Below are 55,915 nucleotides of genomic sequence, written 5' to 3'. Positions count from 1 at the left end.
GATGCCGGGGAAGTATTCCTGGGCGCCGATGAAGGGCTGGGTGCTCATGGTGCGGGGTCCTGTGGTTGTGCGTGATGTGCGTGGGATGTCAGCCGCGCTGCAGCGGCGTGAGGGCATCGAGGTGCTGGAGGAAGCGCTGGTAGGCCGCGGCATAGGCCTGCGTGCGGGTGGGATCGGGCGTGGCGGACAAGGCCGCCTCGGTGGCGACATGGGCGCGTGCGATGTCGGCGATGGATGCGGCATCGCCATCGGCACGGCCCCATGCCCACAGCGCCTGCAGGGCCGCGCCGAAGGCGGCGCCCTCGGCCTGCACCGGCACATCGACCGGCAGGCCGAACACGTCGGCCACCAGCTGGCGCCACGCCGCGCTGTTGCTGCCGCCGCCGGTCAGCACGATGCGCTCGAAGGCCATGCCGGCGCGCACGAAGGCATCGAAGCCGTACTTCAGGCTGTAGGTCGCCCCTTCCATCGCCGCGCGGTAGACATGGGCCGGGGTGAAGTTGCTTGTATCCAGCCCGGCCAGCACGCCCTTGCCCAGCGGCAGGTCCGGCGTGCGTTCGCCGTTGAGGAAGGGCAGCATCACCAGCCCGTCCGCACCGGGCGGGGTGGCGTGCAGGTGCGCGTCGCCCTCGCGCGTGCTGAAGCCGAAGGCCTTGGCCACCTGTTCGGTGGCCACGGTGCAGTTCATCGTGCAGATCAGCGGCAGCCAGCCGCCGGTGGAGGAGCAGAACGCGGCCCAGGCACCGTGCGGATCGACGACCGGGGTATCGGAATAAGCGAACAGCGTGCCCGAAGTGCCCAGGCTCATCGCCAGCCGGCCCTCTTCCACGCAGCCGGTACCGATGGCCGCCATCATGTTGTCGCCGCCGCCGACGGCGACCTTGACCGTCGTAGGCAGTCCCAGCTGCGAGGCGGTAGCGGGATCAATGTCGAACAGCGCATCGGATGCTACGATCGGCGGCAGGCAGTCGGCCAGATCGCGGTCCGCATCGGTGGCGCGCAGGAGCTCGTTGGACCACGTGCGGGTGCGCACGTCGAGCCAGCCGGTGCCGGAGGCATCGCCCCACTCGCAGAAGCGCTGGCCGGTGAGCACGACGTTGAGGTAGTCGTGCGGCAACAGGATCGTCGCCAGTTGTGCATAAGCCTCGGGGCGATGGGTCTTCGTCCACGGCAGCTTGGAGGCGGTGTAGCCGGCCAGGATCGGGTTGCCGGCAAGCGCAATCGTGGCTGTCGAACCGCCGACCGCGTCCATGATCTGCGCGCACTCGGCCGTGGTGCTGGTGTCGCACCACAGCTTGGCCGGAGCCAACACCGCACCGTCAGCATCCACCGGCACGAAGCCGTGCTGCTGGCCCGACACCGACAGCGCCACGATGCGCGCACGCAGTACCGGATCGATGCGGTCGAAGCACGCCTGCATCGCGGCGACCCAATCGGCGGGATGCTGCTCGCGGCTGCCGTCCTCGCCGCTGATCAGCTCCAACGGCGCGCTGGCACTGGCCACCACCGCACGCGCCGCAGCGTCGTACACCACCACCTTCAGGCTCTGCGTGCCTGCGTCGATTCCGGCGGTCAAAGCCATCGATTCCTGCCTCCGGCGCTCAAAAAGTTAGCGCTACCATTTTGTCCGGTAAAAAAAGGGAACCTCTGAATTGCTCCCTCTGCCAGCGCGGAGGCGGTGCCTCCCGCGCTGGCGACGACACTGTAACCAGCACCCACAGAAAAAGCGTGCTGCGCCGCAAAATGCATTGAAAAACAACCGCTTGAGCCGTATCGGGCGGCTTCGCCAGGAATGACCGCGGCACCCCGCTCAGCGTGCGACGTCGATGAAGGCATTGATCGACAACCTTCCGAGCACCGGGTCGGCAGGAAGCGGCCGATGGTTGTCGATCCGTCCCGAATGCAATGAGTTCCGCCGGTACACGATGAGCCGATTGAATACCCCCTCGACCTCCGCTATGCGCTCGAACGAGGTCGTGTCGCCGTTGATGTATCCCACAGTCGAATCGGCGTCGTGATGACCCTGCTGCGCGAGGCAATCGAAGTACGCTGCATGACGGCTTTCATCCACGTACTCGAATCCGGTCTGACGATGCCGGTAGAAATCCGTGCCACCCCATGCGCCGCGGAACAGGTAATGCACCGTGGCCAGACCCTGCCGGCTGACCGAGTCGATGTGCGGTACGCGCTGCAGGAAATGCAGGCTGGCCGGTGGTTGCGTGACCAGCGAGAAATGGCACATGGGAAAGACGAAGCGGCCAGGTGCCAGATCGAAGCACTCATGCAACAACGGATTGAGCGTCGCCTCCAGGAAGTGCTGATAGGAAGGCGGTGCAGGCGCCCGAATGCCGGGAAACATCGAAGACTGCTTCACGTACTGGCGTGTGACCGCCTTCCGCACCATCCGCTCCGGATCCGACATCACGTTGTCGATGATCAGCAGCGGCGCGCCTTCCTTGCCGATCGTGTGCCGCGTGATCCGGATATCCGCATGAGGCGTGATCAGCATGGGCTTGTCCGCGCGTCCCGGCGGTTAAAGGGACACCGGCCGGCTGCCCCATACTTCCGATCCGGCCTTGCAGTAGCGATCAATGAACGCCTGCTGCGATGGCATCTGCGCGACCGCGTGATCGATGGGCTGGCGAATGGACGCCAACAGTTTCCGGAGGTCGTCATCCGCCAGCGCACGCGCCAGGGGATGGGGCTGCCCTGGCATGATGCCCTGGCCCAGCAATACGTGGGTCCAGGAGTCGACCCGGAAGAGTTCGTCCGGATCCTGCCAGGCATGGGCGCGTTCGCGCCACGCGCGCAGGCGGATGCCCAGCGACTCGGGCAATGCCATCTCGCGGCACGCCTTCCACATCGGCTCTTCGCGCTGCGTCGCATGATAGTGAAGGATGATGAAGTCCCGCACGTGTTCCATCTCCGCGCGGCTCACGTCGTTGTATAGCTCCACGAGCGACGGGGCGATGCCGTCGAAGGGAAACAGCTGGACCAGGCGTACCACTGCACTGATGGCCAAGTGGATGCTGGTCGACTCCAGGGGCTCGATGAAGCCGCTGGCCAGACCCAGTGAGACCACGTTCTTGTTCCACGCCTTCAGTCGGCGCCCGGTGCGGAACGGTACCAGCCAGGGGTCACGGAGCGCAGGCGCACCCACGTCGCGCAGGAGCTTGGCGCGCGCCTCATCGTCGGACATGTGCCGGCTGGAGAACACCAGGCCGCACCCGACGCGGTGCTGCAGCGGGATATGCCAACGCCAGCCGGCCTCGTGCGCGATCGCCCGCGTGTACGGCACGGGCGGACCCACGGATTCGGTCTGGACCGCCACCGCCCGGTCGCTGGGAAGCCATTCATTCCAGTCCTCATAGCCCGTGCGTAGCGTCTGTTCGATCAGCAAGCCGCGGAAGCCGGTGCAATCGATGAACAGGTCGCCCTCGATGACCTGTCCGTCTTCCAGTACCAGGGACTGCACAGCGCTATCATCCGCATGCTGCCTGACCTCGCGGATCTTTCCTTCCACGCGCTTGAGTCCATGGCCTTCGGCGATGCGGCGAAGGAACTTCGCGTAGAGGCCGGCGTCGAAGTGGTAGGCGTAGTTGACCTGCGGTTGCGTCTGCAGCGAGAACTGGTCTCCCCGCGAAGCGACCGTCTCCAGGCAGAAGTCCCCCAGCTCCGACGGCATTCCCCGGCGCAGGCTGTCGAGCCAGAAATGATGGAACGCCGCCGCCCACGTGCCCTGCCCCGTGATACCGAAGGGATGGATGTAGCGATCCCCCGGACGGCGCCAGTTCTCGAACGAGATCGAGAGCTTGAACGTGCCGGCAACGGCGCGCAGGAATTCCTGTTCGTCGATCTGAAGGAAACGGTGGAACGTGCGGATGGGCGGGACGGTGGACTCCCCCACTCCCACGGTACCGATCTGTTCGGACTCGACCAGGGTGATGTCCAGCCGATCACGGAACTGGTGCGAAAGCGCGCACGCCGCGAGCCAGCCCGCAGTACCGCCGCCTGCGATCACCACTTTGCGGATGTGTCCCGTCGGGGCTACTCGATCGTCCAATGCGGTGTCTCCTTGCGTGGGCTAGCGGTTGAGCCGTCCAATCAGCATGGCGCGCATGCGCCGCGCCTGAGTTTCATCCATCGGTCCCAACATGTCGCGCGCCTGTTCGGGCAGGTGCTCCCCCGCCCTCTCGCCGGGACCGAAGACGTAGTATTCGAACACCTTCGCCCATGCCTGTTTCTCACGTTCCGGAAGATCCCGCAGCGTCCAGAGGGCATGGTGCAAAGCCGGCAACGGCGAAGACAGGAACGCTGGCGAACTGCGCCACCAGTAGTTGACCAGCACGTTGAACGGCTCGAGGCTGCGCACGTGGTGCCACCACATGCTGGGAATGAAGATGGCGTCGCCGGGTTCGAGCAGTGCGGTCTGCGCGGTGGCCAGCGCCTTGCGGAATCGCGGATGGCGCTCGTAGTCGGGATCATCGAAGTCGACCACGCTCACGACCTGCCCTCCGGGCGTGGGATCAAGCGGGCCGGGATAGAGATTCTCGATCTGTTCCGGCGGAAACAACGTAAACAGCCGCCTGCCTACCGCGCAGCACGCCAGGTTGTTGGGTGCGTCGAAGTGGCAGGACGCGACCACGCGATTGCCGATCCAGATGCTGGGTGGCGCATCGATATCGTGCGCGGCCAATGGCAGGCCATTGGCGTGGGCGAAGCCAGGCAGTGCTCCATCGACCAACAGCGAGGCCACGTAGTAGGTGGGCGGACGTGGGTCGTCCAGATGGTCCGATATTTCTCCGAGCACCTGGGCCAGGGATCCACGCCTGACGTCGAAATTCAGTCGGGTGAAGTCCTCGTTGTAGAAAGGCCGGCCGGCAATGCCGGGCCCACCGAAGGAGTACTGGATCGGCCTGCCGGCATCAAAGCCGAGCAGGTAGGACATCGCGTCCTGCGCGGATCGCAATCCTGCCTGCACCAGCCGCCAGTCGCGCGCGACGCCCCTGAGCAGCACGGGCTGGCCATCCGAGATCAGCTCTTCCAGCGGCAGCGCATCCGCACGCACGCTTTCCAGGACACGCATTGCTGCACCGTCCGTCGACATGACGGCTAGTTCCCGCCATGCGGCATCGCGGCATCCTGCGCACGCAGGCGACGCTGCTTCTCGGCCATGAGGCGGCGCATGTTGTGGAGCGACGCCAGGATCAGGTATGCGCCTTCCAGGTAGCCGGAGCGGTTCAACTCGAACAATGCGTTTCCGTCCAGCGCGGCCAGCTTCTCCCGATCGATGCCGTGCAAGCCATTGACGCCCACGCGGTGTCGGTCATCCAATTGCACATCCAGATTGACGGGCTGTATCAGGCCCATCGCATCCAGGGCCGCGAACATGCCGGAGCCGAATTCACTGCCATCCCTGATGCCACGCAGGACGCCCGCAACATGCTCGAGATAGGGGCTGTTACCGCCCTGCGGAAGGAATACCGGCTCACCCGCTGCGAAGTTCACGCGCGGATGGTCGAGATCCACATGCATCACGGCTTCCTTCCTCAACTCTCCGTCGATGCGCTGCTCCTGGAAGCCGATGAGGAAAGGCCCTTTCGCTGCCGCACCCGGGAGATAGGCGGCATTCCACCGGCCATCCTGCAGGAACAGATTCTCGCGTTGTTCGAAACCCAGGAGAACGACGGATTGCCATTCTCCCGTGCCCGGATCCTTCCTCAGGAAGATCGAATACTCCCGCTGCAGCTCGGCGAACTCGCTGGGAAACGCCCGCACCATGCCCACGTCGTCGCCGAACTGGGGGCCGAAGCCGGTCGCGACACGCAGATCCTTGTGTGAAACATTGTTGAGGAGTTCGTAGCGGGCCATCTTTTCTCTCGGGGAAGCCAGGAGGCGTCCGATGATACTAACGCTGGCAGATCGTGTTCGAGCCGCATCCGGCGGCACGACTTGCTAAAAGGGACCGCTGCTCGCGCAGCGGTCCCCGCTCGGCGATATCCGGAGAGGGCGTCTATCGCCAAACTCAGAACTTGTAGCGCACGCCCACCATGTAGCGCGGACTCTGGTCGGCCAGCTTGACGATCATCTGGTCGGTGCGTGCACGCCAACGGACGTCCTCACCGGTCAGATTGATCGCCTCCAGACCGAACGACCAGTGGTCGTTGAGCGTGTAGTTCACGCTCAGGTCCCACTGCTCGTACTCTTCCACGTAGTACGGATTGCGGCTCGCGCCCTGGTTCGCGAGGATCAGGTACTCGTCGCGCCAGTTCCAAGCCAGACGGACTGACCATCCATGCTTCTCATACATGAACATGGCGTTGGCCGTGTCGCTCAGGCCTGTCAGAGCGAACTGGTCGATGGCCGGATCGCCGCCGTCGTCGTATCCCACATCGCCCCGCACGACGGTGTAGTTGGCCAGGATGCCGAAACCACTGTCGCCGAAGAAGTACTGGCCACCCAGTTCCCAGCCATGCAGCTTGGACTGGTTCTGGTTGATCGGCCGGTTGACGTTGAACTGGTACAGCGGATCATCGGCTTCACCGTACAGGTTGTAGGCTGCTTCGGTCGCCAGCGTCTGCGCACCGGTACCATTGAACGCCGCCAGGCCCGCCGGATCGTTGCGCAGCAGGGCCAGGGCCGTGAACAGCGACGTGTCGTTGGCGGAACACGCCGCCGCATTGGCGGCCCCGACCTGGGTCACACATGCCGCACTGGTGAGGAAGGCCAGTGCCGTCTGCGCATCCGGGCCCGAGGTGGGATCCCTCAAACCGTACAGGGATTCCTGACCGACGGTGTTGCCGATGAAGTTGTCGACCGACTTGTTCCAGTACGTCAGCGACACATAGCTCGCATCGGCGAAGTACCACTCCAGCGCCAGGTCGAGGTTGTCCGACTCCAGCGGCTTCAGGCTCGGATTCTGCGCGTTCCCGCTTGCGCGGACGGACGGATCGAGCAGCACCGAACCGAAGGGCTGCTGCGCGCCGGGGCCGGCGTACAGGTTGCCATAGGGGGCTCGCGCGATGCTCCTGCCGAACGACGCGCGTCCCTTCAGTTCATCGGTGAAATCGATGCTGAAGTCCAGGTTGGGCAGGATGTAGCTGTAGCTGGCCTTCTCGCTGAAGGGCTGCTGCTCGTCGGACAGCACGATGCGGAAGTCGTTGTTGGCCTGCCACTCGATGGCCTCGGGGATCGCGATCACCGAGGTCGACACGACATCCGTCGTCTCGTATCTCACGCCGAGGCGGGTGTTGGTACGCATGCCACCCAGTTCGCCTTCCAGCTCCACCTGGAAGTACGCCGAATGGGTCTTCTCTTCCACCCGGTTGTCGGCCGCGCGCTGCGGGCTGACGCCCAGTCCCACGCCATACTGGTCCGCTGCCCACTGAGCGAGTTCGCCCGCGTTACCCCGCCAGACGGGCCAGCTGGTGACGTTGTAGTCATCGAACAAGCCGCCGATGTTGACCGGCCGTAGAAGATCCATCAACCCGGCCGCCGTGTCCGAATCCACGTTGGCCACACCCCAATCGCCCAGTGTCGAGTAGGCCTCCGCCGCCTGGATGCGGTGGGTCGTGGACTTGTTGGTATCCACGCCGAACTGGAAGCGGCCCTGGTCGAAGCTCCATTCGCCGTCGATGCGGGCCTGCTTGATCTCGCTGACCTGGGTCTGTGCATTGACGCGGAGCACCTGTGAGCCGACCTCGCCCTCCACGAATCCGGGATTGACCACGCCGTTGGTCCCGGCAATAGCGTCATCGGTGGTCGGGTACCAGGTCTGTGTGCCGATCGGCAGACCGTTGTTGAACACCAGCTCCTGCACCCATGAACCGCCGCAATGCGGGCCGGCGGTGCAGTTGTTGGTGCCGGCGATGCTCATGAAGATCGAGCCGCCGCCGGTGAGCGGGTCGTTGGGCCGGCTCTCGTTCTTCGAGTTGTGGGCATCGAAGCTCAGGCGGAACCTGTCGCTGACGTCCCAGATGGCGTTGAGACCGAGGGAGCCCAGCTTGTACTTCTGCATGCTGCGCTGCTGCTCGATGCCGAAATCCTTGGTCCCGGCGATCTCGCGGATATAGACAGGCGTCGCCACTGCACCGCTGGTGTCGAACTCGATATCGGTGTAGTTGCTGTTCTGCAACCACATCGCCTGTTCGCCACGGTTCTCGGTGATCTCGTTGGTCGAGTACGTGTAGTCCAGCGTCAGGGTCAGACTGTCGGTCGGTGCGAACTGCACCACGGCCTGGCCGTTCACGCGCTCGCGCTCGAATTCCGAGAACGCATAGCGCAAGTCATTGGGACGTGCGTAGAGATCGCCGATGGCCGGCGCATTGACCACGGTCGGATCGCCGGGCATCGTCCCGGTCCACGGCTGCACGTTCCAGTAGTTCTCGGTCGCCTGCACCGAGCCGCCCTTGCGCTTCTGATGGCTGGCACTCAGGCTCACGCCGAACGTCTTGTCGGGGTTGGAATAACTGAAAATGCCCGACAGTTCCGGCGTCAGGTCATTCTCGAACGGCTGGCTCCGGTCGGAAACGACTTTCGCCCCCGCGCTGGCGACCACGCCGTCATGGTTGAACGGCCTTGCGGTCAGGATGTTGATGGTGGCGCCGATGCCACCACTGGGAACCTGGGCCTGGCTGGTCTTGTAGACCTCGATGCCGTTGATGGCTTCGGCGGCGAGCTGTGCGAAATTGAACGCGCGGGTACCACCGTCCACACCGCCGATGGCGACCTGGCCCGAAGCACCAAACGCATCCGCACCCGGCATCTGCCGGCCGTTGAGCGTCACCATGTTGAACTGGGGACCAAAGCCGCGTGCCGTGACCTGCGCACCCTCACCATCGCGGCGCTCGATCGAGATGCCGGTGATGCGTTGCAGGGATTCGGCGAGGTTGGTGTCCGGGAACTTGCCGATGTCTTCGGCACTGATCGCATCGACGACGCCTGCGGAGTCGCGCTTGATGTCCATTGCCTGGCTCAGGCTGCTGCGCAAGCCCGTGACCACGACCGTATCCAGTGTGGTGGCGTCCGGCGTCGCCTGCTGTTGTGTCTGCTGCGCGGCCGGAGCCTGCGCCTGTTGCGATTCCTGCCCGAAAGCGGGATTGATGACCAGTACGCCACCCACGAAGGTGAACATGGCCGTCGACTTGAACCTCGCCAACTTACGACTCATCAGCATGTCCTCAGGTCTGGAATTGAAGGGCCAGCAACGCCGCGGCAGGCATGGATTCGCGCTCCCGCAATGGTCTGGGCCTTGTCCGGTGCATGGCATCGGTACCTGCACTCTTTCATGTGGTCTCCCCTCTCACGTTCGATCATTGGATGTATCGCCCTCCCCAAGGGCACCTTCGGGCGCAGGCCCGCATTTCCAGACCGGGCATGGTGATAGCGCCCGTCATTGCACAGCGGTTGAAAACACTCTTCCGGCTGGTTCCCGTGTCGCAAGGCGACAAAGCGTTCAGTCAACTTCCAAGGACGGATCGATGAGTGCATCGATCAATGTGGTAGCGCTACCATCGAGTTCGGCGCAGACTAATCACGCACCCCTGTGTTTGTCACCATGCAGCGCAGCAATCCCGTAAGTGGCTTCGTCAAGACCACGTTCCGTGGGTAACCGAGCAGAGAAATGGAAGCGTTTCCATGGAGGTTCGTCGAGAATGCTCATGTAACCGCGATTCCATGCGCGAGCGAGTTGGGCGACGTATCGATGTTCGTTCGATGCATCTCCATGTGCGACGCTCGCCGCAACCGCATCCCCCGTTGTTCGCAGTACCTCGATTGCACCCGGCAAACGGAGCAGACAGAGCAGCATGGAAAAATCGATCAAATCCGTCCGGCGAAAGGGAGGCGCCATCACCATCGACGAGGTCGCCGCCCACGCAGGCGTTTCGCCGATGACGGTGTCGCGCGTGGTCAACGGGCACGGCGGTGTCCGTGACGCCACGCGTGAGCGCGTCATGAGCACTGTGCGCGAACTGGGATACAGGCCCAACCTGGCGGCGAGTTCGCTCGCTGCGGCGCAACACACGTGCATCGCACTCATCTACACCAATCCCAGTTCAAGCTACCTGCGCGAGCTGCTGGTCGGCGCCTTGCGTGGTTCGGCGCGCGCAGCGGCTCAGCTGGTCATCGCGACCTGGGACACGCTGGACGTGGACGGCCAACGCGCGGCGGCGCGCGAACTGGCCAGGAGCGTGGCGGGCGTGATCCTGCCGCCGCCGCTGTGTGAGTCCAAGGCGATCGTCATGGAGTTCGCGCGGGCCGGGGTCCCCGTCGTTTCGATCGCATCGGGACGCTTCAGCGAGACGATTTCCTGCGTCCGCATAGACGACCATCGCGCCAGCCATGACATGACGGCCCATCTGATCGCCCATGGGCATGCGCGGATCGGCTACATCAAGGGCGACCCGAACCAGACGGCCAGCGCCCATCGCCTGCAGGGTTACCGTGATGCGCTGGCGGAGGCGGGCGTGGCATTCGACGAGCACCTGGTCCAACCCGGCTACTTCACCTACCGTTCCGGGCTCGAGGCCGCCGAAAGCCTGCTGGCGTTGCCAAGCCCACCCACTGCGATCTTCGCCAGCAACGACGACATGGCTTCAGCCGTCGTTTCGGTGGCGCATCGCCGCGGCCTGGACGTGCCGCGCGACCTGTCCGTTGTGGGCTTCGACGATACATCCGCAGCCATCATGGTCTGGCCGGAACTGACGACCATCCACCAGCCGGTTGCCTCGATGGCCGATGCGGCGATCGACATCCTGCTGCGGGAAATCCGACGCCCCAGCGCCTCTGCGCGGGTCATCGTCAACCATGTGGTTCCACACAAACTGGTGAAGCGCGCGTCGGTGGCGACCAGGCGGAAAGGCAAAGCCAAGACTCCCTAGCGGGCGACACCGCCGCTGGGCGGCGCAGGCACCCGGTGCGGCGACGTACGTTGCCGCAACGGCGCTTACCCCATCAGGGACTCAGCGCAACCCCAGTCGCCAAGCGTGGCTGTAAACCACATGCCTGTCGTCACGCAGGAAACCGACCAGCGACAGCCCGCAGCCTGTCGCCAGATCCACCGCCAACGCCGTGGGTGCCGACATCGCCGCCAAGAGTGGAATCGCCGCGACCGCTGCCTTCGCCACCATCTCGTAACTCGCACGGCTGGTCACCAGCGCGAAGCCCGATCCGGCGTCGATGCCCTCGCGCAGCATCGCACCGATCAGCTTGTCCAGCGCGTTGTGGCGCCCGACATCCTCGCGCACTACCACCAGCGTACCGTCCGCCCTCGCCCATGCCGCTGCGTGGATCGCGCCGGTCGCCGCATTCAACGGCTGCCGCGCCCCGATGCCGGCCAACGCGACGTCCAGCGCGGATGACGCGATGAAACTCCCCTGCCCGACCGCCTTCGGCTGTTTGATGACCTCTTCCAGATGCCGGTGTCCGCAGATGCCGCATCCACTGCGCCCCGGCAACCAGCGCTGCTGATCCGCGGCTCGGGTGGGCAAAGGATGTCGCGTGCGCAGGTCGAGCTGGATGCCTTCCAGCAATGGCTGGACGTTCACCTGAACAAGTTCGTCAGCCGCGACACCGAGTTCGGTCAACGCGAAGCCGTACGCGAAATCCTCCAGGTCGCAGGGCGAGACCATCATCACCGCCAGCGGTTCGCCATTGCAGCGGATCGCGAGCGGAACTTCCTCCGCCAGCAGATCCCGCCGCGTCGTGGATGCCCCCCCGGTGACATCGATGACCTGGCGTCCTGCGGCTCCCTCGATGTGGTCAACCGGCATGGCCATCGGGATCATGGAGTTTCCTCACCACCACCGGGATCGACTTGTAGGCCGGCGTCCCCGATTGCGGATCGTGGCTGTCCAGCGGCACCAGGCGATTGCCTTCCGGGTAGTACATCGCCGCCGAGCCGCGCGGCAGGTCGTACTCCACCGCGATGAAGCCCGCGACCTGACGCGCACCCGCGTCGTTGCCGCCAACGCGGGACTCCACCAGGATCCGGTCGCCCTGGTTCAGGTCACGCGCCTGCATGTCGAGCTTGTTCATGAACACCACATCGCGGCGCCCGCTCACGCCCCGGTAACGGTCGTTGAATCCGTAGATGGTGGTGTTGTACTGATCGTGCGACCGGATTGTGGTGAGGGTCAGCAGATGCTGCTGATCGATGCCGGGATCCTCGTTCAATCCTTCGGCCACCAGGAACTGCGCCTTCCTGCCCGCACCGCCCCAGTCCCGTTGGGATGCGCCGACGTACAGCCGGAATCCGCCGGGCTCGCGCACGCGCCGGTTGAAATCCCTGAACATCGGGAACACGGCTTCGATGTCGTCACGGATGCGGTCGTAATCGCCCACCAGCCCATCCCAGTCCACTTTCGTCTGCGGCAGCGTGGCCTTGGCGATGCCGGCGACGATGGCCGGCTCCGACAGCAGATGCTCCGATGCCGGCGGCAGGCCACCCTGCGATGCATGCACCATGGACATGGAATCCTCCACCGTCACCGACTGCACGCCGCTGGCCTGCACATCGCGTTCTGTGCGCCCCAGGCACGGCAGCAGGAACGCCTGCCGCGCGGGGATCAGGTGCGAGCGATTCAACTTGGTGGCGATGTGCACCACCAGGTCCAGCTTACGCATGGCGGGAATGGTGGTCTCCGGGTCCGGCATCGCCACCGCCAGGTTCCCGCCCATGCATACCAGTGCGCGCGAGCGTCCATCGCGGATCGCGCGCACGGCTTCCACCGCATCATGGCCATGCGTGAGCGGGAATTCGAAGCCGTACGTTCGCTTGATCGCATCGACCAGTGCCTGCGTAGGCTTCTCGGTGATGCCGACCGTGCGGTCGCCCTGCACGTTGGAGTGGCCGCGTATCGGCGCGATGCCGGCGCCAGGCTTGCCGATGTTCCCGCGCAGCAGCATCAGGTTGGCCATCTGCTGCACGTTCTGCGTGCCACGGCGATGCTGGGTCATGCCCATGCCGTAGCACAGGATCACGCGCTCTGCCTTGGCATAGAGTCGCGCGGCGGCGGCGATATCATCGCGCGACAGCCCGGAACGTTCGACGATCTCGTCCCACGTTGTGCGCGCCAGATCCTCGCGCAAGGCATCCAGCCTTTCGGTGTGTTCGGCGATGAAGGCATGGTCCAGTACGCCGCGACCACCTGCGGCAAGATCCTCGGCATCGGCATCCAGCAGGCACTTCATCATGCCTTTCAGCAATGCCAGGTCGCCGCCGATCCTGACCTGGTAATACGTCTGTGCGATCGGCGTGGCGGTGTTGGTCAACATCTCCGCCGGATGCTGTGGCGAAGTGAACCGCTCCAGCCCGCGTTCGCGCAGCGGATTCACCGCCACGATGGGCACGCCTCGCTTCGATATCTCGCGCAGTGTGGACAGCATGCGCGGATGGTTGGTACCGGGATTGTGGCCGAAGCTGAACAGTGCGTCGCAATGCGCGAAATCATCCAGCGTCACCGTGCCCTTGCCCACGCCGATGGACTCGGGCAAGCCCACGCTGGTCGCTTCGTGGCACATGTTCGAGCAGTCGGGAAAGTTGTTGGTGCCGTACTCGCGCACCATCAGCTGGTAGAGGAACGCCGCTTCATTCGATGTGCGCCCGGATGTATAGAACTCGGCCATGTCCGGATGCGGGAGTGCGCGCAGCACATCACCGATGCGCGCGAACGCATCCTCCCAACTGATCGGCACGTAGCGGTCCGATGCGGCGTCGTACACCATCGGATGCGTCAGCCGGCCTTCGTCCTCGAGCGCATGGTCGCTCCACTCCCAGAGTCCTGAGAGCGTGTGCTCCGCGAAGAAGGCAGGCGTCGCGCGCTTGCCGGTGGCCTCCCACGACACCGCCTTCGCGCCGTTCTCGCAGAACTCGAATGACGAAGTGTGGCGCGGATCCGGCCATGCACAGCCAGGGCAATCGAAGCCCGCAGGCTGGTTGACGCGCCGCAGCGCAGCGGTTTCCCGGCCGACCGCCATCTGGCTTTTCAGTGCGCGTGCAACAGCGGCGAGGGCGCCCCACCCTCCCGCTGCGCCTTCGTAGTCATCGATGCCCGGAATCTTGCGTTCACTCATCGGGGAGCCCTGCCTGCTGCATATCGACCACGGTACGTGCGCAGGATAACCGAAGGCGCCGCGCGGCACGTCAGCCGCACGGGACGACAGAAGCGCGGCACGTGAACCTTTCGCTCAGCATCGCGTTGCTAGCATGTGGAGCGTCTCCCCGTGGTGTCGCCCGCTCTCCGTGCTTCGTGTCCTGCTTCCCATCACCGCATTGCTCACCAGCGTTGCCCTGCTGCTCGGCGGCAACGGTTTGCTGGGTACGCTGCTGGCCGTACGAAGCCAGACCGAAGGCTGGGGCGAACGGACCACCGGCTTGGTGATGTCGGGTTACTTCGTGGGTTTCTTCCTGGGCACGTTCACTGCGCCTCCCTTGATCCGCCGCGTAGGGCACATCCGCGCATTCGCTTTCCACGCAGCGCTTGCCGCTGCCGCCGTGCTGGTTTACCCGCTCTGGATGGAGCCGATGGGATGGCTGGCGCTGCGCGCCGTCACCGGCATGGCGCTGGTCGGCTTGTGCACGGTCATCGAGAGCTGGCTGAACGCGCAGGCAGCACCCGAACATCGCAGCCGGGTGTTCGCGGTGTACATGGTGGTGACACTGCTTGCGCTTGCCAGCGGTCAATTGCTGTTGGACCTGCAGCCGCCGCGAAGCCCCGTGCTCTTCAGCCTGGTCGCCATCCTGTTCGCGCTGGCCATCCTGCCGGTCAGCACCACGCAACTGCAGCCGCCCACCCTGAGTATTGCACCGCGCACCCACATCCTGCAGATATGCCGCGCAGCCCCCAGCGCCGCTGCAGGGGCACTGCTCGCAGGCCTGGCGCTGGGCGCGTTCTGGGGCCTGGGTGCGGTCTATGCGGCCTCGCTGGGGCTGAATCGTGCGGGCATCGGCACGTTCATGGCCGTGACCATCCTGGGCGGTGCCGCGCTGCAACTGCCCATCGGCCGCTTGTCGGACCGGGGCGACCGTCGCAGCACGCTGGCCGTCGTGGCCGCATTGGGATCGGTCACGGCGATGCTCGCATTGCGTGTGGAAGCCGCGACGCCTACCGGCATGCACGCGCTGTTCTTCCTGTTCGGCGGGCTGGCATTTGCGCTGTATCCGCTGGCGGTCGCGCATCTGCTCGATCGCCTGCCGGCGGAGCAATTGCTGGCCGGATGCAGTGCGCTGCTCCTGTTGAACGGCATCGGCGCTGCGGCGGGCCCCGCGCTGGCAGGCGTGCTGATGCAGCGGTTCGGCGCAACGACGTTGCCGGTCTTCTTCGCCTGCACGCTGGGACTGCTGGCCCTGATTGCCGGCGGACGCCGCCTGCTCAAGGCCCGCCATCTGCTGCATCCGGCGCGCTTCCATCCCATGCTCCGCACTACGCCCACCGCGCTGGAGATGCTGCCCGAGATCCCGGACACCCCAACGGCCCAGTCACGCGATCCGCAGCGGAATTGATCCCGATCAATGCGGAGCCCGCGCGGCAACCCTAGCCTGTGCGTCATGGGCACCCTCTCCCCTTCTCCGTTGTTCGATGCGGACCTGCTGCGGCGTTACGACACGCCCGGGCCGCGCTACACGTCCTATCCGACCGCGCCGCAATTCAGCGCCAGCTTCGGGGCGCAGCAATTGCGCGAGCAGGCCGCCGCCAGCAATCGGCAGGCGCAGACCCGGCCGCTGTCGCTGTATGTGCACGTCCCCTTCTGCACCAGTCCTTGCTTCTATTGCGGCTGCAACCGGGTGATCACCCGCGACAAGGCACGTGCGGAACTGTACCTGGACTATCTTTATCGCGAGATTGCGCGGATGGCGCCGCTGTTCGACAGCGGGCGCCCGGTGGTACAGCTGCATTTCGGCGGCGGCACGCCCAACTTCCTGACCCCCGCCCAGATCGCCGACTGCGTGTCCGAGCTGCGCAGCCAGTTCAGTTTCGCCGCACCGGAGAGGATGGACTTCTCCATCGAACTCGACCCGCGCTTCGTCACGCCAGCGGATATCGGCGAGCTGGCCAGCATCGGCTTCAACCGCGCGAGCCTGGGCGTCCAGGATTTCGATCCCAAGGTACAGAAGGCCGTGAACCGGGTGCAGGGCGTGGAAGAAACCCTCGCCATCGTGGCCGCGTGCCGCGAGCACGGCATGCGCTCGGTCAACATCGACCTGATCTACGGGTTGCCCAAGCAGACCCGCGCAGGCTTCCTGCGTACGCTGGAGATCGTCGTGCAGGCACGGCCCGACCGCATTGCGGTCTACAGCTACGCCCACCTGCCGCAGTTGTTCAAGCCGCAACAACGGATCGCATTGGAGGATCTGCCCAGCCCCGAGGAAAAGCTGCAGCTGCTGCAGTGCGCGATAGAACAGCTGGTGGAGGCAGGGTACGTCTACATCGGCATGGACCACTTCGCCCTGCCCGGCGACGAGCTGGCGCGCGCGCAGGAACGTGGCGACCTGCACCGCAATTTCATGGGCTATACGACGCACGCCGAAAGCGACCTGCTCGGCTTCGGCGTGAGCGCGATCAGCCATGTCGGCGACAGCTTCAGCCAGAATCCGCGCGACATCGCGAGCTGGGAGCGCGCCATCGACGACGGCCGCCTGCCCGTGTGGCGCGGCATGCCGCTGGACCGTGACGATGTGCTGCGCGCAGATGTCATCCAGGAACTGATGTGCCACGGACGGTTGGACTATGGCCGCATCGGCCGCCGCCACGGCATCGCGTTCACCGAGTACTTCGCCGATGCCCTCCCCAGGTTGCAGGCATTGGCCGACGACGGCCTGCTGACGTTTACGCGGGTCGGCTTCCAGGCCACGCCACGTGGCCGCCTGCTGCTGCGCGTGATTGCGATGTGCTTCGATCGCTATCTGCATGCCGCAGCGTCGGCAGAAGCACCGAGGTTCTCGCGCACGGTCTGAGTGCCCGACATCACGGGCATGCTGCGTTGACACGGTCGTCGAGGCGGCGACTGGTATCGAAGTCCCGCCTCAGCCCGAGGCGCGCATGCGCCTGGTCGCGCGCCTTTCTGGCCCGCTCGCAGTCGGCAGCATCGCGATGCATCGAGATGACAGCGCCCTGCGATGCAGCTTGCCGGCGTCGCGTAGCGGCGCGGGAACGCGAACGTGGACTGGCAGCCTTGGCCGTCGCGCGTGGCGCCGATGAGGACGACGCGGATGTCGCCGGTATGGGGGCATCGGCGGGATAGGCGCGCACCCATTCCGTACGTTGCGTCGAGGCACAGGGCATCGCCTGGTAATGCGCCTGACCATCCGCAGCCCGGCACTTGTGGACCGGGTCGCTGCCCCAGGTGGCGCTGCCGATGGCGACGAGGATGGCAGCCAGCAGGATGCGCAGCGCGCACGACGAAGACGCGGACATGGCAGGCTCCTGCGGGATGGAGGCTGCAGCATCCGGCGATGGCAGGGGTATCGGGATCGGGGCGCGCCGCGCCGCGCTGTCGGGATTTCCCGCGCGTTCACCACGCCATCACCCCGTGCCGTGCGAGAAGAGGCGCCTGTTCCCTGCGAGACGTCCGATGACAGCCGCCTACCTCTACCTCAACGCGGTGCTCTACCTGTTGCTCGCCGGCTGGTGCACGTTCGCGCCCGCGCACACGGCGGCGGCCGTCGGTTATGCGTCGCTTACCCGGTCCGGGCAGACCGAGTACCTGACGATCTACGGCGGCCTGCAACTCGGGCTTGCGTTCCTGTTCGCATGGTTCGCCTGGACCCAGCAGCTGCGCACCGGTCTGGTGCTGGCGATGGCGCTGTACCTGCCGATCGTGCTCTACCGCAGTGCAGCGTTGTTGCGCTGGTGGCCGGTGGAATCGACCACAATGATGCTGGCGGTGACCGAGTGGCTGATGCTGGCGGCGGCCCTGTGGCTTTGGTGGCAGGGCCGGGCCAGCTGAGTTGCCGGATCAGAAGTTGATCGGCAAGCGCGCGGTGAAGGTGAGGTCCGGCGTGTCGCGAGTCACGCCCACGCCCAGTGCGACATTGAGCGACATGCGGTCGCTGAAGCGGTAGGTGCCGCCCAGCAGCAGCGTACCCAGCGTGGTACGCACGGCGCCCGCCACCTCCTTTCCATCCTGCTCGGTCTTGTCGACGATGCTCTGGTCGTAACCGATGCTGATGGCCGCCTTCTCGTTGAGCGCCAGGCCCATGCCAAGGTTGAAGCCGAGGATGTCGCCGGCCTTGATGTCGCCCAGGAACTCGGTCTGCCCGCCCAGTACGCGGCGCGAGACATTGCTGCGCTTGAAGTTGTGCAGGTAGCTGAGACTGCCGAAGAACACCACCGGATCGGAGGGAAACAGCCAGGTGACGCCGGGCTGCAGGGCGTTGAAGCCGCTGCCCGTGGGCAGGTCCAGAGGCAGGCCGGTACCGGTGGTGTTGGCCACGCAGCGCGTCACGCAGTCGGTGACGACCTCGAACAGATCGCGCCCCGTGCGGCTCTTGTAGCGCAGCCATGCGATGTAGAACGGTTTGTCGGCGGCGCCCCGGTTCAGCTGGTAGCGGCCGGTGACTTCCACGTCGCCCATCCCGCTGCCGCGTGCGTTGAACACGCGGTCCTGGGCGGAACCAGTGAAGATCTCGCGGCTGACCGTATCGCTGTGGATATAGACGTAGGGCAGCTTCGCTTCGAGTTCCATGCGCCGGCTGAGGCCATAGCGCCCGGTCAGCGTGGCGACGGCGGTGGTGGTCTTCACCTGGCGCACATCGATCAGGCCGATCAGGATGGCGGGAATGATGGTGTAGCCCACCAGCGCGACACGATCATTGGCCGAGTAGCCGTACTGCAGCGACGGCTCCACCACCATCTTGCCCTTGGGTGTCAGCACGCCCGGCTGATCGAAGATCTGCGCGACCTCGGGCGGCCGCGACTCGCTCTCCGGCGCCTGTCCGACACGTTGCGGCGCCTGTGTGTCTGCCTGCTGTGTCTGCTGACCCGCGGGTGGGGGGGAACCGGACTGCGCGACCTGCGTGCCCGCATGCACGCCGTCGGGAGCCGGTGCCACCGGAGCCGCCTGTGGCGCTGGGCCGGTCACGATGTAGGTCTGCGCGGGCGGAGGGGAATCGCGGAAGGTCGGTGCCTGGTTCAGCGCGGGCACGATCACGGGTGCGGGGGCGCCACGCGCGCGCGCATTGGCGAGGATTTCTTCGTTGAGCGCATTCTGCAGGGTGAATATCTGCTGCTCCTGGGCCTGCATGGCGTCACGCATCGCCTGCAACCGATGTGTCTGCTCATTGAGCTGGCGTTGCAGTGCGTCCAGCCGTGCATCGGCGGTGATTTCGTAAGGCTGCGCCGGCACCGGCGGAGGGGGCGACGCCGGCATCACCGGTTCCTGTGCCCGCGCCTGCCCTGCGTGCACCCCCAGGCTGACTGCCAGTGCCAGCGGTGCGACTTCCATCAGAGACGTCCCTTTCATGCTGTGCCCCTTGTCTTGTGCGTTAGCGCGGTGATCCCGGTCCTGCGTCGATGTCACGGGCTGCCGGGTGCGCGGATCAGCGCGTCCGTGAGCGCGCCGTTCGCGTTGAGGGCCTGATAGGCCCCGAGCGTGTCGACACCCACGTCGATGCGGGTGACTGTGCGGATATCCTGGTCATCCAGCGTGTTCTGGATCACCAGGCCGCCGGTGGCCTGCGCGGGATCGAAGCGATTGCCCTCGCCGATCTGGACCACCAGCCCGCGATTGAAATCGGCCAACGCCTGAGCCTGGTCCGGCGTGATGCGTGCCACGTCCGGAACCTGCACGGCGATACGCGCCGTCAGTTCGCCGTTGACGAAGACGACGCGCTCGATGCCGAACGACAGGGTCATGCCCGACGGCATCTGGAAGCCGCCGCGCATCTGCGCCAGCCGAGCCGGATCCACCGGTTGCCATTCGGCGCCCAGGTCACCGCCCTGCCCCCGTGCACCCACCGGTGCCAGCAGCACCGCCAGCATGACCGTGGCGCGGCATACACCCTGCCTGATCCTGTCCATGTCAGATGTCTCCCGCACCGCGCCTGGGCACGGTGACGTTGCGCAGGCCATCGCGCTGGATTCCCATGTCGAGCGGCGCCGGAGGTGCGGTCTGCCAGTCGCGGGCCTGGTTGAAGCGGGCGCGTTCCCGCTGGTTATGCACGACGAACATCACCCGGTTGTCCCACAACGCCTCGAAGCGAGAGCGCGGCATCGCACGCGTGCCACGCGCCGGGTCGCCCAGCAGCACGCGACCGTCGCGCAGGCCCTTCACCACGACGAAGTGGCGGTACCCGCGGTCGTTGAGCAGCACGATGGCCGGCACGTTCTCCTGCTGCAGTTTGTCCAGCGGCAACTCGAAGCCGTCGGCCTCGTACCCCTTCGAGCGAAGGTAGCGGCGCATGTCGAGCAGCGAGAAGCCTTCCTTGCGGATGCGCGCCTGGTCGCCGTTGTTGTACATCTGCACGAAGACGTCGACCTCGCTGACGGCGTGGCCATACTGATGCGTCAGCAGCGTCGCCGTGGCGGCGGAGCCGCAACTGAAATCGTACTGCTGCGGCAGCGTCGTCTTGAACCGCGCTTCCTTCAGGCTGGTCACGCGGACGCTGTAGGCGCTGCCCGGCACGCGGATGTCGCTGGTGGCCGCCGATGCGCCACCGAGCACCGCCAGCGCGCACGCGAGCGAGATGCATCGCGGCCATCCACGCTGCCGCACACGGTGTTTCATTGCGGTCCGCCGCTGAAATCGATGGTCACGATCATCGCGTTCTGGATCAGCACGTTGCTGCCGGTGTTCTGGATGACCGTGTTGATGCCGCTGGCGTTGCCGAACGCGCCGTCAGCGATGCTGTTGGTTCCACTGGTGATGTGGTGCGCCGTATTGCCATCCACGGAGCCGTCCACATCGATGAGGTTCTCGGTCTGGCTGCTGTCACCGCCTCGCAAGCCGGACAGCCGGTCCACCGCGATCGCGCGTCCCCATTCGCTGACGGCCACGAGCGGAACGTCCGGAACCGGGGTTTCGAAAGTGATGGCGGGTGTCCATCCTGCGCGGGCCACGGCGTTGTTTTCCGCCGAGGCGCCAAACGCGAGGACAAGCAATCCCCAGGCTGCGATGCGCAACCCGGCCTGTTGGTGCGTATGCATGGTCAGTCTCCCTTGCCATGCGTCCACCGCGCAGCCATGGGGCGTCCCGCCGTGAAGCGGGACGCCTGCGTCCGCACGGAGTGCCTGGCCCGGCTGGGCCAGGACACCGCGGAACGCTTATGGGCCTACGGTCAGGTTGGCTTGAACGGTGATGCCTTGCTGGATCAGCGAGGCCATGCCGCTGTTCTGTGCCGCCACCATGATGCCGGCCGCCGACTGCCCGACGCTCGTCATGTTGTTGGACATGTCGAACGCACCCGCATCGACCGCAACGGAACCACCTGCGCCGCCGGCACCACCGGTTGCACCGTTGCCGACGCCACCATTGCCGTCACCGCCATTGCCGTCGCCACCGTTGCCGACGCCGCCCGCACCGCCCGTCGCACCGACCGCGCCGCTGGCGCCGTTGCCGGCCGTTGCATCGCCATTGCTGGCGGTGGAGGACGCGCTGCCATTGCTGGCGTCGCCATTGCTGGCATCGCCACCATCGCCGCCGTCGCCCGCAGTCGCCGTCAGCGTGCCGCCTGCGCCGCCCATGCCGGAGCCTGCGCCGCCCGTGGCGGTCGCGTCGCCGCCCGTCCCGGAGCCTGCGCCGCCCGTGCCGGAGCCGTCACCGCCGGTACCGGTCGCGTCACCCGACGTGCCTGCGCCGGCGGTGGCGCTGCTTGCTCCGCCCGTTGCAGTCGCGTCACCTGAGGTGCCTGCACCACCGGTTGCGGTACCGTCGCCGCTGGTACCGTCGCCTGCGCCGCGCTCGCGGACATTGCCGCTGCCTGCGCCGGCATCGCCACCGGAAGCACCCGCGATCGAACCGGTGTCGCCGCTCGCGCTTCCGGCATCGCCGCCGGAGGCGCCCGTTGCACCGCCACCATCGCCGCCCCAGCCACCGGCGTCACCACCACGGCCACGGCCGTTGCCGGCCGTTGCGTTTCCGTCACCGCCCCAACCATTGCCGTCGCCGCCGTTGGCGCCGCGCGTATCGTCGGTGTTGCCGCCGCGTCCGCCGTTGCCGGCCGTCGCATCGCCGATGGTCGCGCTGCCGTTCGACGAATCGCCGGCGGTCGCGCTGCCGTTGTTCGCGTCACCGCCGCTGCCGCCGTTACCGCCGTCGCCGCCGTCGCCGCCATTGCCACCGTTGCCGGTGCCACCCATCGCGCTGCCGCCATAGCCCTTGCCGCCATAGCCTGCCCCGCCCTTGCCGCCATCACCGCCATTGGCGTCGCCCCAGTTCTTGGCGACGTTGCCGATGTCGTGCACGGTCACGCCCGAAACGGCGCCGATCAGCTTCGTTTCGGCCACGGCCTTGCTGTGGTTGAAAGAGTTGGAGAACGTGGACGTCGCGGTGCTGCCATTGTTGGCGGCCGTCGAGCCGAAGCCCTCCGCAGTCGCCCTGCCGCGATTGTTGCGGTTGTCGCCGTCGTGGGTGCTGTTGTCGCTGTGGTCGGAATTATCGGAGTTGTCCGAATTGTCGGAGTGGTCGCTGTTGTCCGTGTTGGTGCTGTTGTTGCTCAGATCCGCCGAGAGGTTGACCAGGATGTCGTCACCCGGGCCATTTTCGGTATTGGTCTGTTGCGCGAATGCCTGTCCCGTCGTGCCGAGCGCCAGCAATACCGCCGATGCGATCAGTGTCTTGCGAATGCACATGTTGATTCTCCTTGTGGCCGCTCCGGGACCCAGGGGAAGCCCCTAAAAAGCGACGCGGGTCACACTTGCATGGCAATCGTTAGTCCTGTTCGCGCGACGCGTTAAATTTTCATTCGCGAACAGACCGCTCGTCCGCTGGCGAAGCGGGAGCGTCATATCCAGCGCGTGATGGCCGGCCCAGGTAGTTGCCAGCGTTGTCGCCGTTACCAGGTCGGTGCGCGGACCGCATCGGCGAGGCGTGCACCCAGCCACACCAGCAGCAGCCCGGTCAGCAGCGTGATTGCGAGATAGCCCAGTGCGGCGCCCTGGCGCTCCGTTCGCGCGAACAACAGGCACTCCACCATCAGCGCCGAATACGTGGTCAGTGCTCCCAGCACCCCGACGAGCAGGAAGGCGCGCCAGTAGAGTGCGGACGGGCCGCGCCCTTCCAGCCAGATCGCAAGGAAGCCGGCGGCGAACGAGCCGATCATGTTCACCGCGAACGTGCCCCAGGGAAATCCGCTTCCCAGCTGTCGCAGCAGCGCGCCGCCCAGCCAGAAGCGCGCCGCCGCGCCCAGCGCACCGCCCGCCATCACCAGCATCAGTTGTTGCCACCAGAGTGCAGCGTGTGCCGGCATCGGTCGTGTTCCGTCAGCGGGGAGGTCAGTCGTCGCGTCCGGCCTGCAGCCGCGCCTGGCGGCGCGCCTCGCGCAGGCGGTCGAGTTTTTCCTTCAGCTTGATCTCGAGGCCGCGTTCGACCGGCGCATAGTAGACCTGCTCGCCCATCGCATCGGGAAATGCCGTCTGGTCCAGCGCGATGCCGCCCGCTGCATCGTGGTCGTACTGGTAACCGGTGCCGTAGCCCAGCTCCTTCATCAGCTTGGTCGGGGCGTTGCGCAGGTGCAGGGGTACGTCCTGCGTGCCGTATTCGCGCACGTCGCGCTTGGCGGCGTTGAACGCCATGTAGCCGGCGTTGGATTTGGCCGTGCTGGCGAGATAGATCACCAGTTGCGCGAGCGCGAGGTCGCCCTCGGGACTGCCGAGCCGCTCGTAGGTATCCCACGCGTCGATCGCCATCTGCAGGGCGCGCGGATCAGCCAGACCGATGTCCTCCACCGCCATCCGCGTCATGCGTCGTGCCAGATAGGCGGGGTCGCACCCCCCATCCAGCATGCGCGCCAGCCAGTACACGGCGCCGTCGGGATTGGAGCTGCGCACCGACTTGTGCAGTGCCGAGATCTGGTCGTAGAACTGCTCGCCCCCTTTGTCGAAGCGGCGCGTGCGGTCTGCCAGCACCTGTGCGAGTGTCTGCGGGGTGATGCGCCCCCCTTCGTCGGCAGCCAGTTCCGCAGCGATTTCGAGCAGCGTCAGTCCTCGCCGCACATCCCCGTCGGCAGCCGTCGCGATCTCCAGCAGCGCCTCGTCGTCCACCTCCACGCCAAGTTCACCCAGTCCGCGCTCGGCATCCGCAAGCGCAAGGCGAAGGGCGTGCCGGATGTCGTCGGGCGACACCGCTTCCATCACGTGCACGCGGCAGCGCGAGAGCAGCGCGGAGTTCAGTTCGAACGACGGATTCTCCGTTGTGGCGCCAACGAAGATGATCGTCCCGCGCTCGATATGCGGCAGGAACGCATCCTGCTGGGCCTTGTTGAAGCGGTGCACTTCGTCCACGAACAGCACCGTACGACGACCGCCGGCAAAGCGTTGCGCGGCTTCGGCCAGCACCTGGCGTACCTCGGGCAGGCCGGACAGCACGGCGGAGATCGCCTTGAACTCGGCATCGGCATAGCGCGCCAGCAGCAGCGACAACGTGGTCTTGCCGCAACCCGGTGGCCCCCACAGGATCATCGAGTGCACGTGGCCGGACTCCACGGCCCGACGCAGCGCGCTCCCCGGCGCGAGCAGCCGGCGTTGGCCGACCATTTCATCCAGGCTGCGCGGCCGGATGCGCTCGGCCAACGGCCTCAGCGCATCGGTGTCGGTACTCAGCAGGTCGGCCTGCGGTTCAAGGGGGGTACGTATCTTGGCCACGCTTCATTGTAACGTCGCGCGACCGCAGGCCATGCGTGGCGTCCCGCTCAGGGGCCGCCCACGACATCCACGCCCTTGGCCGGTGCGTACTTGAACGTACCCGCGGCGAACGCGGGATTGCGCTTCCAGCCCGAGAAGCTGATTTCCGTGCGCTGGCCTACCGCATCCTTTACTTCCATCCTCACCAGCGTGCCGTTGGTGAACGCCAGGCGCGCGGTCTGGAAGCTGGCATCGCCTTCCTGCTTGGGCGTGAGCGTCAGCCACTGCTCGCCGCCCTGCCCCGTGGCTTCGGCGACCTTGAACTGCTGGTCCAGCTTGCCGGGGTCGATCAGCGCCGCCAGCGGGCTGTTCTCTTCTTCGATGCCCTGCTCGCGCACGGTGGCCTGCTGCAGGTCCGGGTCGTAGACCCAGACTTTCTTGCCGTCAGCAACGATCAGCTGTTCGTAGGGTTTGTTGTACTCCCAGCGGAACAGGCGCGGGGCGGACAGCGCGACGCGACCATTCGAGGTTTCCTTGAGCTTGCCCCCCCCGTCGTACACCTTCTGGGTGAACTGCCCGTCCAGCCCTTTCAGCCCGGTGGTGAAGGTCTTGAGCTCATCGCGGGCACCGGCGAAGGCGCTGGTGGCGAGCAAGGCGGTGGCGAGGATGGCGTAGCGTGCAGTGCGGAGCATGGTGCGTTCCGGGGTGAGGGACGTTGGGGCGGAGTGTGGCCGGGTGAAACTGAATGGGGGGTGGGCGCCCGGCTGTGGTGGGAGCGACGTAAGTCGCGATCGACCTCCGGCAGCGCGTCGTCGCGACTTTACGTCGCTCCCCCAAAATCAAGCTTCAGCGCGGCGGCGGCGGCGCGAGGACCTGGCGGTCGCCGTTGTGCTCGGGTGGCGTCACCACGCCGGCCGCTTCCATGGCTTCGATCAGGCGTGCGGCACGGTTGTAGCCGATCTTCAGGCGGCGCTGCACGCCGGAGATGGACGCACGCCGGCTCTCGGTGACGATCTTCACCGCTTCGTCGTACAGCGGATCGGATTCGTCGCCGCCACCGCCGCCCGACTCCGGAAGGCCGGTCGGCCCCACGACGATGCCGTCGCCCATGGTCTGGATCTCTTCCAGCACGCCTTCGATGTAGTCGGCGCTGCCACTGGCCTTGAGGTGTTCCACCACGCGGTGCACTTCCTCGTCGCTGACAAAAGCACCATGGATGCGCTCGGGCATCGCGGTGCCCGGCGGCAGATACAGCATGTCGCCGTGGCCGAGCAGCGTTTCCGCACCGGACTGGTCGAGGATGGTGCGCGAGTCGATCTTCGAACTGACCTGGAACGCGATGCGGGTGGGAATATTGGCCTTGATCAGGCCGGTGATCACGTCCACGGACGGACGCTGCGTGGCCAGGATCAGGTGGATGCCGGCCGCGCGCGCCTTCTGCGCCAGGCGGGCGATCAGTTCTTCCACCTTCTTGCCGACGATCATCATCATGTCGGCGAATTCGTCGATGAAGATGACGATGAAGGGCATCGGCTCCAGCGGGCGCGGCGCTTCGGCCAGGTCCGGGTTCGGCTTGAACAGCGGGTCCATCAACGGCTGGCCCGCGTCCATCGCGTCCTTGACCTTCTTGTTGAAGCCGGCCAGGTTGCGCACGCCCACCGCGCTCATCAGCTTGTAGCGGCGCTCCATTTCCGCCACGCACCAGCGCAGACCGTTGGCGGCCTCCTTCATGTCGGTCACGACCGGCGCCAGCAGATGCGGGATGCCCTGGTAGACGCTGAGTTCCAGCATCTTGGGGTCGATCATCAGCATGCGCAGGTCTTTCGGCGAGGCCTTGTACAGCAGGCTCAGCACCATGGCGTTGACCGCGACGGACTTGCCCGAGCCGGTGGTGCCGGCGACCAGCAGGTGCGGCATGCGCGCCAGGTCGGCCACGGTCGGGCGACCGGCGATGTCCTTGCCCAGCGCCAGCGTCAGCGGACTGCCCGACTTGTCGTATTCCTTCGAGCGCAGCAGCTCGCTGAGGAAGATCATCTCGCGGCTGGTGTTCGGGGTCTCCAGACCGATCACCGACTTGCCGGGGATCACGTCCACCACGCGCACCGACTTCACCGACAAGCCGCGGGCGATGTCCTTGTCCAGCGAGCTGATCTGGCTGACCTTCACGCCGGGCGCTGGCTCCATCTCGAAGCGCGTGATCACGGGGCCTGGATACGCGCCGACCACCTGGGCATCGATGCGGAAGTCCTTGAGCTTGAACTCGATCTGCCGAGACAGGGTTTCCAGCGTTTCTTCGGAATAGCCCTTGGTCTGCGGCTTCGGATCGTCCAGCAGCGACAGTGGCGGCAGGCCGGATTCGTCGCCGCCGGTGCCGTGGAACAGCGGGATCTGCTGTTCGCGCTTGGCGCGTTCGCTCTTTTCCACGATGGCGGGCGCAGGCGGTTCGATCTTCACCGGCTCGCGCTTGGCGCGGGCAATGGCGTCGGTCTTGCGGACGGTCTCGCGCTCTTCGCGCATCGCCCGCGTCTGCTGCCATTCGTTGGCCTGCTGGCTGCCGCGGCGGAACAGGTCGGGCAGCATCAGCACGTATTTGCCGATGCGCTCCATCACGGCGAACCACGACAGTCCGGTCGCCAGCGTCACCGAGGTCAGGAACAGCACCAGCAGGAACAGGTTGCCACCCAGCCCGCCAAACAGCTTGAGCAGCGACTTGCCTACCAGCGTGCCGAGGATGCCGCCGGCTCCGGCGGAAAAATGTTCGGCCGGCACGCCACGCAGATGCAGCAGACCCGTCGCAGAAATCAGGAAGCCGACCATGCCGATCAGGCGCAGCGCCGGCCCCAGGTCGGCCTCACCGTCGCCGTCGGTATCCATGCCGAACAACGCAATCCACGCCACCGCGCCAAGGATCAACGGCAACAGGAAAGCCACGTAGCCGAACAGCCACAACAGCATGTCGGCGAGGTACGCACCCGCCAGTCCCCCCATGTTGTGGACCGGCGCGGTCAGGCTGCCGGACTGCGACCAGCTGGGGTCCTGCGGCGAGAAGGTGAAGAGACTGGCCAGCAGATACAGCAACAGGGGAGCAATGGCGATCAGCGCCAGATCACGCCAGAGACGCTGCCTGCGGGGATTCGGAGGCGACGCCTGCTTGCGCGCGGCCGTGTTGCCGCCCTTGGATTTGCCGTTGTCCGGGAGCTGCTTCGCCACCTTTGGACCAGACCTTAGGAAATTTCTGTTAGTGATTGATAGTAAACGAATCATGCCCGACACAACAGCCGGGGCATCCCGCCAGGGCGGACGATTGCGCTACCCCAGACAGCAAAAAACGCCGCGTGGCTGCGCAGCGTCTTCAATCGATCCGTCGGGCTTGCGCGTGCACCACCGCTTTCCACCCGCGCGCCTTGATTCGCCGGATACGCATCGCCACTCTATGGGCTTGCAGACGATGATCCAATTGCGTCGTTGCCTGCCCGATCACCCTCTTTTCGCGAGTATACATGAGCACTTCGAAGCACTGCCGCCTGTTGATCCTGGGCTCCGGCCCCGCCGGTTGGACCGCTGCCGTCTACGCAGCCCGCGCCAATCTCAAGCCCGTCGTGGTCACCGGCCTGCAGCAGGGTGGCCAGCTGATGACCACCACGGAAGTGGACAACTGGCCCGGCGATGCCCATGGCCTGATGGGCCCTGATCTCATGGCGCGCATGCAGGCGCATGCCGAGCGCTTCGAGACGGAGGTGATCTTCGACCACATCCATACGGCCGATCTGTCCAAGCGTCCGTTCAAGCTGATCGGCGACAGCGGCGAGTACACCGCCGACGCACTGATCATCGCCACCGGCGCCACCGCCAAGTACCTGGGCCTGCCGTCCGAAGAAGCCTTCAAGGGACGCGGCGTGTCGGCCTGCGCGACCTGCGACGGCTTCTTTTACCGGGACCAGGATGTGGCCGTGATCGGTGGCGGCAACACTGCGGTGGAGGAAGCGTTGTACCTGTCCAACATCGCCCGCAAGGTCTACCTGGTGCACCGTCGCGACACGCTGCGTGCCGAGAAGATCATGCAGGACAAGCTGTTCGCCAAGATCCAGGCCGGCAAGATCGAGCCGGTGTGGCACCACACGGTGGACGAGGTGCTGGGCAACGATGCCGGCGTCACCGGCATCCGGGTGAAGTCGATGCAGGACGGCAGCACGCGCGACATCGACGTGCACGGCTTCTTCGTCGCCATCGGCCACACGCCGAACACCGGCCTGTTCGAAGGCCAACTGGACATGAGCAACGGCTATCTGAAGATCCGCTCCGGCATCGAGGGCAACGCCACCGCGACGACGATCCCGGGCGTGTTTGCCGCCGGCGACGTGACCGACCAGCACTACCGCCAGGCCATCACCTCGGCCGGCTTCGGTTGCATGGCGGCGCTGGATGCCGAGCGTTTCCTGGACAAGGACGGCTGATCCGGGCCCCAGGGGAGAGCGCCAGGGATGGACAAGCTGCTGATCAAGCAGTGCCTGTTCTACGGCAGCTGGCTGGTCTGGCCTTTCCTGGCCTGGCTGGTGTGGCGCTTGCGCGAGAAGCGCAGGCGCTGGCTGGTTGCCCTGCTTCTGTCCGGCTGCCTGCTGTTCGCCTGGTCACGCTTCGTCGAACCACAGCGGATCCACGTACAGGAGACGGTACTCGCGGGCACCGGCGGGCAGGCACGACTGGTGTTGATCAGCGACATCCATCTGGGCGTCTACAAGGACAGTAGATACCTGCAGCGGGTGGTGGACCGGATCAACACCCTGCAGGCGGACGCGGTGGTGATTGCCGGCGATTTCACCTACGAGCCTGCCGGCAAGTCGCTGCAACAGATGTTCGCGCCCCTCGCGGAGCTCCATCTGCCCACGTACGCCGTGCTCGGCAATCATGACCAGCAGGCGCCGGGGCCCGACATCGATGCAGAGCTCCGTTCCGCCCTGGCAACGCACAACGTCAGCGTGATCGAAGGCGAAACCGTCACCGTGCGCGGATTCCGTCTCGCCGGACTGGGCGACCGCTGGGCGAACAAGGACGATCCCGGCTTCCTTTCCGCCCTGCCCTCGACCTCTCCCACCCTGGTGCTGACCCACAATCCCGACAGCGCGATCGACCTCGATCCGGCCCAGGCGGCGCTGGTGCTTGCAGGCCATACGCATGGTGGGCAGATCCGCATTCCGTGGCTGTACAAACGCGTGATTCCCAGCCAGTACGGCTTCGATCGCGGCGAGCAGTTCCTGCGCACGCCCCATGGCCGCGTGCGCGTGTACACCACCGTGGGCACCGGCGAGATCGGTCTGCCGATGCGCTTGTTCAATCCTCCGACCATCGACGTGCTGGATCTGCGTCCGTAGCATCTGCCGATGATTGCGGTCCGCTTCCTTTCTTCCCTTGCCGACCTGCCGGCACCCGCATGGGATGCCCTGCACGATGGCCGCAACCCTTTTGTTTCCCATGCGTTCCTGCATGGGCTGGAAGCCCACGGCTGCCTGCGCGGGGAATGGGGCTGGACGCCGCATCACGCCACCTTGTGGGACGGAGAACTGCTGGTCGCCGCAGCGCCGGGCTACCTCAAGGAAAACTCGCACGGCGAGTTCGTTTTCGACCACGCCTGGGCGCACGCGTACGCGCAGCACGGGCTGGACTACTACCCCAAGTGGCTGGGCGGCGTGCCCTACTCGCCTGTCACGGGACCCCGGCTGCTGGCATCGGATCATGGCCATCGCACGTTGCTGCTGACGTCGATCCAGGACCAGGCGCTGCGGCTGAACCTGTCCTCCGCCCACATCAACTTCCCGACGCCCGTCGAGCACGCAGGCTTTCCGGTGGGCTGGCTGCCGCGCATCGATGTGCAGTACCACTGGCGCAACCCGGGGCACTGGTGCGACTTTGACGGCTTCCTGGCGGACTTCGACCACAAGCACCGCAAGAACATCCGCCAGGAACGCGCGAAGGTGCAGCGCGCCGGGGTGACCTTCCGTACCGTGCACGGCGACGAAGCCAGCGAAGCCGACCTGCAGGCAATGTTCGGGTTCTACCTGCGTACCTTCCGCGAGTACGGCAACTCGCCGGCACTGACGCTGCAGTTCCTGCAACATCTCGCGACCTCGCTGTCGCGCAATCTGGTGATGTTCCTGGCCGATCATGAGGGCCGCACGATCGCAGGGGCGCTGTGCCTGCGTGGAGGGGACACCCTGTATGGCCGCTACTGGGGCGCGGAGAGCGTGCTGCCGGGACTGCATTTCGAGACCTGCTACTACCAGGGCATCGACTATTGCCTGCGCGAGGGATTGAAGATCTTCGAGCCCGGCGCCCAGGGCGAACACAAGATCGCGCGCGGGTTCCTGCCCACCTTCGTGTACTCACGCCACTGGATCGCCCGTCCGGACTTCTCCGCCGCCCTGGCCGATTGGTGCGGGGAAGAAGCCTTGGCCGTGCGCCGCTATGCCCTCAGCCTGCAGGCGCATACGCCGTTCAAGCAGTGCGACTGAACCCCGCGCGTCGCGCCGGGTATGCGCCCTACAATCGCGGCATGCGCCAACGGCCGTTCGTCCTGTCTTCCGATCCCCATGCGCCTTTCCCTCCCGTCGGCGGCGCCATGCGCGAACCCGACGGATTGCTGGCGATCGGTGGCGACCTGTCGCTGCCGCGCCTGCTCAACGCCTATCGAAACGGCATCTTCCCGTGGTTTTCGCCGGGCCAGCCCCCGTTGTGGTGGTCGCCGGATCCCCGCATGGTGTTCCGCACTGACGGCGTGCGCCTGTCCTCGCGCTTCCGCCGCGACCTGAAGCACAGCATGTGGCAGGTCCGCGCGGACACCCGTTTCGAGCAGGTCATCACCGCCTGTGCGCAAGCACCCCGGCCAGGACAGCACGGCACGTGGATCACGTCCGGCATGCGCCAGGCCTACATCGATCTGCACCAGGCGGGGCACGCGCATTCGGTCGAGGTCTTCGCCGACGGCACGCTGGTAGGCGGCATTTATGGCGTGGCGATCGGGTGCATGTTCTTCGGCGAGAGCATGTTCAGTGCCCGTCCGGGCGGATCCAAGGTCGCACTCGCGGCGCTGGCCATGCGATTGCGGGCGTGGGGCTGGCCGCTCATCGATGCGCAGGTGGAGAACGCACACCTGCGCTCGATGGGCGCAATCCTGATGCCCCGGGAGGCGTTTCTTGCCGAGGTTGCCCAATGGGTGGCACACCCCTTCCCCGCCGAGGGCTGGACGGAGCGATTCGGTGTAATGGCAGCCCCGGAACTGGCGCAACCATTGGTGCCGTAACGGAATTTTTGCACCGGGAGCCCCGCAGGCGTACAATGCCCGGCTTCATGGCATCCGCCATCCCTCGCGGCACAGCACAGGCATACATGTCGAAAGACGATTCCATTGAATTCGAAGGCACCGTTGCCGAGACGCTGCCCAACACCATGTTCCGGGTCAAGCTGGAAAACGGGCACGAGATCATCGCCCACATCTCCGGCCGCATGCGCAAGAACTACATCCGCATCCTGACCGGCGACAAGGTGAAGGTCGAAATGACCCCGTACGACCTCACCAAGGGCCGAATCACTTACCGCATGAAGTAATGCGCGCAACTCTTTGATTTGAAAGCGGCCAACGGCCGCTTTCTGCGTTTATGCGTCTGAGCATGCGGCTTGGTGCGAGCGCCGTGACTTCCGGCACCGGGTCGCTGGTAAGGACCACCAACGGCAGATTTGCAGCCCGGGACCGATGCGTAGCGTGGCCGTGGCCTATTCCGGCTGCCAACCTGTCGAGCGGTGCCATGAATCCACGTCTTCTTCCCTTCCTGCTGCTCGTTGCGAGCCTGGTCCCCTTGGCGGCACAGGCGGGTGAGCCGGTGACCGCGTGCGTGAGCCTGGGCAACGACCAGGAAATCATCAGGGCCGGCAGCGGTGAGCAGTTCTATCTGCGTGACGGCCAGAGCCACTACCGGGTCGCATTCCGAAACAGCTGCGCCCCCATCACCATGACACCCACCGTGGAAATATCCACGAATGGCCAGGTGGGCCAGCTGTGCCCCCAGGACACCAAGGTGGTGACGAATCGCGGGAGCTGCCGCGTCAGCGCCGTGGAACGAATCACGGCCGAGGAGTTCGCTGTCCGCAAACGACGTGCGCGACAGTAAGGCGTCCGTACGGAAAAGGCGGCCCGGAGGCCGCCTTTTCTGACATCGCCGCGTGAGCGTCCGGCCGATTACACCGTCGCCGGCAACAGCCTTTCAGGTTCAGCCTGCGCATCGACGACCAGTTCACCCTCCCGCACGTCGATGCTGACCCGGCCACCGTCCACCAGCTTGCCGAACAGCAACTCATCAGCCAGCGGACGCTTCACCTTGTCTTGGATCAGGCGGGCCATCGGGCGCGCGCCCATCAGCGGATCGAAGCCATGCTGGGCCAGCCAGTCACGCGCCGCCGGCGTGGCGGACAGGCTGACGTGCTTCTCCTGCAGCAGCATTTCCAGTTCGATGACGAACTTGTCCACCACGCGCAGGATGTGCTCGAAGCCCAGCCCCTGGAACTGCACGATGGCATCCAGGCGGTTGCGGAACTCCGGTGTGAAGCTGCGCCGGATCACTTCCATCGCGTCGGTGGAATGGTCTTGGCGGGTGAAGCCGATGGTCCGGCGCGATGCCTGCGCCGCACCGGCGTTGGTGGTCATCACCAGGATGACGTTCTTGAAGTTGGCCTCGCGCCCATTGGTATCCGTCAGCACCCCGCGGTCCATGACCTGCAGCAGGATGTTGAAGATGTCGGGGTGCGCCTTCTCCACTTCGTCCAGCAGCAGCACGCAGTGCGGCGTCTTGACGATCTTCTCGGTCAGCAGGCCGCCCTGGTCGAAGCCGACATAGCCCGGGGGCGCACCGATCAGGCGGCTGACCGAATGCGGTTCCATGTACTCGGACATGTCGAAGCGCACCAGCTCGATACCCAGCTGCAGCGCCAGTTGCTTGGTCACCTCGGTCTTGCCGACGCCGGTCGGACCCGCGAACAGGAAGTTGCCGATCGGCTTCTCCGGATTGGCTAGGCCGCTGCGCGCCAGCTTGATGGACGAAGCCAGCGTCTCGATGGCCGGGTCCTGCCCGAAGATCACCATCTTAAGGTTGCGCTCCAGGTGCTGCAGCACGTCCTTGTCGGACGAGGACACCTGCTTGGCCGGAATCCGCGCCATCTTGGCGACGATGGTCTCGATTTCCTCCACGTCGATCAGTTCCTTGCGCGTCTCCAGCGGCAGCAGGCGCTGGCGGGCACCCGCCTCGTCGATGACGTCGATGGCCTTGTCCGGCAGCAGACGGTCGCCGATGTGTTTCACCGACAGGTCCACCGCCGCCTGCAGCGCATCATCCGCGTAGGTCACGCCATGGTGGGCCTCGTACTTGGGCTTCAGCCCCTGCAGGATCTCGTAGGTCTCGCCCACCGTGGGCTCGACGATATCGATCTTCTGGAAGCGCCGCGCCAGCGCGCGGTCCTTCTCGAAAATGCCACGGTATTCCTGGAACGTGGTCGAGCCGATGCAGCGCAGCTCACCCGACGCCAGCGCAGGCTTGATCAGGTTGGATGCATCCATCGTGCCGCCGCTGGCCGAACCGGCGCCAATGATGGTGTGGATCTCGTCGACGAACAGGATGGCGCCGGGGATCTTCTTGATCGCCGCCAGCACGCCTTTCAGGCGCTTCTCGAAGTCGCCCCGGTACTTGGTGCCCGCGACCAGCGCGCCCAGGTCCAGCGAGTAGATGACGGCATCCAGCAGCACGTCGGGCACTTCGCCCTCGACGATGCGCTTGGCCAGGCCCTCGGCCAGCGCCGTCTTGCCCACGCCGGCTTCGCCGACGTAGAGCGGATTGTTCTTGCGGCGGCGGCATAGCACCTGGATGGTCCGCTCGATCTCGTCGCCACGGCCCACCAACGGGTCGATCCTGCCTTGGCGCGCCATGTCGTTCAGATTGCTGGCGAACTCGGTCAGGGCGTCGCCCTTGCCCTCGCCCTCGCCCGCCTCGGCCTTGCCCTCGCCTTCCGGCTGGCCCGCACCCTCGTTCTCCTCGCCCTGCTTGGCGATGCCATGGGACAGGTAGTTGACGATGTCGAGGCGGGTGACGTCCTGCTGGTTGAGGAAGTACACCGCGTGCGAGTCCTTCTCGCCGAAGATCGCGACCAGCACGTTGGCGCCGGTGACCTCCTTCTTGCCCGAGGACTGCACGTGGTAGACGGCGCGCTGCAGCACACGCTGGAAGCCCAGCGTCGGCTGGGTGTCGCGGCCGTCGTCTTCCGCCAGCCGCGAGACCGATGCTTCGATGGCCTGTTCCAGGTCCGCCCGCAGACGGTTGGCGTCCGCGCCGGTCGCCTTCAGGACGGCCTGTGCCGAGGGGTTTTCGAGCAGCGCGAGCAGCAGGTGCTCGACGGTCATGAATTCGTGCCGAGCTTCGCGGGCGCGCTTGTAGCACTGTCCGATGGTCTGCTCGAGGTCTTTGCTGAACATGGTTGCCTCCGGGGCCTATGCCGACAATATGCGGCTTGGCGGGCGGTTTTCCATCACCCTACCGGATTTCAGTGTTCAGGGATCGTTGCCTTGTGCCTCGCGGCGGTGCCCCCATACCGTATCCGACCCGGCCTACCCCGCCGGTCCCCTCAGGATTTCTCCATCGTGCACAGCAGGGGATGCTGGTTCATACGTGAAAACTCGTTGACCTGGGCCACCTTGGATTCGGCCACCTCGCGGGTGTACACGCCGCATACGCCACGACCGCGGGTATGCACGTGCAGCATCACCTGCGTCGCCTTTTCCAGGTCCATGACGAAGAACTGCTGGAGGACGGTCACCACGAAGTCCATCGGCGTGTAGTCGTCGTTGAGCAGCAGTACCTGGTACAGGGGCGGCGGCGCGACCTCGGGCCGGCTGGTCTCCACCATCAGGCCATGGTCGCGTTCGTTTTCGTTCTTTCGGGACATGGGCCAATTATAGGCGGTGGAGCCGGCCGTCGCCGCCCGCATGGACGCCATGCGTGACCCCGGCCACAATGCGCCATCCCAATACCACCGAGCCGACCATGAAACCTGCGCTGTCCCGACTGTCCTCCGCCGCCCTGCTGTGCGCCACTGCGATCGCGACGCCCGTGCTGGCGGCCGACGCCTCGGTTGACGCCCGGCTGACGGCGCGCGGAATCCAGTTCGAAGTGGACGCCGACGGCGATTACAAGGTCACCTACTCCTACAAGCAGGAGAACCGCACCCAGCTGGTCTTCGTGTCCGGACGCACCGAACACGTCAACGGCATCAGCATCCGCGAGGTGTTCTCCCCGGCCGGCCGCGTCGCCGCCGACGGCATCGATGGCGCCAAGGCGCTCGCGCTGATGGCGGACAGCCGCGCCAAGAAACTGGGCAGCTGGGAGCTGTCGGGCGACGTGCTGTACTTCGTTATCAAGCTGCCCGACAGCGTGGACGGCGCGGCGCTGGAAGCGGCGATGGACATTGCGGCTGAGACGGCGGACAACGAGGAAATCGAGCTCTCCGGCGAGAAGGACGAGCTGTAAGTGAGCTACCGGGAGGGACGCTTCTGGCAGCCCGACGTCACCGTGGCCACGGTGGTGGTCCACGATGGCAAGCTGTTGATGGTGGAAGAGCATGCACAGGGACGTCTGGTCTTCAATCAGCCGGCGGGCCACCTGGAGCCGGACGAGAGCCTGTTGGAGGCTGCCCGCCGCGAGACCCTAGAGGAAACCGGCTGGGAGGTCGAACTGACCGCCTTCGTCGGTGCCTACCAATGGAAAGCGGAGACGGGGCGGCACTACCTGCGCTTCGCCTTCGCTGCGGAGCCGGTGCGCCATCTGCCGGACCGCCCGCTCGACGACGGCATCGTGCAGGCAGTGTGGCTGACGCCCGCCGAACTGCACGCACAGTCCGACCGCCACCGCAGCCCACTGGTGTGGCAGGTCGTGCAGGACTTCCTGTCGGGACGTCGCTCTCCCCTGTCCACGCTGCAACAGATCGCATGAGCCAGCCACGCGTCATCGTGGGCGTCTCGGGCGGCGTGGATTCGTCCGTCGCCGCCCTGCAACTGGTGCGGCAGGGTGAATCCGTCGCGGGCCTGTTCATGCAGAACTGGGCCGACGATGGCTCCGGCGATTGTCGCGCCGAGGACGACCGGCGCGATGCGGTCGCCGTCTGCGGTCGCCTCGGCATTCCGTTCCACTTTCGCGATTTTTCGAGCGAATACTGGCAGGGCGTGTTCGAGCACTTCCTGGCCGAGTACGCCGCAGGCCGTACGCCCAACCCCGATGTGCTGTGCAATCGCGAGGTGAAGTTCAAGCACTTCCTCGATGCCGCGCGCGACCTGGGCGCCGAGAAGATCGCCACCGGCCACTATGCGCGCGTGGACCAGCGGGATGGACGCTGGCGCCTGCTGCGCGGAGTCGACTGCGGCAAGGACCAGAGCTATTTCCTGCATCAGCTCGGCCAGGCGCAACTGTCGGCCACGCTGTTTCCGATCGGCGAGCTGCAGAAGACCGACTTGCGCCGCATCGCGCGCGAGGCGGGGTTGCAGACGCACGACAAGAAGGATTCCACCGGCATCTGCTTCATCGGCGAGCGCGATTTCCGCGAGTTCCTCGGCCGCTACCTGCCCGCCAGGCGCGGCGAGATGCGCGATCCGCAAGGCCAGGTGATCGGCGAGCACGCCGGCGTCTTCTATTTCACCCTCGGTCAGCGTGAAGGCCTGCAGATCGGCGGTGTTCGCGGGCGCCAGCAGGCACCGTGGTACGTCGTGGGCAAGGATGTGGCCCACAACGTGCTGTACGTAGACCAGGACACCCAGAGCCCCTACCTGATGTCCAGGCGCCTGTGGACCGAGTCGGTGCACTGGGTGGCCGGCAGTCCGCCTGCTGGCCGCTTCGCTTGCACCGCACAGACCCGTTACCGGCAACCGGACGAGCCGTGCCAGGTGGACGTGCTCGATGACGGCACGGTCGCGGTTGAATTCACGGCGCCACAGCGTGCCGTCACGCCCGGTCAATCGCTCGTGCTGTATGACGGCGACGAATGCTTGGGGGGCGCGGTCATTGCGCGCACCGACGCACCTCTTGAAATGAAACTCGCGGAGCAAGCAGCTTGAGCAATCGATATTCCGACCGCGTGTTGGCCTTGGCCGGGTTGGCGCAGGCGCTCCACCAGGTCCGCCGCATCGCCGAAACCGGTCAGTCCGAAGGATCGGCCGTGCAGGCCGCACTGGACAGCGTGTTCCGCATCGATGCCGCGTCGCCTGCGGACGTCTACGGCAGCGTGGCCGGGGTCACGCCCGGCCTGCGCGTCCTGCGCAACTATCTGGCGAAGGACGCCCACGACGAAGCCCTGCCCCGCCTGGCGATGGCGGTGCTGCAACTGGAGCGTCGCTTTGTGCGCGAGAACGACACGGTGCATGCCGTCACGCGCGGCATTGGCGAGATCGCGCCACGTGCGGAACAACAGGGCAGCACCCATCCGGATGTGCTGTCCGCGTTGGGCGGGCTGTACGCCGACACCATCAGCCACCTGCGCCCGCGCGTGATGGTCCAGGGCAATCCGCATTACCTCGGTCAGCCCGGGGTGGTGGCCGAGATCCGCGCGATCCTGCTGGCCGCCGTGCGCTCGGCCGTGCTCTGGCGGCAGCTGGGCGGGTCGATGTGGGATTTCGTGCTCGGCCGCCGGCAGATGCTTGAGGCGGTGGAGGACTGGCTGGCCTGACCCGGTGGAACGCGCAAGAAAAAGGCCCGGCATTGCCGGGCCTTTTCTTTTTCCCGTCGGGCCGATCAGGCCGCGACGGTCTTGGCCACGTCCTGGTATTCCTCGATCTGGTCGAAGTTCATGTAGCGGTAGATCTCGGCGCCCTTTTCGTTGATCACCCCGATGTCGGCCATGTACTCGGCCTTGGTCGGGATCTTGCCCAGACGCGAGCAGATCGCCGCCAGTTCCGCCGAGCCCAGGAACACGTTGGAGTTGCGGCCCAGGCGGTTCGGGAAGTTGCGGGTCGAGGTGGAGAACACCGTCGCGCCCTCGCGCACCTGCGCCTGGTTGCCCATGCACAGCGAGCAGCCCGGCATCTCCATGCGCGCGCCAGCGGTGCCGAACGTGCCGTAGTGGCCTTCCTTGGTCAGCTCGGAGGCATCCATCTTGGTTGGCGGCGCGACCCACAGGCGGGTCGGGATGTCGCGCTTGCCTTCCAGCAGCTTGGCGGCCGCGCGGAAGTGGCCGATGTTGGTCATGCACGAACCGATGAAGACTTCATCGATCTTGGTGCCGGCAACATCGGACAGCGTCTTCACATCGTCCGGATCGTTCGGGCAGGCCAGCAGCGGCTCGTGCACGTCGGCCAGGTCGATCTCGATGACGGCGGCGTACTCGGCGTCGGCATCCGGCTCCAGCAGCTGCGGGTCGGCCAGCCATGCTTCCATCTTCTTGATACGGCGAGCCAGCGAACGCGCGTCGGCATAACCTTCGGCGATCATCCACTTCAGCAGCGTGATGTTGCTGGTGAGGTACTCGATGATGGGTTCCTTGTTGAGGCGCACCGTGCAGCCGGCGGCCGAACGTTCGGCCGACGCGTCGGACAGTTCGAATGCCTGCTCCACCTTCAGGTCCGGCAGGCCCTCGATCTCCAGGATGCGGCCGGAGAAGATGTTCTTCTTGCCCTGCTTGGCGACCGTCAGCAGCCCGGCCTTGATGGCGTAGTACGGGATGGCGTTGACCAGGTCACGCAAGGTGACGCCGGGCTGCATCTCGCCCTTGAAGCGGACCAGCACCGACTCCGGCATGTCCAGCGGCATCACGCCGGTGGCTGCGGCGAACGCAACCAAGCCCGAACCGGCCGGGAACGAGATGCCCACCGGGAAACGCGTGTGCGAGTCGCCGCCGGTGCCGACGGTGTCGGGCAGCAGCATGCGGTTGAGCCAGCTGTGGATCACGCCATCGCCGGGACGCAGCGAAATGCCGCCACGGGTGGAGATGAACTCCGGCAGCGTGTGGTGCGTCTTCACGTCCACCGGCTTCGGATAGGCCGCCGTGTGGCAGAACGACTGCATCACCAGGTCCGCCGAGAAGCCCAGGCAGGCCAGGTCCTTCAGCTCGTCACGGGTCATCGGACCGGTGGTGTCCTGCGAACCCACCGAGGTCATCTTCGGCTCGCAGTACGTGCCCGGGCGCACGCCCTGGTTTTCCGGCAAACCGCAGGCGCGGCCAACCATCTTCTGGGCGAGCGAGAAACCCTTGCCGGTATCGGCCGGCTGCTGCGGCAGGCGGAACAGGTCCGTCGCGTGCAGCTTCAGCGCTTCGCGCGCCTTGGCGGTGAGGCCGCGGCCGATGATCAGCGGGATGCGGCCGCCGGCACGTACTTCATCGAACAGCACCTCGGACTTCACCTGGAACTCGGCGATTACTTCACCGTTCTTCAACGCCTTGCCGTCGTACGGGCGCAGCTCGACCACGTCGCCGTGGTTCATCTGCGACACATCGAGCTCGATCGGCAGCGCGCCGGCGTCTTCCATCGTGTTGTAGAAGATCGGGGCGATCTTGGAGCCCAGGCAGACACCGCCGAAGCGCTTGTTCGGGATGAACGGGATGTCCTCGCCGGTGAACCACAGCACGCTGTTGGTCGCAGACTTGCGCGAGGAACCGGTACCGACCACGTCGCCGACGTACGCGACCAGGTGGCCCTTGTCCTTCAGCGACAGGATTTCCTGGATCGGGCCGCGCTTGCCATCATCCTCCGGCACGAACGGCGCATCGGGACGCTTGTTCTTCAGCATCGCCAGCGCGTGCAGCGGGATATCCGGGCGCGTGGTGGCGTCCGGCGCCGGCGACAGGTCGTCGGTGTTGGTTTCGCCCGGCACCTTGAACACGGTGATCGTCAGGGACTGCGGCACTTCCGGTTTGCTGGTGAACCACTCGGCGTCGGCCCAGCTCTGCAGCACGGCCTGCGCGTGCGCATTGCCGGCCTCGGCTTTTTCCTGCACATCATGGAAGGCGTCGAAGATCAGCAGCGTGTGCTTCAGGCCTTCGGCCGCGACCGCGCCCAGCTCGGCGTTGTCGAGCAGGTCGATCAGCGGATGGATGTTGTAGCCGCCCAGCATGGTGCCGAGCAGTTCGGTGGCGCGCTTCGCGGAGATCAGCGGCGTCTTCTCGGCGCCGAAGGCCACGGCGGCCAGGTAGGACGCCTTGACCTTGGCAGCGTCATCGACACCGGCAGGCACGCGGTGGGTGATCAGCTCGACCAGGAAGTCTTCTTCACCGGCCGGCGGATTCTTCAGCAGTTCGATGACCTCGGCCGTCTGCGGGGCCGTCAGCGGCAGCGGCGGGATGCCCAGCGCGGCGCGCTCGGCTACGTGGTGGCGATAGGCTTCCAGCATGGTGACTCCGGTCGTTCGATGGGGCGGTGGAGAGGAAAACGGTTGAGGCTTACTCGTTGGCGGGCACGATGAGTTTCAGGCCCTTGAAATAGTCGCGGTGGAACGCAGTATCGAAGGTGATCAGCCCATCGCACTGCAGCAGCGCATGCGCGCCGACCAGGAAGTCGGCGATCGGCCGCGACCCGGCTTCGCGCTGGCGATGACGTCGCTGCATCTCGCCGGCCCGCAACGCGGACTTGGCCTCGACCGGATGGAAATGCACGCCCATCTCCTCCAGCGCCGCCAGCGCATCCGCGCCGTTGCGCAGCGAAGCACACAGCTGCGCCAGCGCGGCATCGCAGACGACCACGCGACCACCGCCCAGACTCTGGCGCAGGCCGGCCTCCACGGCGTCCGCGCGCGGGCCGTCGGTCAGCAGTTCGATCAGGACCGGCGCGTCGACGGCGATCATTCGGCAGGCGTATCCGGTGTCGGCGTCGCATCAAGGGCGAACTTGCCGCGCACGCGCGAGATCGCGTCGTCGACACTCTTCCGCAACACGATACGGCTACCTTCCAGCTCGACCTTGAGCACGCTTCCCTTGGTCAGGCCAAGTGCGTCCCGCACAGCCTTCGGGAGGGTGATCTGTCCACGCTCGGCAACGGTGGCTTCCATCGTCACGCCCTCTTGAGTATGGACGAATTATACATACTTTCTCTGGCATACCCCAGCACAGGAGCTCGCCCCGCCCCCGTCACCACCCGTCCCGCCCTTCGGCTTTGGTCGGGTCACGACCGTCTCAGTCTTGGCGGATAATCCGGGCAAGCATCGACAAGACGCGAAGGAACGGCGGCCTATGCTGCTCCTGCGCCCCTTCCCCATAGCTACAGGAGCCTCCGCGATGAGCGATTCCTTCGCCACCCGCCGTTCCCTGGACGTCAACGGCACGTCCTACACCTATTTCAGTCTCCCGGCCCTTGCCGAGCGACTGGACCCGGTCAAGGGTTTTTCCCGCCTGCCCTACTCCCTGAAGATCCTGCTTGAGAACCTGCTGCGCTGCGAAGACGGCGTAACGGTGCTACCCGAGCATATCCATGCCGTCGCGAACTGGGAGGCGACCAAGGAACCCGACACCGAGATCGCCTTCATGCCGGCTCGCGTGGTGCTGCAGGACTTCACCGGCGTCCCCTGCGTGGTCGACCTCGCGGCCATGCGCGATGCGGTGGTGAAACTGGGCGGCAATGCCGACCAGATCAATCCGCTGATCCCCTCCGAATTGGTCATCGACCATTCCGTGCAGGTGGACGTGTTCGGCAGCGCGGATGCGCTGGATCTCAACGGCAAGATCGAGTTCGAACGCAACAAGGAGCGCTACGGCTTCCTGCGCTGGGGCCAGAAGGCGTTCGACAACTTCAAGGTGGTACCGCCCAACACCGGCATCGTCCACCAGGTGAACCTGGAGAACCTGGCCCGCGTGGTCATGACGGGGGAGAAGAACGGCCAGGCCATCGCCTATCCCGACACCGTCTTCGGTACCGACAGCCATACCACGATGATCAACGGCATCGGTGTGCTGGGTTGGGGCGTGGGTGGTATCGAAGCCGAGGCCGCGATGCTGGGCCAGCCCTCCTCGATGCTCATTCCCCAGGTGGTCGGCTTCAAGCTCACGGGCAAGTTGCCGGAAGGTGCGACCGCGACGGACCTGGTGCTGACGGTCACCCAGATGCTGCGCAAGCTGGGCGTGGTGGGCAAGTTCGTCGAGTTCTATGGCGACGGCCTGCAGCACCTGCCGCTTGCGGACCGCGCCACCATCGGCAACATGGCGCCGGAATACGGTGCGACCTGCGGCATTTTCCCGATCGACACCGAGTCGTTGACCTACCTGCGCCTGTCCGGTCGCAGCGAGGAGCAGATCGCGCTGGTCGAAGCCTACGCCAAGGCGCAGGGGTTGTGGCACGACGCCAACAGTCCCCACGCCGAATACAGCGCCACGCTGCACCTGGACATGGGCGACGTAAGGCCCTCGCTGGCCGGCCCCAAGCGTCCGCAGGACCGCGTGCTGCTGCAGGACATGAAGCAGAACTTCCGCGACAACCTGACGCCTTTCGTCGACGCACGTCGCAAGCGCATCGACCTGGTGCAGGAAGATCGCCTGAAGAACGAGGGTGGCGGCGGCACCGCTGTCGGCGCCCACGAAGCCGCGCACGAATCCTCGCCGGACAGCGGCGGCGCCTGGAATCTCCAGGATGGCTCGGTGGTCATCGCCGCCATCACGTCCTGCACCAATACGTCCAATCCTGCCGTGATGCTCGGCGCAGGCCTGCTGGCGCGCAACGCGGTGGCCAAGGGTTTGAAGGCGCAGCCCTGGGTCAAGACATCGCTCGGCCCGGGTTCGCGCGTGGTCACCGACTATCTGGAAAAGGCCGGCGTGCTGTCGGACCTGGAAAAGCTCGGCTTCTACGTGGTCGGCTATGGTTGCACCACGTGCATCGGCAATTCCGGCCCACTACCCGACGACGTGTCGGCCGCCATCTCCAAGGACGACCTGGTGGTGGCCTCGGTACTGTCGGGCAATCGCAACTTCGAGGGCCGCGTGCATCCCGAAGTGAAAATGAACTACCTCGCAAGCCCGCCGCTGGTAGTGGCCTATGCGATCGCCGGTACCACCGACATCGACCTGACCACGCAACCGCTGGGTCGGGGCAGCGATGGCCAGCCGGTGTACCTCAAGGACATCTGGCCCACCAACAAGGAAATCGGCGACTTCATCGCGCGCACCGTGGGGCCGGAGATGTTCGCGAAGAACTACGCCGACGTGTTCAAGGGCGACAGCCGGTGGAACACCATCGCCTCACCCGATGGCGCGCTCTACGCATGGGACGGCGGCTCGACCTACATCAAGAACCCGCCCTACTTCGATGGCATGTCAATGGAGGTGGGCAGCATCGATGATGTGCATGGCGCGCGCGTGCTGGGGCTGTTCGGCGACTCCATCACCACCGACCACATCTCGCCGGCCGGCAACATCAAGAAGGACTCGCCCGCGGGCCGCTTCCTGCAGCAACGTGGCGTACAGCCCGTGGACTTCAATAGCTACGGCAGCCGCCGCGGCAACGACGACGTCATGGTGCGTGGCACCTTCGCCAACATCCGCATCAAGAACCTGATGTTCGGCGGCGAGGAAGGCGGCAACACGCTGTACTTCGGCAGCACGCCGTCCGAGAAGATGTCCATCTACGATGCCGCAATGAAGTACAAGGCCGATGGCGTGCCGCTGGTGGTGATCGCAGGCAAGGAATACGGCACGGGCTCCTCGCGCGACTGGGCGGCGAAGGGTACCAATCTGCTGGGCGTGAAAGCGGTGATTGCGGAGAGCTTCGAGCGCATCCACCGTTCCAACCTCGTCGGCATGGGCGTGCTGCCTTTGCAGTTCATCGACGGACAGAACGCGCAGTCGTTGGGCCTGGACGGATCGGAGACGTTCGATGTCACCGGCCTGCAGGACGGCGCCGCCAAGGTCGCCACGGTCGGTGCACGCAAGGTCGACGGTACCGAGGTGAAGTTCCAGGCCAAGGTATTGCTGCTGACGCCCAAGGAAGTCGAGTACTTCCGCCATGGCGGCCTGCTGCATTACGTCCTTCGCCAGTTGGCGGCGCGCAAGGCAGCCTGACCCGCCAGTCGCGGGGTTCCGGCGCAAGAGAATGGGGCCGCCTTCGGGCGGCCTTTTTCCTGCGCGTGGCCTGTCCCGAGGATTTCGAGGCCCGTGCCCCGCCCCTGCTTCACCTCAGCGGGCGGCCTTGCATGCAAATGCACTCTTGGAGGGGGCCTCCATGCTGCCGGTTGCGCACGCCGGTTCCGTTGCACTGCAGAGGGCCTTCGTTCGAAGGCTGCAGAGTGCCCTGCCATGGACATCATGATCCTTCGCTTGAGCGTACTGCTGGCGTCTGCCTGCATCGCCGGCGCCTCGGCCCCGGTAGCGCTGGCCGCGTCGCCCGATGCGGGACAGGCCCGGCGCATCGCCGAACAGTACGTCGCCGGCAAGCAGTCGGCGGGTGGAAATCCGCAGGAAACCTACGAGGCGGGGGATGTCGTCATCACCGACCTCGACAACGACGGACAGGACGAGATCGTCGTGCTGTGGACCCTGTACGGCCCCACCTATTGGCACCATGGTGTGGCCGTCCTGGCGCAGCAAGGAACACGCTACGTGCCGGCAGGCGAAACGCACGAACCTTTGGGCAGCGTCGAAGCAATGACCGTCCGCGATCGCGTGGTTGAACTCAAGACGAAATGGCCCGGCCCGAACGATCCGCATTGCTGCCCGACCATCGAGAAGACGCTGCGCTACCGATGGACGGCTGGAAAACTCACGCCGGTGAAATGATCACCGGGCGTCATCCCATCGCGCGTGATACACACGCCAGTCGCCGTCCTCTCTGTGCCAGGCCGTCATCACCTGATAGCTGCGCGCCTGCTCGGGCAGGAATCGACCGTTGCCCCCTGTCAGCAGCACGCGGAACGCAACCGAAGCACTGTCGCCTTCCACCCGAACGTCCAGCGGACCCGTGGTGGCGCCGACGCGTGCATTTGCCAGCGTCTGCATCTTGAGCAGGTTGTGCAACGCAGCATTGTCCATGCCGCCATCGCCGCTGAAGTCGCGGCTCACTCCATCCATGAAATCGCCGACACGGCCCTCTTCCACGGCCGCCTGCATGTCGTCGAACCGTTGCCGCACCTGCGCTTCGGGTGTATCGGTCGTGCACGCGACCAGACCCAGCATCAGCGCCAGCAGACATCCGGCTCCCTTCCACCTCACTGTCGACATCGAAACCTTCGCCTTTTCCATCCGGAACGGTATGCTCCCGACAGGCGCCCGTGACCGGGCGCTCGCCCACAGTTCGCCGCAAGGCAGCCCGAAGACCCTGGGGAGGGAGCAGAACGATGAGTCAGGAACGTCCGTGGTTCAAGAGTTACCCGCAAGGCGTGCCGCAGGAAGTGGACCTGGAGCAGTACCGCTCCATCGTGTCCGTCTTCGATGAGGCGATCAGCAAGTACCGCGACCGCCCCGCGTTCCGCAACTTCGGCAAGACCCTGACCTACGGCGAGATCGACAAGCTCAGCCGGCAATTCGCGGCCTACCTGCTCGGCGAACTGAAGCTCAAGAAGGGCGACCGTGTCGCCATCATGATGCCGAACTGCCTGCAGTACCCCATCGCCATCTTCGGCGTACTGCGCGCAGGACTGACGGTCGTCAACGTCAATCCGATGTACACCCCGCGCGAACTGAAGCACCAGCTGGTGGACTCGGGCGCCAGCGTGCTGCTGGTCGTGGACAACTTCGGCAAGACCGCGCAGGAGGCCCTGGCGGGCACGCAGGTCAAGCAGGTCATCACCACGGCGCTGGGCGACCTGGTCGGTTTCCCCAAGGGTGCGATCGTCAACTTCGTGCTGAAGTATGTGAAAAAGATGGTGCCGGACTACGACATCCCGGGCACCGTACGCTTCAAGGACACATTGACACTGGGGCAGTTGCACACGCTGCCCGAAGTCGACATCGATTCCGGCGACATCGCCTTCCTGCAGTACACCGGTGGCACCACCGGCGTGGCCAAGGGCGCGATGCTCACGCACCGCAATCTCGTGGCCAACATGCAGCAGGCGGGCGTGTGGGTGGGCACGGGGCTGGACTACGGCAACGAGGTGATCATCACCGCGCTGCCGCTGTACCACATCTTCGCGCTGACAGCGAACTGCCTGGTTTTCATGAAGCTGGGCGGACTGAACCACCTGATCACCAACCCGCGCGACATGCCGGGCTTCGTGAAGGAACTCAAAGCCACCCGCTTCACCGCCATCACCGGCGTCAACACGCTGTTCAATGGCCTGCTCAACACACCCGGTTTCGACGAAGTCGATTTCTCCAACCTCAAGATGACGCTCGGTGGCGGCATGGCCGTGCAGCGTGCGGTGGCGGAGAAATGGAAGAAGGTCACGGGCGTGACGCTGGTCGAAGCCTACGGACTGACCGAGACATCGCCTGCGGCCTGCATCAACCCGATGAACCTGCACGACTACAACGGTGCCATCGGCCTGCCGGTGCCCTCGACCGATGCCTGCCTGAAGGACGACGATGGCAACATCGTGCCCGTCGGCGAGGTCGGTGAACTGTGCATCAAGGGCCCGCAGGTCATGAAGGGCTACTGGCAGCGCCCCGAGGAAACCGCGAACGTCATGGACGCCGATGGCTGGCTGCATACCGGCGACATGGCGAAGATGGACGAGAACGGTTTCTTCTACATCGTCGACCGCAAGAAGGACATGATCCTGGTCTCCGGCTTCAACGTGTATCCGAATGAGGTCGAGGACGTCATCGCCGGCCTGGAAGGGGTGCTTGAAGTCGCTGCAATCGGCGTGCCGGACGACAAGTCGGGTGAAGCCGTGAAGGTCTTCATCGTGAAGAAAGACCCCAACCTCACGGCTGAACAAGTGAAGGCGTACTGCCGCGACAACCTGACCGGTTACAAGCAACCGCGCCACATCGAGTTCCGCACGGAGCTGCCCAAGACCAACGTCGGCAAGATCCTGCGCAAGGAACTGCGGGAGCCCGCCAAGGCCTCCTGACCCCTGTTCACGTGCCTGAACAAGGCCGGCCATGCGCCGGCCTTTTTCTTTTCGTTCAGGACTTTAGATGCGAATTCTAGACGCCCATCACAAATCGTGATGCTGGTATCCCCTTGGCGCGCTTGCCGTCGCACAAGCGCGTGCGTGCACTGGATTTTAATTATTCGTTCAGGTGTAGGATCGGCGCGTGATGCCACCTGCGTCACATTAATCCGTCACCCGCTTCCCCTGCCGCGCGGGCAAGAAACCCTCCAAGGAGTTCCTCATGAACAACGTCGAAAAACTGCAGCGCACCCGTGCCTTCCCGACCATCCGCGTCGAATCCGAACCCAGCGGTGATGCCCACTGGCTGTACATGCACTCCGATGCCGCACCCGGCGTGCGTCCGTGCTTCCGCAGCCAGATGCTCGACGATGTGCTGAGCTTCACCAACTCGATCACCCTGCGCGAGTCGCAGCGCCAGCCGGGCAAGCTGCGTCACCTCGTCATCGCGTCCGACGCGAATGCGTTCAACCTTGGCGGCGATCTGGAACTGTTCTCGCAGCTGATCCGCGAGAACAACCGCGACCGACTGCTCAGCTACGCGCGCCGCTGCATCGATGGCGTCCACCACCTCAACACCGGCCTCGGCGGCGACGTCCGCACCATCGCGCTGATCCAGGGTGATGCCTTGGGCGGTGGCCTGGAGATCGCGTTGTCCTGCCACACGATCGTGGCCGAAGAAGGCGTGGACATGGGACTGCCGGAAGTATTGTTCGGCCTTTTCCCGGGCATGGGCGCGTACTCCTTCCTGTGCAAGCGCGTGTCGCCGCAGGTCGCCGAGAAGATCATCCTGGAAGGCAACATCTACACCAGCGACGAGCTGTACAGAATGGGCGTGGTCGACGTACTGGTGCCGAAGGGCCAGGGCGCCGCCGCCGTGCAGACGATCATCGACAAGCAGCGTCGTTCACCGCACGCGCATCTGGCGCTGAATGCTTGCCGCAACCTGGCCCAGCCCGTGGGTTACGACGAACTGATGGGCATCACCGAAGTGTGGGTGGATACCGCACTGACCCTGGGTGACAAGTCGCTGAAGATGATGGAGCGCATCGTCCGCGCGCAGGAGAAGCGGTCGATCCGCGCCGCCTGAGAGAGCAGCACCCGTAGTCTGCTTGCAAACACGCAGGGAAAATCAGGGGGTTGAAGCGCGCCTTCGCGCCTTCAAGGGCGAGTCCGGGTCACCGTACTCGCCAGGGACCATCCATCCCGTGGACACCCGACGCGCTGCGTTTCGCCACTGCATGCCATCGCATGAACAGCGGCGGATGCGCGCGTCACGATAAAGTGCCCTCGCCGCCTTTCTCGACGGCACCACGCACGCGTTGCCGCGCATCGAGCGCCGCGCGACCGTGGCTCAGGTGCGAGTTGAGCGCCGCCAGGCGGTGCCGCCATTCGCGCGTGATCTGCCAATCGGCCAGGCTCATCATCTCGCCTGCGGCTGCCGCAAGCTTCACCAGGCCCAGGTTGCTGGCCACGCCTTTCAGCGCATGCGCGTGCTCGCGCAGGTGTTCGCCATCGCCCCGCTCCATCGCATGGGCCATGGCGCCTATGCATCCGTCCGCATCGTTGAGGCATTGCTCGATGAACTCGCGTTCGAAGGCATCACCCATGCCGAGCGCGGTGAGTTCGTCCAGTACGCTGACATCGAGGACACCGTCCGACATTTCCGGACGCACGGGCGCGGCCACCGTCGCGGTCGCGGAGACGCGGCCCGACGTGGCGATGTCCGCCAGCGCATCCAGCAACCGCGTGGCGACCACGGGCTTGGCCAGGAAGGCGCGCGCACCCGCCTGTTCGCAGCGCTGGATCGACTCGGGCGTCACGTCGGCACTGAGGATGAGTACCGGCGTGCGGCTACCGCTGCCGGCTTCCATCACGCGCAATTGTTTCAGCAGATCCAGGCCGCTCAGGCCGGGCATGTGCAGGTCGCAGATCACCGCGTCGTAAGACGCCGATTCCAGCGCATCCAGCACCTCTTCACCACCGTTGACGCAGGTGATGCGGTGCCCCGCCTTCTGCAACAGGCGCTGCACGACCATGCGGTTGGCCTCGTGGTCGTCGGCCACCAGGATCTGCATGCTGCGCACGCGTGCGCGATGGCGCAGGAACGGATCGGAGAACGCGATGATGTTCTCCGCGCTCGAGGCTTCCGGCTCTTCCTGCAGCCACTCGGCATGCCCGTGCACCGCCGGTACCATGACCCGTTCGGGCACGGCTTCGAAGGGCAACTCGACCCAGAAGCAGCTGCCCCGTTGCTCATTGCTTTCGAAGCCGATGGTGCCGCCCATCGCCTCGGTCAACCCCTTCGCGATGGTCGTGCCCAGGCCCGTGCCACCGTAGCGCCGCGACAGGCTGCCGTCGGCCTGTTCAAACGCTTCGAACAACCGTTCACGCAAGGCGACGGGAACACCGATGCCGGTATCGGTGACGGTGAAGCGCAGGCGCATGTGCTGCCCATCCACCATCATCGGCGTGACCGCCACCCGCACCTCGCCCTCATCGGTGAACTTGACCGCGTTGCCGGCAAGGTTGAGCAGCACCTGGCGCAGGTGGCCGGCATCACCGCGCAGCTTCAGCGGTACGGCATCGTCCACGTGTCCTTCGTAACGCACCTGCTTGCCACGCGCCTGCGGCATCAGGATCAGCCCGATGCTCTCCACCAGTTCGCGGGGCGCGAACTCGACCACGTTCAGCTTGACCTTGCCCGCCTCGATGGCGGAAATGTCCAGCACGTCCTCGACCAGGCCCAGCAGGGTACGCGTGGAAGCCTGGATGGTGGACAGGCATTCGCGCTGTTCGGCATCCAGCCGGGTGGTCGCCAGCAGTTCCGACATGCCTGCCAGACCATTCAGCGGCGTGCGGAATTCATGACTCATGTTGGCCAGGAACCGGCTCTTCGCCTCGTTCGCACGACGCGCCTCGTCGGTCGCGCGGGTCAGGTCGCGCAGCAGGCCGGACAGGTACATCGGCACGGCGATCAGGCCCAGCACCAGGCCAACGCCGAGGGTCGTGTTGGCGCGCCAGTAGTCGTTCATCGCGACCACGGCCGCGAAGGCGGTGCTGGCCATCGCAACCGCAACCACCAGGTAGCGATTGCCGTAGCGCAGGCCATTGCCCACCGTGATCCACATCAGCACGACGTACGCCCACGAGAGCGGTTCGCCCATGCCGTTCATCGCCGCTGCCAGCAATCCGTAGTCGGCGATCATGCCCAGTCCGCGACGGACGTGGGACTTGCCCGGCTGCACCAGCAGCCAGGCGAAGATGCCGAGACTGTTGACCAGGCCCGACGTGATGATGGTCAGGACGACGGTGTATTCGTCCGCCGGCAGCGCGGTGCGCGAGGAAGGCAGCAACGCATAGGTCAGGATGATGGAGATCAGCGCGATCCGGATCAGCGCCTGTCCGTGCTCGCTGTCGCCACGGTGCGCCAGGCGGGACTTGATCCATGCAAGGACATTGGACATGGCTTACTCCATCCCTGGACGGCTCTGCACCGTCGAGTAGCGTTCGCAGATGTCGTCAAGCCGCGCCCGCCCACGGATCAGCGCGTCGACACATGCGGGATCGAACAGGCGACCGCGCTGTGCATACAGATAAGCCAGCGCCGCGTCCTTCTCCCAGGCCTTCTTGTACGGCCGCGGTGAAATCAACGCATCGAAGACATCCGCAACCGCCACTATCCTCGCTTCCAACGGAATCTGCTCACCCACGAGGCCATCGGGGTAGCCGCTGCCGTCGTAGCGCTCATGGTGGCGCAAGGCGATCAGGGCGCCGGTCTGGATGAAGCGGTTCTGGCTGCCCGACAGCAACTGGTGACCGATCTTCGGGTGGCGACGCATGACATCGGTTTCTTCGGCCGTCAGCGGGCCGGCCTTCATCAGCACCGAATCGGGAATGGCGATCTTGCCCATGTCGTGCAACGGGGCGGCCATCTCGATGGTGCGTACTTCGTCTTCAGGCAAGCCGAGTTGTTCGGCGATCAGGCCGGCCACATGGGCCATGCGCTCCAGGTATGCACTGGTGCCGCTGTCGCGATACTCGATGGCACGCGCCAGCCGCGACAGTGTCTCGCGCTCGCGCTCCTCGACCTCGTGCATGCTGGACAGCAGGCGCTGCTCCAGCGAGAGCGCACGCTGCTTGACGTTCTCGGACTGCTGGCGGAGCTGCAGCAGGTTGCGGCAGCGTGCACGGAGTTCTCGCGGACGCACCGGCTTGACCAGGAAGTCGATCACGCCGGCTTCCAGCGCGGCCTGGCGGATGGGTTCATCGCCCACCACGGTGATCAGGATGATCGCGATGTCGCGATGCATCGGCAGCCGGCGGAAGCGGCGCGCGAATTCCAACCCGTCCATGCCCGGCATGCGGTAGTCGAGCAGCAGCAGGTCGGTGCGGTTCTTCTCGCACCATTCCAGCGCTGCCAGCGGATCGCCGAAATCATGGACGGTCAGCTCGGACGCGATGTCCTCGATGACATGGCGCAGCATCGTGCGCGCAGACGTCTGATCGTCGACGATGACGATATTCAAAGCGTTACCCACCCCTTGTGGCCACATCACGTGGCTGTCGGGCAAGGATACTCCGGCGGTGGCAGCGCTCGCATCTAACATGTCGGCAGTCCTGTTCGGCGGCGCGGACCCGGGCAGGGTCCGTGATCCACGAAGGGAACCGATGCGAATCCCGGGGCCCCCTCCCCTGATCTCTATCGGCGCGGGCGGCGGAAAATTGACCGTCCTGCGTGTGAATCTTCGCAGGAAGCGTGCCAGCCGTGGCCAGGGGGTGTCAGGGCAGAACATGGTGACCTCCGTCACGGAATGAGGCCTTTCCGTCCATCCTTGGCGCGCGGTGGATCAGGGGGCGCGCCGGAAAACAGCTCCGCCGGCGGCCGGTGGCCCGTCGCTTCGTGCAGACGGGAGCCCATTCTGCCCCTGAGCGTCACTCTCTTGACGCTTGGGGCGCCCCTATCAGCCCTGGCTTTCCGGGCGCATGTAGGGGAACAGCAGTACGTCACGGATGGAGTCCGATCCGGTCAGCAGCATTACCAGGCGATCGATGCCGATGCCCAGCCCGCCGGTCGGCGGCAGGCCGACCTCCAGTGCCCGGATGTAATCAGCGTCGAAGTGCATGGCCTCATCGTCTCCCCCCTCCTTCGCCTGGACCTGGGCCATGAAGCGCGCCGCCTGGTCCTCCGGGTCATTGAGCTCGGAGAACCCGTTGGCGAGCTCCTTGCCGTTGATGAACAGCTCGAAGCGGTCGGTGTAACCGGGGTCATTGTCGTTGGCCCGGGCCAACGGCGACACCTCGACCGGGTGGTCGGTGATGAAGGTCGGCTGGACCAGGGTGTGTTCCACGGTCTTCTCGAAGATCTCCAGCAACAGCTTGCCCCAGCCATAGGACGGCTTGACGTGGATCTTCAGGCGCTCGCAGTGGCGGGCCAGCGCGTCGCGGTCGGTACAGTCGGCGGCGCTGATCTCGGGGTTGTGGTGGCGCACTGCCTCGTCCATGCGCCAGCGGCGGAACGCCGGCTCCAGGTCGATATCCTGGCCGTCCCACGCCACCTGGCCGGTGCCCAGCACCTCGTGCGCCACGTCGCGGATGACGCCCTCGGTCAGGTCCATGATCTCGGTATACGTGGCGTAGGCCTCGTACAGCTCGAGCATGGTGAATTCCGGGTTGTGCCGCGTGCTGACACCCTCGTTGCGGAAGTTGCGGTTGATCTCGTACACGCGCTCCAGTCCGCCGACCACCAGCCGCTTCAGGTACAGCTCGGGCGCGACGCGCAGGTACAGGTCCAGATCCAGCGCGTTGTGGTGCGTGGTGAAGGGCTTGGCCGCGGCGCCGCCAGGGATGTAGTGCATCATCGGCGTCTCCACTTCCAGGAAGCGGCGCGCATCCAGCCATTCGCGGATCGCGCGGATGATGCGCGAGCGCTTGATGAAGACATCGCGCGCCTCGGGCGTGACGATCAGGTCCACATAGCGCTGGCGGTAGCGCTGCTCCACGTCGGACAGGCCGTGCCACTTGTCCGGCAACGGACGCAGCGCCTTGGTCAGCAGGCGGAAGGCATCGGCCTTCACGGACAGCTCGCCGGTACGGGTCCGTGTCAGCCCGCCTTCCACGCCCACGATGTCGCCGATGTCCCAACCCTTGAACGCATCGTAGGTCTCGCCCAGCGCATTGGACTGCAGGAACAGCTGGATGCGCCCGGATTCGTCCTGGATCTGGACGAAGCTGGCCTTGCCCATCACCCGCTTGGCCATCATGCGTCCCGCGAGCTTCACGCGCCGGCCGCCGCCTTCGAGCGCCTCTCCGGTCCAGAGCTCCGGGTCCTGGTATTGAACCTGCAGGTCGCCCGCGTAGTCGGTGCGACGGAAGTCATTCGGGAACGCGATGCCCTGCCCGCGCAACGCCGTCAGTTTGGCGCGGCGCTCGGCGATGAGGCTGTTCTCGTCCTGCGGAAGGGTGTGGTCTGTCATGGGTCGTGTCGTGTTCTGGAGCGTGGGAGCGACGTGAGTCGCGAACGAGTGCCGGAGAAGAGCTCGCGACTTGCGTCGCTCCCACGGGTGACTCGTGGGCGGATCAGGCGTCGATGCGTTTCGAACCCGCTTCCAGGCCCGATTTCAGGCTGGCCTCGACGAACTCGTCCAGGTCGCCGTCCAGCACCTTCTGGGTGTCCGAACGCTCCACGCCGGTGCGCAGGTCCTTGATGCGGCTCTGGTCCAGCACGTAGTTGCGGATCTGGCTGCCCCAGCCGATGTCGGACTTGGTGGCTTCCACCGCATCGCGTTCGGCGTTGCGCTTCTGGATTTCCAGCTCGTACAGTTTGGCGGCCAGCATCTTCATCGCGTTGTCGCGGTTCTGGTGCTGGCTGCGGCCGGTCTGGCAGGCCACCACTATTCCGGTGGGCACGTGGGTGATGCGTACCGCCGATTCGGTCTTGTTGACGTGCTGGCCACCGGCACCGGATGAGCGGTAAACGTCGGTCCTCAGGTCGGCCGGGTTGATGTCGATGTCGATGTTGTCGTCGACTTCCGGCGACACGAACACCGAGGTGAAGCTGGTATGGCGGCGGTTGTCGGAGTCGAACGGCGACTTGCGCACCAGGCGGTGCACGCCGGTCTCGGTCTTCAGCCAGCCGTAGGCGAAATCGCCCTCGACGCGCAGCGTGGCGGACTTGATGCCGGCCACGTCGCCGCCGCTGGCCTCCATCAGCTCGGTCTTCCAGCCGCGCGACTCGCACCAGCGCAGGTACATGCGCAGCAGGATTTCCGCCCAGTCCTGCGCCTCGGTGCCGCCGGCGCCGGCCTGGATGTCGACGAACGCATTCGAGCTGTCCATCTTGCCGGAGAACATGCGCTGGAATTCCAGCTTGTCCACGTGCGCGGCATAGCGCTCGACGTCCGCCACCACGGCGTGCGCGGTGTCCTCGTCGTTCTCCATCTCCGCCAGTTCGAGCAGCTCGCCCGCGCCGGTCAGGCCTTCCTCGATATCGCGGATGCCGTTGACCGTCTTGTCCAGCAGTGAGCGCTCGCGACCCAGTTGCTGCGCGTACTCGGCGTTGTTCCAGATATCCGGGCTTTCCAGCTCGCGGTTTACTTCTTCCAGGCGTTCGCGCTTGGCATCGTAGTCAAAGATACCCCCGGAGCGAGGCCAGCCTGTCTTGCAGGTCGGCGATGCGCTGGCGGATGGGATTCAGCTCGATCATGGGGTGCGTGGCAGGGATGCGGAATCGGTCGGGAAGGATACCAGAGCGGTGCGCCGCGCCGGCTGCGGAACGGTTCTTGCATCACATCCAGTGCCCTGCCCAGAGTCGCCGCCGGCATGACCACCCACACCGCACCGTCCGCATCGCTGCTGTCCGGCCTGCTCGGCCTGGCGCTGGTGTTCGCCTTCTCCGTGGCCTGCGCCGGCGACGCGCCCACGGCGCCCGTGACCGACCGCGCGAGCCAGGTCGGCCAGTGCCTGAAACTGAGGCGCGACGAACCCGCCAGGGCGGTGGTGCTGGCGAGCGCGCTGCTGCAAGCGAAAGACCTGAACGTCGAGGATGAACTCAAGACGCTGAGTTGCCTGGGGATAGCCGCCGGGCTGAGCGGTGAG

General features: G+C 65.6%; 47 protein-coding genes (1 of these 47 running past the window's edge). 19 read left to right on the top strand and 28 right to left on the bottom strand.

Annotated features, from left to right (window positions below; all coding sequences use genetic code 11):
* Positions 1 to 88: 88 nt before the first annotated feature.
* The 6 genes from xylB to IB223_RS08670 all read right to left on the bottom strand — a co-directional run bounded on the left by xylB (position 89) and on the right by IB223_RS08670 (position 9,169).
* Complete coding sequence (xylB, locus tag IB223_RS08695; protein ID WP_192201173.1) at positions 89 to 1,582, bottom strand: xylulokinase; 1,494 nt, start codon at positions 1,580 to 1,582, stop codon at positions 89 to 91.
* 228 nt (positions 1,583 to 1,810) lie between these two features.
* Complete coding sequence (locus IB223_RS08690) at positions 1,811 to 2,509, bottom strand: DUF6445 family protein (protein ID WP_192201172.1); 699 nt, start codon at positions 2,507 to 2,509, stop codon at positions 1,811 to 1,813.
* Between the two features lie 24 nt (positions 2,510 to 2,533).
* Positions 2,534 to 4,063, bottom strand: a complete 1,530-nt coding sequence (locus IB223_RS08685) for a tryptophan halogenase family protein (protein ID WP_225590866.1) — start codon at positions 4,061 to 4,063, stop codon at positions 2,534 to 2,536.
* Positions 4,064 to 4,084: 21 nt separating this feature from the next.
* The gene (locus IB223_RS08680) at positions 4,085 to 5,086 is read right to left on the bottom strand and encodes a cupin-like domain-containing protein (protein ID WP_192201171.1); all 1,002 of its coding nucleotides are present in this window, start codon (positions 5,084 to 5,086) and stop codon (positions 4,085 to 4,087) included.
* A gap of 26 nt (positions 5,087 to 5,112) precedes the next feature.
* Positions 5,113 to 5,871, bottom strand: coding sequence for a SapC family protein (locus IB223_RS08675; RefSeq protein ID WP_192201304.1), 759 nt, complete (start codon positions 5,869 to 5,871; stop codon positions 5,113 to 5,115).
* 154 nt (positions 5,872 to 6,025) lie between these two features.
* Positions 6,026 to 9,169: a TonB-dependent receptor gene (locus tag IB223_RS08670; RefSeq protein ID WP_192201170.1), complete on the bottom strand. Its 3,144-nt coding sequence runs from the start codon at positions 9,167 to 9,169 to the stop codon at positions 6,026 to 6,028.
* 637 nt (positions 9,170 to 9,806) lie between these two features.
* Here IB223_RS08670 and IB223_RS08665 point away from each other — a divergent pair.
* Positions 9,807 to 10,880, top strand: coding sequence for a LacI family DNA-binding transcriptional regulator (locus tag IB223_RS08665; RefSeq protein ID WP_192201169.1), 1,074 nt, complete (start codon positions 9,807 to 9,809; stop codon positions 10,878 to 10,880).
* Positions 10,881 to 10,961: 81 nt separating this feature from the next.
* Here IB223_RS08665 and fdhD read toward each other — a convergent pair whose 3' ends face one another.
* Positions 10,962 to 11,786: a formate dehydrogenase accessory sulfurtransferase FdhD gene (gene fdhD / locus IB223_RS08660; RefSeq protein WP_225590865.1), complete on the bottom strand. Its 825-nt coding sequence runs from the start codon at positions 11,784 to 11,786 to the stop codon at positions 10,962 to 10,964.
* A complete protein-coding gene (locus IB223_RS08655) occupies positions 11,761 to 14,073 on the bottom strand; it encodes an FdhF/YdeP family oxidoreductase (protein ID WP_192201168.1) in 2,313 nt (770 codons plus the stop codon). The genes fdhD and IB223_RS08655 overlap by 26 nt, the downstream gene beginning before the upstream one ends.
* Before the next feature lie 181 nt (positions 14,074 to 14,254).
* On the opposite strand from IB223_RS08655, the gene IB223_RS08650 reads away from it, so the two are divergent.
* Positions 14,255 to 15,502 (top strand): MFS transporter, encoded by a 1,248-nt coding sequence (locus IB223_RS08650; protein WP_192201302.1) that lies wholly within the window; start codon positions 14,255 to 14,257, stop codon positions 15,500 to 15,502.
* 45 nt (positions 15,503 to 15,547) lie between these two features.
* Complete coding sequence (hemN, locus tag IB223_RS08645) at positions 15,548 to 16,954, top strand: oxygen-independent coproporphyrinogen III oxidase (RefSeq protein WP_192201167.1); 1,407 nt, start codon at positions 15,548 to 15,550, stop codon at positions 16,952 to 16,954.
* A gap of 10 nt (positions 16,955 to 16,964) precedes the next feature.
* Here the strand turns inward: hemN and IB223_RS08640 are convergent, their stop codons facing one another.
* A complete protein-coding gene (locus IB223_RS08640) occupies positions 16,965 to 17,414 on the bottom strand; it encodes a hypothetical protein (protein ID WP_192201166.1) in 450 nt (149 codons plus the stop codon).
* Between the two features lie 157 nt (positions 17,415 to 17,571).
* Between IB223_RS08640 and IB223_RS08635 the strand changes: the two genes are divergently transcribed.
* On the top strand, positions 17,572 to 17,946 hold the full coding sequence (locus tag IB223_RS08635) for a DUF4345 domain-containing protein (RefSeq protein ID WP_192201165.1): 375 nt from the start codon (positions 17,572 to 17,574) through the stop codon (positions 17,944 to 17,946).
* 9 nt (positions 17,947 to 17,955) lie between these two features.
* Here the strand turns inward: IB223_RS08635 and IB223_RS08630 are convergent, their stop codons facing one another.
* From IB223_RS08630 to IB223_RS08590, 9 genes are all read right to left on the bottom strand, one after another.
* Positions 17,956 to 19,461, bottom strand: a complete 1,506-nt coding sequence (locus IB223_RS08630; RefSeq protein ID WP_225590864.1) for an acetate kinase — start codon at positions 19,459 to 19,461, stop codon at positions 17,956 to 17,958.
* A gap of 53 nt (positions 19,462 to 19,514) precedes the next feature.
* Positions 19,515 to 20,018 (bottom strand): hypothetical protein, encoded by a 504-nt coding sequence (locus tag IB223_RS08625; RefSeq protein ID WP_192201164.1) that lies wholly within the window; start codon positions 20,016 to 20,018, stop codon positions 19,515 to 19,517.
* 1 nt (position 20,019) lies between these two features.
* Positions 20,020 to 20,724: a C39 family peptidase gene (locus tag IB223_RS08620; RefSeq protein ID WP_192201163.1), complete on the bottom strand. Its 705-nt coding sequence runs from the start codon at positions 20,722 to 20,724 to the stop codon at positions 20,020 to 20,022.
* Complete coding sequence (locus IB223_RS18830) at positions 20,721 to 21,143, bottom strand: hypothetical protein (RefSeq protein WP_225590863.1); 423 nt, start codon at positions 21,141 to 21,143, stop codon at positions 20,721 to 20,723. Before IB223_RS18830 ends, IB223_RS08620 begins: the two co-directional genes overlap by 4 nt.
* 117 nt (positions 21,144 to 21,260) lie before the next feature.
* Positions 21,261 to 22,787: a hypothetical protein gene (locus tag IB223_RS08610; protein WP_225590862.1), complete on the bottom strand. Its 1,527-nt coding sequence runs from the start codon at positions 22,785 to 22,787 to the stop codon at positions 21,261 to 21,263.
* A gap of 203 nt (positions 22,788 to 22,990) precedes the next feature.
* Positions 22,991 to 23,404, bottom strand: coding sequence for a fluoride efflux transporter CrcB (gene crcB / locus IB223_RS08605; protein ID WP_192201162.1), 414 nt, complete (start codon positions 23,402 to 23,404; stop codon positions 22,991 to 22,993).
* Positions 23,405 to 23,429: 25 nt separating this feature from the next.
* Complete coding sequence (locus IB223_RS08600; protein ID WP_192201161.1) at positions 23,430 to 24,797, bottom strand: replication-associated recombination protein A; 1,368 nt, start codon at positions 24,795 to 24,797, stop codon at positions 23,430 to 23,432.
* Positions 24,798 to 24,844: 47 nt separating this feature from the next.
* Positions 24,845 to 25,468, bottom strand: a complete 624-nt coding sequence (lolA, locus tag IB223_RS08595) for an outer membrane lipoprotein chaperone LolA (RefSeq protein ID WP_192201160.1) — start codon at positions 25,466 to 25,468, stop codon at positions 24,845 to 24,847.
* Positions 25,469 to 25,622: 154 nt separating this feature from the next.
* A complete protein-coding gene (locus IB223_RS08590; RefSeq protein WP_192201159.1) occupies positions 25,623 to 27,986 on the bottom strand; it encodes a DNA translocase FtsK in 2,364 nt (787 codons plus the stop codon).
* A gap of 290 nt (positions 27,987 to 28,276) precedes the next feature.
* Between IB223_RS08590 and trxB the strand changes: the two genes are divergently transcribed.
* The 6 genes from trxB to IB223_RS08560 all read left to right on the top strand — a co-directional run bounded on the left by trxB (position 28,277) and on the right by IB223_RS08560 (position 32,935).
* Positions 28,277 to 29,230 (top strand): thioredoxin-disulfide reductase, encoded by a 954-nt coding sequence (gene trxB / locus IB223_RS08585; protein ID WP_192201158.1) that lies wholly within the window; start codon positions 28,277 to 28,279, stop codon positions 29,228 to 29,230.
* A gap of 27 nt (positions 29,231 to 29,257) precedes the next feature.
* Complete coding sequence (locus IB223_RS08580; RefSeq protein ID WP_192201157.1) at positions 29,258 to 30,145, top strand: metallophosphoesterase; 888 nt, start codon at positions 29,258 to 29,260, stop codon at positions 30,143 to 30,145.
* A 9-nt stretch (positions 30,146 to 30,154) separates the two neighbouring features.
* Positions 30,155 to 31,282: a GNAT family N-acetyltransferase gene (locus IB223_RS08575; protein ID WP_192201156.1), complete on the top strand. Its 1,128-nt coding sequence runs from the start codon at positions 30,155 to 30,157 to the stop codon at positions 31,280 to 31,282.
* 41 nt (positions 31,283 to 31,323) lie between these two features.
* Entirely contained in the window at positions 31,324 to 32,070 is a 747-nt protein-coding gene (gene aat, locus IB223_RS08570) for a leucyl/phenylalanyl-tRNA--protein transferase (protein ID WP_192201155.1), read from the top strand.
* Between the two features lie 86 nt (positions 32,071 to 32,156).
* Positions 32,157 to 32,375, top strand: coding sequence for a translation initiation factor IF-1 (gene infA, locus IB223_RS08565; protein ID WP_055943174.1), 219 nt, complete (start codon positions 32,157 to 32,159; stop codon positions 32,373 to 32,375).
* A 197-nt stretch (positions 32,376 to 32,572) separates the two neighbouring features.
* Positions 32,573 to 32,935, top strand: a complete 363-nt coding sequence (locus tag IB223_RS08560) for a hypothetical protein (protein ID WP_192201154.1) — start codon at positions 32,573 to 32,575, stop codon at positions 32,933 to 32,935.
* 68 nt (positions 32,936 to 33,003) lie between these two features.
* Here the strand turns inward: IB223_RS08560 and clpA are convergent, their stop codons facing one another.
* Positions 33,004 to 35,283 (bottom strand): ATP-dependent Clp protease ATP-binding subunit ClpA, encoded by a 2,280-nt coding sequence (clpA, locus tag IB223_RS08555; RefSeq protein WP_192201153.1) that lies wholly within the window; start codon positions 35,281 to 35,283, stop codon positions 33,004 to 33,006.
* Positions 35,284 to 35,432: 149 nt separating this feature from the next.
* Positions 35,433 to 35,753 (bottom strand): ATP-dependent Clp protease adapter ClpS, encoded by a 321-nt coding sequence (clpS, locus tag IB223_RS08550; RefSeq protein ID WP_192201152.1) that lies wholly within the window; start codon positions 35,751 to 35,753, stop codon positions 35,433 to 35,435.
* Positions 35,754 to 35,851: 98 nt separating this feature from the next.
* On the opposite strand from clpS, the gene IB223_RS08545 reads away from it, so the two are divergent.
* The 4 genes from IB223_RS08545 to hflD are packed head-to-tail and all read left to right on the top strand — an operon-like array spanning position 35,852 to position 38,519.
* The gene (locus IB223_RS08545) at positions 35,852 to 36,334 is read left to right on the top strand and encodes a hypothetical protein (protein WP_192201151.1); all 483 of its coding nucleotides are present in this window, start codon (positions 35,852 to 35,854) and stop codon (positions 36,332 to 36,334) included.
* On the top strand, positions 36,335 to 36,796 hold the full coding sequence (locus IB223_RS08540; RefSeq protein ID WP_192201150.1) for an NUDIX hydrolase: 462 nt from the start codon (positions 36,335 to 36,337) through the stop codon (positions 36,794 to 36,796).
* Positions 36,793 to 37,911 carry a tRNA 2-thiouridine(34) synthase MnmA gene (gene mnmA, locus IB223_RS08535; protein WP_192201149.1) on the top strand — a complete coding sequence of 373 codons (1,119 nt, stop codon included), beginning with the start codon at positions 36,793 to 36,795 and terminating at the stop codon, positions 37,909 to 37,911. Before IB223_RS08540 ends, mnmA begins: the two co-directional genes overlap by 4 nt.
* On the top strand, positions 37,908 to 38,519 hold the full coding sequence (hflD, locus tag IB223_RS08530) for a high frequency lysogenization protein HflD (protein ID WP_192201148.1): 612 nt from the start codon (positions 37,908 to 37,910) through the stop codon (positions 38,517 to 38,519). Before mnmA ends, hflD begins: the two co-directional genes overlap by 4 nt.
* Positions 38,520 to 38,584: 65 nt before the next feature.
* Here hflD and acnB read toward each other — a convergent pair whose 3' ends face one another.
* From acnB to IB223_RS08515, 3 genes are read right to left on the bottom strand one after another with little or no spacing between them, the layout of a single operon-like run.
* Entirely contained in the window at positions 38,585 to 41,176 is a 2,592-nt protein-coding gene (gene acnB, locus IB223_RS08525) for a bifunctional aconitate hydratase 2/2-methylisocitrate dehydratase (RefSeq protein WP_192201147.1), read from the bottom strand.
* 49 nt (positions 41,177 to 41,225) lie between these two features.
* On the bottom strand, positions 41,226 to 41,627 hold the full coding sequence (locus IB223_RS08520; protein ID WP_192201146.1) for a type II toxin-antitoxin system VapC family toxin: 402 nt from the start codon (positions 41,625 to 41,627) through the stop codon (positions 41,226 to 41,228).
* Positions 41,624 to 41,830, bottom strand: coding sequence for an AbrB/MazE/SpoVT family DNA-binding domain-containing protein (locus IB223_RS08515; protein WP_192201145.1), 207 nt, complete (start codon positions 41,828 to 41,830; stop codon positions 41,624 to 41,626). The genes IB223_RS08520 and IB223_RS08515 overlap by 4 nt, the downstream gene beginning before the upstream one ends.
* 226 nt (positions 41,831 to 42,056) lie before the next feature.
* On the opposite strand from IB223_RS08515, the gene acnA reads away from it, so the two are divergent.
* Both acnA and IB223_RS08505 read left to right on the top strand, forming a co-directional pair.
* On the top strand, positions 42,057 to 44,825 hold the full coding sequence (gene acnA, locus IB223_RS08510) for an aconitate hydratase AcnA (RefSeq protein WP_192201144.1): 2,769 nt from the start codon (positions 42,057 to 42,059) through the stop codon (positions 44,823 to 44,825).
* Between the two features lie 234 nt (positions 44,826 to 45,059).
* Complete coding sequence (locus IB223_RS08505; protein ID WP_192201143.1) at positions 45,060 to 45,539, top strand: LppP/LprE family lipoprotein; 480 nt, start codon at positions 45,060 to 45,062, stop codon at positions 45,537 to 45,539.
* On the opposite strand, the gene IB223_RS08500 is transcribed toward IB223_RS08505, so the two are convergent.
* On the bottom strand, positions 45,540 to 45,980 hold the full coding sequence (locus IB223_RS08500) for a nuclear transport factor 2 family protein (protein ID WP_192201142.1): 441 nt from the start codon (positions 45,978 to 45,980) through the stop codon (positions 45,540 to 45,542).
* A 116-nt stretch (positions 45,981 to 46,096) separates the two neighbouring features.
* On the opposite strand from IB223_RS08500, the gene IB223_RS08495 reads away from it, so the two are divergent.
* Positions 46,097 to 47,776, top strand: coding sequence for a long-chain fatty acid--CoA ligase (locus IB223_RS08495; RefSeq protein ID WP_192201141.1), 1,680 nt, complete (start codon positions 46,097 to 46,099; stop codon positions 47,774 to 47,776).
* Between the two features lie 265 nt (positions 47,777 to 48,041).
* Entirely contained in the window at positions 48,042 to 48,908 is an 867-nt protein-coding gene (locus tag IB223_RS08490) for a crotonase/enoyl-CoA hydratase family protein (RefSeq protein WP_142125420.1), read from the top strand.
* 184 nt (positions 48,909 to 49,092) lie between these two features.
* Here IB223_RS08490 and IB223_RS08485 read toward each other — a convergent pair whose 3' ends face one another.
* The 4 genes from IB223_RS08485 to prfB form a co-directional block, all read right to left on the bottom strand.
* Positions 49,093 to 51,285 (bottom strand): ATP-binding protein, encoded by a 2,193-nt coding sequence (locus tag IB223_RS08485; RefSeq protein WP_192201140.1) that lies wholly within the window; start codon positions 51,283 to 51,285, stop codon positions 49,093 to 49,095.
* Positions 51,286 to 51,288: 3 nt separating this feature from the next.
* Positions 51,289 to 52,374: a two-component system response regulator gene (locus tag IB223_RS08480; protein ID WP_225590977.1), complete on the bottom strand. Its 1,086-nt coding sequence runs from the start codon at positions 52,372 to 52,374 to the stop codon at positions 51,289 to 51,291.
* 408 nt (positions 52,375 to 52,782) lie between these two features.
* Entirely contained in the window at positions 52,783 to 54,294 is a 1,512-nt protein-coding gene (gene lysS / locus IB223_RS08475) for a lysine--tRNA ligase (protein ID WP_192201138.1), read from the bottom strand.
* A 103-nt stretch (positions 54,295 to 54,397) separates the two neighbouring features.
* A protein-coding gene (gene prfB, locus IB223_RS08470; protein ID WP_192201137.1) for a peptide chain release factor 2 occupies positions 54,398 to 55,523 on the bottom strand; the annotation gives its coding sequence in 2 pieces (ribosomal slippage) (positions 54,398 to 55,447 and positions 55,449 to 55,523; 1,125 coding nt in all).
* A 116-nt stretch (positions 55,524 to 55,639) separates the two neighbouring features.
* Between prfB and IB223_RS08465 the strand changes: the two genes are divergently transcribed.
* Positions 55,640 to 55,915, top strand: the start of a protein-coding gene (locus IB223_RS08465) for a GGDEF domain-containing protein (RefSeq protein ID WP_192201136.1). The gene runs 1,653 nt beyond the window's last position; the window shows 276 of its 1,929 coding nt (coding positions 1-276); its start codon is at positions 55,640 to 55,642; the stop codon falls past the right edge of the window.

The organism is Pseudoxanthomonas sp. PXM03, assembly GCF_014852005.1.
In the GTDB taxonomy this organism is placed as follows: domain Bacteria; phylum Pseudomonadota; class Gammaproteobacteria; order Xanthomonadales; family Xanthomonadaceae; genus Pseudoxanthomonas_A.
This window is presented reverse-complemented; position numbering and strand designations above follow the sequence as displayed.

Coding starts and splice junctions, on each gene's coding strand:
- xylB (WP_192201173.1), bottom strand. CDS start 1,582: ATGGCTTTGACCGCCGGAATCGACGCAGGCACGCAGAGCCTGAAGGTG.
- IB223_RS08690 (WP_192201172.1), bottom strand. CDS start 2,509: ATGCTGATCACGCCTCATGCGGATATCCGGATCACGCGGCACACGATC.
- IB223_RS08680 (WP_192201171.1), bottom strand. CDS start 5,086: ATGCGTGTCCTGGAAAGCGTGCGTGCGGATGCGCTGCCGCTGGAAGAG.
- IB223_RS08675 (WP_192201304.1), bottom strand. CDS start 5,871: ATGGCCCGCTACGAACTCCTCAACAATGTTTCACACAAGGATCTGCGT.
- IB223_RS08670 (WP_192201170.1), bottom strand. CDS start 9,169: ATGAGTCGTAAGTTGGCGAGGTTCAAGTCGACGGCCATGTTCACCTTC.
- IB223_RS08665 (WP_192201169.1), top strand. CDS start 9,807: ATGGAAAAATCGATCAAATCCGTCCGGCGAAAGGGAGGCGCCATCACC.
- fdhD (WP_225590865.1), bottom strand. CDS start 11,786: ATGATCCCGATGGCCATGCCGGTTGACCACATCGAGGGAGCCGCAGGA.
- IB223_RS08655 (WP_192201168.1), bottom strand. CDS start 14,073: ATGAGTGAACGCAAGATTCCGGGCATCGATGACTACGAAGGCGCAGCG.
- hemN (WP_192201167.1), top strand. CDS start 15,548: ATGGGCACCCTCTCCCCTTCTCCGTTGTTCGATGCGGACCTGCTGCGG.
- IB223_RS08640 (WP_192201166.1), bottom strand. CDS start 17,414: ATGTCCGCGTCTTCGTCGTGCGCGCTGCGCATCCTGCTGGCTGCCATC.
- IB223_RS08635 (WP_192201165.1), top strand. CDS start 17,572: ATGACAGCCGCCTACCTCTACCTCAACGCGGTGCTCTACCTGTTGCTC.
- IB223_RS08630 (WP_225590864.1), bottom strand. CDS start 19,461: ATGAAAGGGACGTCTCTGATGGAAGTCGCACCGCTGGCACTGGCAGTC.
- IB223_RS08625 (WP_192201164.1), bottom strand. CDS start 20,018: ATGGACAGGATCAGGCAGGGTGTATGCCGCGCCACGGTCATGCTGGCG.
- IB223_RS08620 (WP_192201163.1), bottom strand. CDS start 20,724: ATGAAACACCGTGTGCGGCAGCGTGGATGGCCGCGATGCATCTCGCTC.
- IB223_RS18830 (WP_225590863.1), bottom strand. CDS start 21,143: ATGCATACGCACCAACAGGCCGGGTTGCGCATCGCAGCCTGGGGATTG.
- IB223_RS08610 (WP_225590862.1), bottom strand. CDS start 22,787: ATGTGCATTCGCAAGACACTGATCGCATCGGCGGTATTGCTGGCGCTC.
- crcB (WP_192201162.1), bottom strand. CDS start 23,404: ATGCCGGCACACGCTGCACTCTGGTGGCAACAACTGATGCTGGTGATG.
- lolA (WP_192201160.1), bottom strand. CDS start 25,468: ATGCTCCGCACTGCACGCTACGCCATCCTCGCCACCGCCTTGCTCGCC.
- trxB (WP_192201158.1), top strand. CDS start 28,277: ATGAGCACTTCGAAGCACTGCCGCCTGTTGATCCTGGGCTCCGGCCCC.
- IB223_RS08580 (WP_192201157.1), top strand. CDS start 29,258: ATGGACAAGCTGCTGATCAAGCAGTGCCTGTTCTACGGCAGCTGGCTG.
- IB223_RS08575 (WP_192201156.1), top strand. CDS start 30,155: ATGATTGCGGTCCGCTTCCTTTCTTCCCTTGCCGACCTGCCGGCACCC.
- aat (WP_192201155.1), top strand. CDS start 31,324: ATGCGCCAACGGCCGTTCGTCCTGTCTTCCGATCCCCATGCGCCTTTC.
- infA (WP_055943174.1), top strand. CDS start 32,157: ATGTCGAAAGACGATTCCATTGAATTCGAAGGCACCGTTGCCGAGACG.
- IB223_RS08560 (WP_192201154.1), top strand. CDS start 32,573: ATGAATCCACGTCTTCTTCCCTTCCTGCTGCTCGTTGCGAGCCTGGTC.
- clpA (WP_192201153.1), bottom strand. CDS start 35,283: ATGTTCAGCAAAGACCTCGAGCAGACCATCGGACAGTGCTACAAGCGC.
- clpS (WP_192201152.1), bottom strand. CDS start 35,753: ATGTCCCGAAAGAACGAAAACGAACGCGACCATGGCCTGATGGTGGAG.
- IB223_RS08545 (WP_192201151.1), top strand. CDS start 35,852: ATGAAACCTGCGCTGTCCCGACTGTCCTCCGCCGCCCTGCTGTGCGCC.
- mnmA (WP_192201149.1), top strand. CDS start 36,793: ATGAGCCAGCCACGCGTCATCGTGGGCGTCTCGGGCGGCGTGGATTCG.
- acnB (WP_192201147.1), bottom strand. CDS start 41,176: ATGCTGGAAGCCTATCGCCACCACGTAGCCGAGCGCGCCGCGCTGGGC.
- IB223_RS08520 (WP_192201146.1), bottom strand. CDS start 41,627: ATGATCGCCGTCGACGCGCCGGTCCTGATCGAACTGCTGACCGACGGC.
- IB223_RS08515 (WP_192201145.1), bottom strand. CDS start 41,830: ATGGAAGCCACCGTTGCCGAGCGTGGACAGATCACCCTCCCGAAGGCT.
- acnA (WP_192201144.1), top strand. CDS start 42,057: ATGAGCGATTCCTTCGCCACCCGCCGTTCCCTGGACGTCAACGGCACG.
- IB223_RS08505 (WP_192201143.1), top strand. CDS start 45,060: ATGGACATCATGATCCTTCGCTTGAGCGTACTGCTGGCGTCTGCCTGC.
- IB223_RS08500 (WP_192201142.1), bottom strand. CDS start 45,980: ATGTCGACAGTGAGGTGGAAGGGAGCCGGATGTCTGCTGGCGCTGATG.
- IB223_RS08495 (WP_192201141.1), top strand. CDS start 46,097: ATGAGTCAGGAACGTCCGTGGTTCAAGAGTTACCCGCAAGGCGTGCCG.
- IB223_RS08490 (WP_142125420.1), top strand. CDS start 48,042: ATGAACAACGTCGAAAAACTGCAGCGCACCCGTGCCTTCCCGACCATC.
- IB223_RS08485 (WP_192201140.1), bottom strand. CDS start 51,285: ATGTCCAATGTCCTTGCATGGATCAAGTCCCGCCTGGCGCACCGTGGC.
- IB223_RS08480 (WP_225590977.1), bottom strand. CDS start 52,374: ATGTGGCCACAAGGGGTGGGTAACGCTTTGAATATCGTCATCGTCGAC.
- lysS (WP_192201138.1), bottom strand. CDS start 54,294: ATGACAGACCACACCCTTCCGCAGGACGAGAACAGCCTCATCGCCGAG.